56 protein-coding genes and 1 tRNA gene (2 of these 57 only partly in view) are annotated in these 57,671 nt (G+C 32.6%); 38 read left to right on the plus strand and 19 right to left on the minus strand.

The window, feature by feature from the left end; genetic code table 11:
• Window positions 1-2,804 carry the 5' portion of a trifunctional glycoside hydrolase family 18/polysaccharide deacetylase/glycosyltransferase family 2 protein gene (locus NLG42_RS00865; protein WP_257682747.1) on the minus strand. Its footprint begins 592 nt before the window's first position, so only the first 2,804 of its 3,396 coding nucleotides appear in the window; it begins with the start codon at window positions 2,802-2,804; its stop codon lies beyond the left edge, outside the window.
• 325 nt (window positions 2,805-3,129) lie between these two features.
• Window positions 3,130-3,582 (minus strand): DUF4442 domain-containing protein, encoded by a 453-nt coding sequence (locus NLG42_RS00870; RefSeq protein WP_089058393.1) that lies wholly within the window; start codon window positions 3,580-3,582, stop codon window positions 3,130-3,132.
• Window positions 3,583-3,811: 229 nt separating this feature from the next.
• Between NLG42_RS00870 and NLG42_RS00875 the strand changes: the two genes are divergently transcribed.
• From NLG42_RS00875 to NLG42_RS00895, 5 genes are all read left to right on the plus strand, one after another.
• Window positions 3,812-4,291 (plus strand): DUF4870 domain-containing protein, encoded by a 480-nt coding sequence (locus NLG42_RS00875; RefSeq protein ID WP_089058394.1) that lies wholly within the window; start codon window positions 3,812-3,814, stop codon window positions 4,289-4,291.
• Between the two features lie 128 nt (window positions 4,292-4,419).
• Window positions 4,420-4,752 (plus strand): PadR family transcriptional regulator, encoded by a 333-nt coding sequence (locus NLG42_RS00880; RefSeq protein ID WP_008464689.1) that lies wholly within the window; start codon window positions 4,420-4,422, stop codon window positions 4,750-4,752.
• Window positions 4,753-4,755: 3 nt separating this feature from the next.
• Complete coding sequence (locus tag NLG42_RS00885; protein WP_257682748.1) at window positions 4,756-6,477, plus strand: PspC domain-containing protein; 1,722 nt, start codon at window positions 4,756-4,758, stop codon at window positions 6,475-6,477.
• 3 nt (window positions 6,478-6,480) lie between these two features.
• A complete protein-coding gene (locus NLG42_RS00890) occupies window positions 6,481-7,215 on the plus strand; it encodes a head GIN domain-containing protein (protein ID WP_089058396.1) in 735 nt (244 codons plus the stop codon).
• An 86-nt stretch (window positions 7,216-7,301) separates the two neighbouring features.
• Entirely contained in the window at window positions 7,302-8,162 is an 861-nt protein-coding gene (locus NLG42_RS00895) for a GIN domain-containing protein (RefSeq protein ID WP_199170264.1), read from the plus strand.
• Window positions 8,163-8,291: 129 nt separating this feature from the next.
• Here the strand turns inward: NLG42_RS00895 and trxB are convergent, their stop codons facing one another.
• Window positions 8,292-9,239 (minus strand): thioredoxin-disulfide reductase, encoded by a 948-nt coding sequence (gene trxB, locus NLG42_RS00900; protein ID WP_089054099.1) that lies wholly within the window; start codon window positions 9,237-9,239, stop codon window positions 8,292-8,294.
• A 176-nt stretch (window positions 9,240-9,415) separates the two neighbouring features.
• Between trxB and NLG42_RS00905 the strand changes: the two genes are divergently transcribed.
• From NLG42_RS00905 to NLG42_RS00915, 3 genes are all read left to right on the plus strand, one after another.
• Window positions 9,416-9,490: transfer RNA gene (locus NLG42_RS00905), tRNA-Pro, on the plus strand.
• Between the two features lie 161 nt (window positions 9,491-9,651).
• Entirely contained in the window at window positions 9,652-9,978 is a 327-nt protein-coding gene (locus tag NLG42_RS00910) for a LytR/AlgR family response regulator transcription factor (RefSeq protein ID WP_257682749.1), read from the plus strand.
• 108 nt (window positions 9,979-10,086) lie between these two features.
• A complete protein-coding gene (locus NLG42_RS00915) occupies window positions 10,087-10,458 on the plus strand; it encodes a DUF2255 family protein (protein ID WP_257682750.1) in 372 nt (123 codons plus the stop codon).
• 279 nt (window positions 10,459-10,737) lie between these two features.
• On the opposite strand, the gene NLG42_RS00920 is transcribed toward NLG42_RS00915, so the two are convergent.
• Window positions 10,738-13,137 (minus strand): TonB-dependent receptor, encoded by a 2,400-nt coding sequence (locus tag NLG42_RS00920; protein WP_257682751.1) that lies wholly within the window; start codon window positions 13,135-13,137, stop codon window positions 10,738-10,740.
• Between the two features lie 282 nt (window positions 13,138-13,419).
• On the opposite strand from NLG42_RS00920, the gene NLG42_RS00925 reads away from it, so the two are divergent.
• The 8 genes from NLG42_RS00925 to NLG42_RS00960 all read left to right on the plus strand — a co-directional run bounded on the left by NLG42_RS00925 (window position 13,420) and on the right by NLG42_RS00960 (window position 20,854).
• Window positions 13,420-14,532: a PepSY-associated TM helix domain-containing protein gene (locus NLG42_RS00925; protein ID WP_257682752.1), complete on the plus strand. Its 1,113-nt coding sequence runs from the start codon at window positions 13,420-13,422 to the stop codon at window positions 14,530-14,532.
• A gap of 287 nt (window positions 14,533-14,819) precedes the next feature.
• Window positions 14,820-15,224 (plus strand): septal ring lytic transglycosylase RlpA family protein, encoded by a 405-nt coding sequence (locus NLG42_RS00930; protein WP_257682753.1) that lies wholly within the window; start codon window positions 14,820-14,822, stop codon window positions 15,222-15,224.
• Window positions 15,225-15,545: 321 nt separating this feature from the next.
• Window positions 15,546-16,313 carry a ParA family protein gene (locus NLG42_RS00935; protein ID WP_089055893.1) on the plus strand — a complete coding sequence of 256 codons (768 nt, stop codon included), beginning with the start codon at window positions 15,546-15,548 and terminating at the stop codon, window positions 16,311-16,313.
• 5 nt (window positions 16,314-16,318) lie between these two features.
• Window positions 16,319-17,221, plus strand: coding sequence for a ParB/RepB/Spo0J family partition protein (locus NLG42_RS00940; RefSeq protein WP_089057988.1), 903 nt, complete (start codon window positions 16,319-16,321; stop codon window positions 17,219-17,221).
• Window positions 17,221-17,790 carry a DUF5683 domain-containing protein gene (locus NLG42_RS00945; protein WP_089055891.1) on the plus strand — a complete coding sequence of 190 codons (570 nt, stop codon included), beginning with the start codon at window positions 17,221-17,223 and terminating at the stop codon, window positions 17,788-17,790. Before NLG42_RS00940 ends, NLG42_RS00945 begins: the two co-directional genes overlap by 1 nt.
• A gap of 37 nt (window positions 17,791-17,827) precedes the next feature.
• The gene (gene dapB, locus NLG42_RS00950) at window positions 17,828-18,529 is read left to right on the plus strand and encodes a 4-hydroxy-tetrahydrodipicolinate reductase (RefSeq protein WP_257682754.1); all 702 of its coding nucleotides are present in this window, start codon (window positions 17,828-17,830) and stop codon (window positions 18,527-18,529) included.
• Between the two features lie 67 nt (window positions 18,530-18,596).
• A complete protein-coding gene (lepB, locus tag NLG42_RS00955) occupies window positions 18,597-20,150 on the plus strand; it encodes a signal peptidase I (RefSeq protein WP_089057986.1) in 1,554 nt (517 codons plus the stop codon).
• Between the two features lie 89 nt (window positions 20,151-20,239).
• On the plus strand, window positions 20,240-20,854 hold the full coding sequence (locus tag NLG42_RS00960) for a WbqC family protein (protein ID WP_257682755.1): 615 nt from the start codon (window positions 20,240-20,242) through the stop codon (window positions 20,852-20,854).
• 70 nt (window positions 20,855-20,924) lie between these two features.
• Here the strand turns inward: NLG42_RS00960 and NLG42_RS00965 are convergent, their stop codons facing one another.
• The 6 genes from NLG42_RS00965 to NLG42_RS00990 form a co-directional block, all read right to left on the minus strand.
• The gene (locus NLG42_RS00965; protein WP_199170263.1) at window positions 20,925-21,971 is read right to left on the minus strand and encodes an endonuclease/exonuclease/phosphatase family protein; all 1,047 of its coding nucleotides are present in this window, start codon (window positions 21,969-21,971) and stop codon (window positions 20,925-20,927) included.
• A gap of 18 nt (window positions 21,972-21,989) precedes the next feature.
• The gene (locus NLG42_RS00970) at window positions 21,990-22,853 is read right to left on the minus strand and encodes a rhomboid family intramembrane serine protease (protein WP_257682756.1); all 864 of its coding nucleotides are present in this window, start codon (window positions 22,851-22,853) and stop codon (window positions 21,990-21,992) included.
• A 45-nt stretch (window positions 22,854-22,898) separates the two neighbouring features.
• Window positions 22,899-23,648 (minus strand): rhomboid family intramembrane serine protease, encoded by a 750-nt coding sequence (locus tag NLG42_RS00975; RefSeq protein ID WP_089057983.1) that lies wholly within the window; start codon window positions 23,646-23,648, stop codon window positions 22,899-22,901.
• Entirely contained in the window at window positions 23,645-25,576 is a 1,932-nt protein-coding gene (gene mutL / locus NLG42_RS00980) for a DNA mismatch repair endonuclease MutL (protein ID WP_257682757.1), read from the minus strand. Before mutL ends, NLG42_RS00975 begins: the two co-directional genes overlap by 4 nt.
• 350 nt (window positions 25,577-25,926) lie before the next feature.
• Window positions 25,927-26,499, minus strand: coding sequence for a 6,7-dimethyl-8-ribityllumazine synthase (ribH, locus tag NLG42_RS00985; RefSeq protein WP_089057981.1), 573 nt, complete (start codon window positions 26,497-26,499; stop codon window positions 25,927-25,929).
• 81 nt (window positions 26,500-26,580) lie between these two features.
• A complete protein-coding gene (locus NLG42_RS00990) occupies window positions 26,581-27,360 on the minus strand; it encodes a tetratricopeptide repeat protein (protein WP_257682758.1) in 780 nt (259 codons plus the stop codon).
• 245 nt (window positions 27,361-27,605) lie between these two features.
• On the opposite strand from NLG42_RS00990, the gene recF reads away from it, so the two are divergent.
• From recF to NLG42_RS01050, 12 genes are all read left to right on the plus strand, one after another.
• Window positions 27,606-28,685, plus strand: a complete 1,080-nt coding sequence (gene recF, locus NLG42_RS00995) for a DNA replication/repair protein RecF (RefSeq protein ID WP_089057978.1) — start codon at window positions 27,606-27,608, stop codon at window positions 28,683-28,685.
• 196 nt (window positions 28,686-28,881) lie between these two features.
• Window positions 28,882-29,580 (plus strand): thioredoxin domain-containing protein, encoded by a 699-nt coding sequence (locus tag NLG42_RS01000; protein ID WP_257682759.1) that lies wholly within the window; start codon window positions 28,882-28,884, stop codon window positions 29,578-29,580.
• A 10-nt stretch (window positions 29,581-29,590) separates the two neighbouring features.
• Window positions 29,591-30,268, plus strand: coding sequence for a DUF2461 domain-containing protein (locus NLG42_RS01005; RefSeq protein ID WP_257682760.1), 678 nt, complete (start codon window positions 29,591-29,593; stop codon window positions 30,266-30,268).
• Window positions 30,269-30,334: 66 nt separating this feature from the next.
• On the plus strand, window positions 30,335-31,396 hold the full coding sequence (locus NLG42_RS01010) for a glycosyltransferase (RefSeq protein WP_257683967.1): 1,062 nt from the start codon (window positions 30,335-30,337) through the stop codon (window positions 31,394-31,396).
• Window positions 31,397-31,470: 74 nt separating this feature from the next.
• The gene (locus NLG42_RS01015) at window positions 31,471-32,574 is read left to right on the plus strand and encodes a pyridoxal phosphate-dependent aminotransferase (RefSeq protein ID WP_257682761.1); all 1,104 of its coding nucleotides are present in this window, start codon (window positions 31,471-31,473) and stop codon (window positions 32,572-32,574) included.
• 110 nt (window positions 32,575-32,684) lie between these two features.
• Window positions 32,685-33,698, plus strand: a complete 1,014-nt coding sequence (murB, locus tag NLG42_RS01020; protein ID WP_257682762.1) for a UDP-N-acetylmuramate dehydrogenase — start codon at window positions 32,685-32,687, stop codon at window positions 33,696-33,698.
• A gap of 119 nt (window positions 33,699-33,817) precedes the next feature.
• Window positions 33,818-34,432, plus strand: coding sequence for an FMN-binding negative transcriptional regulator (locus tag NLG42_RS01025; RefSeq protein ID WP_099720492.1), 615 nt, complete (start codon window positions 33,818-33,820; stop codon window positions 34,430-34,432).
• Window positions 34,433-34,516: 84 nt separating this feature from the next.
• Window positions 34,517-35,623 (plus strand): glycosyltransferase, encoded by a 1,107-nt coding sequence (locus NLG42_RS01030; protein WP_089057971.1) that lies wholly within the window; start codon window positions 34,517-34,519, stop codon window positions 35,621-35,623.
• The gene (locus NLG42_RS01035) at window positions 35,614-36,165 is read left to right on the plus strand and encodes an RNA polymerase sigma factor (RefSeq protein ID WP_089057970.1); all 552 of its coding nucleotides are present in this window, start codon (window positions 35,614-35,616) and stop codon (window positions 36,163-36,165) included. Before NLG42_RS01030 ends, NLG42_RS01035 begins: the two co-directional genes overlap by 10 nt.
• Before the next feature lie 154 nt (window positions 36,166-36,319).
• Window positions 36,320-37,150, plus strand: a complete 831-nt coding sequence (locus NLG42_RS01040; protein WP_089057969.1) for an energy transducer TonB — start codon at window positions 36,320-36,322, stop codon at window positions 37,148-37,150.
• A 128-nt stretch (window positions 37,151-37,278) separates the two neighbouring features.
• Window positions 37,279-38,022, plus strand: coding sequence for a DUF4184 family protein (locus tag NLG42_RS01045; RefSeq protein ID WP_257682763.1), 744 nt, complete (start codon window positions 37,279-37,281; stop codon window positions 38,020-38,022).
• Window positions 38,023-38,066: 44 nt separating this feature from the next.
• Window positions 38,067-38,447 carry a PH domain-containing protein gene (locus NLG42_RS01050; protein ID WP_089057968.1) on the plus strand — a complete coding sequence of 127 codons (381 nt, stop codon included), beginning with the start codon at window positions 38,067-38,069 and terminating at the stop codon, window positions 38,445-38,447.
• A gap of 68 nt (window positions 38,448-38,515) precedes the next feature.
• Here NLG42_RS01050 and NLG42_RS01055 read toward each other — a convergent pair whose 3' ends face one another.
• The gene (locus NLG42_RS01055) at window positions 38,516-39,388 is read right to left on the minus strand and encodes a M48 family metalloprotease (RefSeq protein WP_089057967.1); all 873 of its coding nucleotides are present in this window, start codon (window positions 39,386-39,388) and stop codon (window positions 38,516-38,518) included.
• Between the two features lie 593 nt (window positions 39,389-39,981).
• Here NLG42_RS01055 and NLG42_RS01060 point away from each other — a divergent pair.
• The 5 genes from NLG42_RS01060 to NLG42_RS01080 all read left to right on the plus strand — a co-directional run bounded on the left by NLG42_RS01060 (window position 39,982) and on the right by NLG42_RS01080 (window position 45,788).
• Window positions 39,982-40,686 (plus strand): GLPGLI family protein, encoded by a 705-nt coding sequence (locus NLG42_RS01060; protein WP_257682764.1) that lies wholly within the window; start codon window positions 39,982-39,984, stop codon window positions 40,684-40,686.
• Between the two features lie 176 nt (window positions 40,687-40,862).
• On the plus strand, window positions 40,863-41,567 hold the full coding sequence (locus NLG42_RS01065) for a GLPGLI family protein (RefSeq protein WP_257682765.1): 705 nt from the start codon (window positions 40,863-40,865) through the stop codon (window positions 41,565-41,567).
• A 75-nt stretch (window positions 41,568-41,642) separates the two neighbouring features.
• Window positions 41,643-42,509, plus strand: a complete 867-nt coding sequence (gene lipA / locus NLG42_RS01070; protein WP_089057964.1) for a lipoyl synthase — start codon at window positions 41,643-41,645, stop codon at window positions 42,507-42,509.
• Window positions 42,510-42,594: 85 nt separating this feature from the next.
• Entirely contained in the window at window positions 42,595-43,593 is a 999-nt protein-coding gene (gap, locus tag NLG42_RS01075) for a type I glyceraldehyde-3-phosphate dehydrogenase (RefSeq protein WP_089057963.1), read from the plus strand.
• Between the two features lie 26 nt (window positions 43,594-43,619).
• Complete coding sequence (locus NLG42_RS01080; RefSeq protein WP_099720487.1) at window positions 43,620-45,788, plus strand: tetratricopeptide repeat-containing hybrid sensor histidine kinase/response regulator; 2,169 nt, start codon at window positions 43,620-43,622, stop codon at window positions 45,786-45,788.
• A gap of 9 nt (window positions 45,789-45,797) precedes the next feature.
• Here NLG42_RS01080 and NLG42_RS01085 read toward each other — a convergent pair whose 3' ends face one another.
• Together NLG42_RS01085 and lpxK are read right to left on the minus strand one after the other, a co-directional pair.
• Window positions 45,798-46,610 carry a purine-nucleoside phosphorylase gene (locus tag NLG42_RS01085; RefSeq protein ID WP_257682766.1) on the minus strand — a complete coding sequence of 271 codons (813 nt, stop codon included), beginning with the start codon at window positions 46,608-46,610 and terminating at the stop codon, window positions 45,798-45,800.
• A complete protein-coding gene (gene lpxK / locus NLG42_RS01090) occupies window positions 46,582-47,607 on the minus strand; it encodes a tetraacyldisaccharide 4'-kinase (RefSeq protein ID WP_257682767.1) in 1,026 nt (341 codons plus the stop codon). Before lpxK ends, NLG42_RS01085 begins: the two co-directional genes overlap by 29 nt.
• 96 nt (window positions 47,608-47,703) lie before the next feature.
• On the opposite strand from lpxK, the gene NLG42_RS01095 reads away from it, so the two are divergent.
• From NLG42_RS01095 to rluF, 5 genes are all read left to right on the plus strand, one after another.
• Complete coding sequence (locus tag NLG42_RS01095; protein ID WP_257682768.1) at window positions 47,704-48,798, plus strand: Nif3-like dinuclear metal center hexameric protein; 1,095 nt, start codon at window positions 47,704-47,706, stop codon at window positions 48,796-48,798.
• Between the two features lie 3 nt (window positions 48,799-48,801).
• Window positions 48,802-49,581: a zinc ribbon domain-containing protein gene (locus NLG42_RS01100; protein WP_089057958.1), complete on the plus strand. Its 780-nt coding sequence runs from the start codon at window positions 48,802-48,804 to the stop codon at window positions 49,579-49,581.
• 183 nt (window positions 49,582-49,764) lie between these two features.
• Entirely contained in the window at window positions 49,765-50,625 is an 861-nt protein-coding gene (locus NLG42_RS01105; protein WP_099720484.1) for an alpha/beta fold hydrolase, read from the plus strand.
• Window positions 50,626-50,699: 74 nt separating this feature from the next.
• A complete protein-coding gene (locus NLG42_RS01110; RefSeq protein WP_089055862.1) occupies window positions 50,700-51,044 on the plus strand; it encodes an antibiotic biosynthesis monooxygenase family protein in 345 nt (114 codons plus the stop codon).
• A gap of 259 nt (window positions 51,045-51,303) precedes the next feature.
• A complete protein-coding gene (gene rluF / locus NLG42_RS01115) occupies window positions 51,304-52,128 on the plus strand; it encodes a 23S rRNA pseudouridine(2604) synthase RluF (protein ID WP_099720483.1) in 825 nt (274 codons plus the stop codon).
• Window positions 52,129-52,175: 47 nt separating this feature from the next.
• On the opposite strand, the gene NLG42_RS01120 is transcribed toward rluF, so the two are convergent.
• The 6 genes from NLG42_RS01120 to ffh all read right to left on the minus strand — a co-directional run.
• A complete protein-coding gene (locus tag NLG42_RS01120) occupies window positions 52,176-53,561 on the minus strand; it encodes a DUF4153 domain-containing protein (protein ID WP_257682769.1) in 1,386 nt (461 codons plus the stop codon).
• 58 nt (window positions 53,562-53,619) lie between these two features.
• Window positions 53,620-53,910, minus strand: coding sequence for a winged helix-turn-helix domain-containing protein (locus NLG42_RS01125; protein ID WP_089055859.1), 291 nt, complete (start codon window positions 53,908-53,910; stop codon window positions 53,620-53,622).
• A gap of 4 nt (window positions 53,911-53,914) precedes the next feature.
• The gene (locus tag NLG42_RS01130; protein WP_257682770.1) at window positions 53,915-54,529 is read right to left on the minus strand and encodes a hypothetical protein; all 615 of its coding nucleotides are present in this window, start codon (window positions 54,527-54,529) and stop codon (window positions 53,915-53,917) included.
• 315 nt (window positions 54,530-54,844) lie between these two features.
• On the minus strand, window positions 54,845-55,813 hold the full coding sequence (locus tag NLG42_RS01135) for a magnesium transporter CorA family protein (RefSeq protein WP_257682771.1): 969 nt from the start codon (window positions 55,811-55,813) through the stop codon (window positions 54,845-54,847).
• 366 nt (window positions 55,814-56,179) lie between these two features.
• Window positions 56,180-57,067, minus strand: coding sequence for a bifunctional 5,10-methylenetetrahydrofolate dehydrogenase/5,10-methenyltetrahydrofolate cyclohydrolase (locus NLG42_RS01140; protein WP_089057952.1), 888 nt, complete (start codon window positions 57,065-57,067; stop codon window positions 56,180-56,182).
• A gap of 127 nt (window positions 57,068-57,194) precedes the next feature.
• Window positions 57,195-57,671, minus strand: the end of a protein-coding gene (gene ffh, locus NLG42_RS01145; protein WP_257682772.1) for a signal recognition particle protein. 888 nt of this gene lie beyond the right edge of the window; 477 of the gene's 1,365 nt are visible here — the last part of the coding sequence; its start codon lies beyond the right edge, outside the window; its stop codon occupies window positions 57,195-57,197.

Consider the following 57,671-nt stretch of genomic DNA (forward strand, 5'->3'; position numbering starts at 1 on the left):
GCTTCTTTTTTAAACGCACCAATTGCTCCAGGAACAACCGTAATTCCATTGATTAAATCAAAAGCCCTTCTATCAAAATTTTGTGCCGTTGTATATTCAATACTCTGCCATTTCGTAAGCATTGTATTTTCATTTCCCACTTTTACATTTCCAGCAATAGCACCAATTTCTTCATTATTTTTCAACTGAATTCTAAAACCTTTCATTAATTGCGAAACAGCATCTGTTTTTAGTTGTGTATCAGCATCAATACAAATTACATAATCATTTTGAGTCAGCTCAATTCCGTAATTTAATGCCGATGCTTTTCCTCCATTAGGTTTCGTATGTACTTTTACTTTCGGATTATTAGCAAAAGTTTCATTGATCATTTCAAAAGTTTTGTCTTTAGAACCGTCATCAACAAAAACAATATCAAAGAAAGGATAATCCTGACCCAATAAATTTTCGATTGTTTTTACGGCATTTATTTCTTCATTATAGGCAGGAACAATAATACTTACTTTTGGAAGCTCACCTTGAAAATCGCTATAAACAGGCGGATATTTATGGTCTTTCCATTTTTTTATAAAAGCCATTACAGCCATTAACGCAATTCTTAAGAACCCCAGAAAAATAGCTACCCAAAATGTTGCTGTAATAAAATGTCCAAACCAATATCCAAAATCGAAAATGAAATTATCAAGTGAGATAAACGGTCCCTTTGCTTCTGGCATGATTTCATCTTTAGTTTTACCCAGCAAATGAGAAACGGTTGTAAACTGAATATTTCTGTCTTCAAAATATTTAATAATTCGAGGTAAAGCTTCAACAGTAGCTTCTCTGTTCCCGCCTGCATCATGAAGTAAAATAATTCCTTTATCAGGATTTGCCTCATATTGTGATATTGTTCTCTTATAAATAGAATCAGCACTTACACCTTTTTCCCAATCATTGGGATCGATACTTTCACCAACGGTATAATAATTTTGGGCTTTACTTAAAGCAATTGGTTTGAGCTCAGCTTCTGTGGTTGGCTCAGCATCTGCATTATAAGGTGCTCTAAAAAGAACTGTGCTTCTTCCCGTAACCGCTTCGATTAATAATCGTGTCGTTTCCATTTCCTTAGCGGCTCTTTCTGGACTTACCAAAGCAATATTAGGATGCGTAAACGTATGATTGCCTATTTCGTGACCCTCGTTATAAATTCTTTGCAGCAACGGAATATTGTTTTCTCCTTGAATACCAATGACAAAAAATACTGCGGGTACTTTTTCTTTCTTTAAAATATCTAAAATCTCTGGTGTATAAATAGGATCAGGCCCATCATCAAAAGTTAAAATAACTTGCTTGTTTACATTTCCAAATTTGCTGATTACGTATTTTGTTGGTAATTCTACATATTTCTGTTCTGTAATTATCGTTTCGTCCTTATTGATTTCCAACTCAATTTTTCCAGGTGCAGGATCGGCAATAACATTTAATATTTCTCCATCGCCAATATATGCAGGACTTTCTATTCGTGTATTGACACGTTTCATTACTTTAAAATCGAAAGGTTTTTTCTTAAGACTTTCGTTTGTTAAACTTCGATGATAATAAGTCCATAAACGTTGATCTTCACTTCCTAAACGCCATAAAGCGGTTCCTGCTAAGCCATATTCGTCACTAAACCTGATCGTGTTAAAATTTGTCGCGGCATCTTCAAAATCGACTTCATGTTTTTTTCCGTTGCTGTCTGTATATTTAAAGGAGTTATTATAACTGTTATTATCAAACTTTATCGTGGCATTATATTGTTTGGCAATCGCAATTGCCTGATCATACGTGATGGTTTCTCCCTCCTCTTTTTCCTGCCAGTCGTATCCATAACCTGCAAAACATAAAATGATTTTTTCTGACGGAATTTCTTTTGCCGTTTTATCTACAATTCGTTCTATCCATTTCTGACTGCTTACAGCTCCGGGAATACTACTGGCATAATGCTCATCATAAGCCATAAGAAACATATAGTCATTATATTTTGACAATGCTTTTACATTAAAATCATCATCACCTGCCATAATATCCTGCGTGACAAGATATCCCATTGGATTCAGTTTTTCATATAATGCTTTTTGAAAAGCAATTATCGGTTCATCGCCATTCTCTTTAAATTCCTCAAAATCGATATTTATTCCTTGCAAATCATATTTTTTCAAGGTCTTTACGATATCATCAATAAGTCTTTCTCTTTTATTTGTATCATGAAGAATGCGATGAATAAGATCACCATCAAATTCACCTTCACCCAAAGATTCATTTATGTTGTTAATTAAAGGAAGTATTTTGACTTTTCCTTTTTTCATCACTTTTAATGCAGCAGTGTCAATTTCTGTTCGCAATAAATCAGTTTTGGGATCAATAAAAAACCATTCTGGGATGACCATATTGAGTTTATCAATATTTTTTTGGAGTGAAAATAAACTTTGTGGATCCCAATCTACATAAAAAGCAGCTCTAACTTCTGAAGCTGTTTTTGAAACGGCCGGCTGTTTTTTTAGTTTATCTATTTTAGTTTTTGCTCTTAAGAAATAATCAAACCCCTTAAACTTTTTAAGCTCTTTATCCGTCAGATTTTTGGGCGTAACAGGATTTTCTAAACTATGTCCTGCTCGACTGCTATTGGCTAAAAGCGGTAATGGCGGCTTTAATCCTCTTTTTAAAGTGATAAAAAAGATGGGAACCATTAAAATAAGAATAAACAAAATAAGCCGACTTGACCATTGAAAAGTTTTCCAGCGTTTTTGAGTTACGGTCTGAAATACTTGCTTTTTACCATCCATAAACTTTTCTTTTTAGATAAATGCTATTAAAAAATTAATCTGAAATCTTTAAAGCCTTCAACAACATCAATAAAATTTGATATCTTATTATAAATGAGAAGCTTACCGCATAAAGATAATTCTTTAAATTGTAAAATTATTATTACTAAATGAAGATCGCATTAATAAACTAATTTTATATACAGCAGTAATTCCGAATAAAATTACAAAAGTAAATCTTGCAAAAAACAAACTAAAACAATAAAATTCAGCATTTTACAAAACATTACGCAAAAAAAATGACCTGTTTAGAACAGGTCATATATAGTATTTCTTTATTGCTATTTTATTTCAGTCGCACACTCCATTCAAAATCCATTTCAGAAACCTGAACTCCATCTTCGTTTGTTCCTATAGATTTCATCCAGAACGTTTGTCCGTCGCCTGTTGCAATAGTTCTTTGAATCGCATCAGCAATTAAATATCCGTCATTGCAGACAAATGTAATTCTACCAGTTGCTTTTTTGCTAAAATTCCCTTTGTTGTTGGCAACAAGCATTGATATTTTTTTACCGCTTTCTTGTATTTGCGAAATCACCATAGCGCCCGTTGTTAATTCGGCTGCCATTGCTTGAACTGCAAAATACATTGAATTGAAAGGATTTTGATTTATCCAACGGTGTTTAACGCTTACTATACATCTGTCTTTGTCGATTGCCTTTACACGTACACCACATATGTATGCCGATGGCAATTTGAATAGTACAAATTTGTTGAGTTTGGAAACTGATACAGCCATAGAATTTATTTTTTTGTAAAAATACAAAAAAACTATGCACGCACAATAAATTGCTTTTACTTTCCTAAATCAGCAGTAAAAACAGGGCTTACGAATGGTTTTCAGTCTTTTATAGCCATTTTTAAAATCTAAAATTTGTTAAAATTTTGTTAATAATTAGTACTATGCAAAACAAGATACTGTCTTTTAGCCATATATTTGTATAAGAAATTACTATATACTTTTAATCATGGAAACAACAACACCACTCATCATGGAAACAACATCAGAAAAGAACACTGCGACGTTCACACATCTAAGTACGTTGACTCAGTACATTATTCCATTTGGAAATTACATTTTTCCAATATTAATCTGGACGAGTTACAAAGACAAATCAGAATTTGTAAATCACCACGGAAAACAGACATTGAATTTTCAATTGAGTTTATTGCTTTACACTTTAGTTTTAGCTTTAATTGCAATTCCAATTTTCTTTGCTGTTATCCTGCAGAACATTCCGATGCAAGCAGTTTTTAATGACGAAAATTTTGTCATCAGAAATTTCAACTTTGAAGGGAACATTGGATTAATAAGTATTGGCTTAACAGCAGTTTTACTTTTTGCGGTATTAAAATTTGTTGAATTCTTTTTAGTGATTTATGCTTCAATAAAAGCTTCAAACGGAGAATTATATAAATATCCGTTAACGATTCCTTTTATAAAGTAATCAACGAATTAAAAGTTATAGTCGAAACTTTACAAGCAATCAACAAGAATCGTTTCGAATTCAATCATCAATCAATCATCATCAATCAAAAAACGAATTGTTCAATCTAAAAAAAACAAAATGAAATTATGAACATTGAAAACACAAAAGCACAGATGCGCAAAGGTGTTCTTGAGTTTTGCATCTTATCAGTATTAAAAGAAAAAGACGCATATACATCTGAAATATTAGACACTTTAAAAAACGCAAAATTACTAGTTGTTGAAGGAACTGTATATCCACTTTTAACTAGGCTGAAAAATGACGGTTTACTAAATTATCGCTGGGAAGAATCGACCTCAGGGCCGCCTCGAAAATATTATGGATTAACCGAAATAGGACAAACATTTTTAAACGAACTTAGCGGCACCTGGACAGAATTATCTGATGCTGTAAATCTAATCACCAATCAAAATCAATAAGTCATGAACAAAACAGTAAATATTAACTTAGGCGGTATGTTTTTTCACATCGATGAAGATGCATATTTAAAATTGACACGCTATTTTGACGCTATAAAAAGATCTCTTAATAATTCGTCTGGTCAAGATGAAATCATCAAAGACATCGAAATGCGCGTTTCTGAATTATTAACAGAAAAACAAAAAAGCGAAAAACATGTTGTAGGACTAAAAGATGTTGACGAAGTGATTACAGTAATGGGACAACCTGAAGACTACATCATTGAAGACGAAGAAAAATCATCTCAATCTTTTAATAATTACGGTGCAAGAAAACACAAAAAATTATATCGTGATAAAGAAAAAGGTATGATTGGCGGTGTAGCAACTGGATTAGGACATTATTTTGGAATTGATGCTGTATGGATCAAAATCGTATTCTTAGTATTTGTTTTTGCAGGTTTTGGAACTGGAATTCTAGCGTACTTCGTACTTTGGATTGTAACTCCTGAAGCGGTAACAACTTCAGAAAAATTGGAGATGACTGGTGAGCCGGTAACCATTTCAAACATCGAAAAAAAAGTACGTGAAGAAATTGACTCATTATCTGATAAATTTAAAAATGCAGATTATGACAAAATGGGAAACCAAGTAAAGTCGGGAGCTGAGAGAATAAGTAGTTCATTTGGAGACTTTGTCATGACCATCTTTAAAATCTTCGCTAAGTTTTTAGGCGTAATTTTAATCATGTCTGGAATTAGTGTTTTGATCATGTTGTTGATTGGAGTTTTTACTCTAGGAACTAATGTTTTTGTTGACTTTCCTTGGCAAAACTTCGTTGACGCAGGAAACTTTACAGATTATCCTATTTGGTCGTTTGGTTTGTTAATGTTCTTTGCGGTTGGAATTCCGTTCTTCTTTTTAACTTTATTAGGATTCAAACTATTGTCTCCAAGTTTAAAATCAATCGGAAACATCACAAAATACACTTTACTAGCGATTTGGATTATTGCTGTTGCAATCGCAATCAGCATTGGAATTAAACAAGCTACTGAAATTTCATACGACAATAAAACTGTAGAGAAAAAAGCACTTAACATTAGCACAAAAGATACATTGTTTGTAAAATTCAGATACAACGATTATTATGCAAAAGATCTGAATCACCGCAGCGAATTTGAATTTGTACAAGATTCAGCTAACAATCAGTTAATCTATTCTAATGATGTTCGTTTGCATGTTTTACACACTGATGAAGCTGCTCCTTATATTCAAATAGAAAAAAGCGCAAGAGGTAACTCTTTTATAGCAGCAAAACAAAGAGCAGAAAAAATTGATTATAAATTTCAAGTTAAAGGAAATTCTTTAATTTTGGATAACTTTTTTCTTACAGATGTAAAAAACAAATTTAGAGGTCAAGAAGTTGATGTTTACTTATACTTACCAGAAGGGCAGTTATTTAAACCAGACGCATCTGTACAAGATTATGACGATTCTGATGATGATTTTTTCAATCTGCATTTTAGCGGAAACTACAACTACAAAGTTGAAGGATCAAAAATTAAATGTTTAGACTGTCCGGCTGATGAAAATGAATATGACGATGTAGAGGAAGTAAACCAAATTGATAATGATACAGTAAAAGAAGTTTCTATTAAAATAAATGGAAAAGAAGTTCTTAACGGAAAAAAAACTAACGGAAAGCTAACCACTGATAAAAACGGAGTTGTAATTAAAATTAACTAAGCCATGATCAAAATAATCATTCATATTACAAAATTTATTGTTGCGACTATCACCGCATTATTGTTTGCCTCATGTAATTTTAACGTGAAAACAATTGAAGGAAGCGGAAACGTAACCACCGAGAAAAGAATTGTTCAAGGAGATTTTCAGAACGTAAAAGTCAGCAATGCTATCGACTTGGTAATCGAACAATCTGATGCTACAGAAATTATAGTAGAAGCCGATGATAATTTACAAAAAGAAATCATCACAAAGGTTGAGAACGGAACTTTAGTTATTCATTGCAAATTCAACTCATTCCGAAACATTACAATGAAAAAGGTGATTGTAAAAATGCCTGTTATTAATAAATTGGAAGCATCGAGCGCATCATCTGTAGAAGGAAAAAATATCATTCAAGGAGAAAACATAGAACTCGAAACTTCGAGCGCTGCAAACATGAATCTTAACATCGAATCTGACAATATCATTGTAAACTCAAGCAGCGGAAGTGATGTTAAGATAGAAGGAAAAGCATTGAGAATTCAAACAAAAGCTTCTAGTGGTGCAAACATAGATGCAAAGAAATTACTGGCAAATGAAGTTCAAGCAAAAGCTTCAAGCGGCGGAAGCATAACGGTACATCCTATAGTAAGTTTAAAAGCAGATGCATCGAGCGGAGGTGATATTGATTACGACATTGCACCTAAAACAATAGAAAAAAATGTAAGCTCAGGCGGAAGTGTAAGTCAGCACTAAGCAGCTCTTAACTGTTAAATATAAAAGAAATCATTCATCAAAAGTGGATGATTTTTTTATATTTGCTAAAATCAAATCTAGAATTAATGAAAAAAAATACTGCACTGCTGCTATTGCTTTTAGTAACAACATTAACTTTTGCTCAAAAAAGAGAAAAAATAAAAGGTTCTAAAATTGTCACTACATCAATTAAAGAAGTAGGAAATTTTGATGCCATTGAAGTGGAAGACAATATAGAAGTTTACCTTGAAAGAGGAGAAAAAAACGAAATTAAAATTGAAGCTGATGATAACATTCATGATATCATAGGAATGGATTTAAAAGAAAAAACACTTCGTTTATTCACTTCAAAAGAAAGCACTATTTTCAAAAAACTAGCTGTACATATAACATACACTAACTCGCTGACAAAAGTGAGTGCAAAAAATGATGCAATTGTATATGCAATTCAAGAAATTCAACTAGACGATATTACGTTTAAAAGTATTGATTTTTCAAAATTATTCTTGAATGTAAACTCAAAAAAATTCAATTTAGTAGCTGATGACAGATCAAGAACAGAACTAAATCTAAAATCGGAAGAAGCCAGTTTACAATTGAGCAAATATGCCTCAATAAAAACCTTAATTTCTGCCATGAAATTTAAATGCGATTTGTATCAAAAAGCAAGCGCAACAATTGAAGGAATTACAGAAAAAGCTACGATTCGTTTAGACAACAACTCTGTTTTTACAGGAACAAAATTTACTTTGAAAGAAGCAAATATCACAACTGAAGGTTCTGCTGTAGCTTCTATTTTGGCAGAAACAACTATCGCAATAGCGGCTGGAGACAAGTCTGAAATTTCATTATTAGGTGATCCAAAAATAGAGCTTACACGCTTTAGCGAAGAAGCAAAACTGATTAAAAAACCAGGAGCGCCAAAAGCAAAAACAACAACATTGTAAACAGCTTTCTAAATCACTAGAATTTAGAAGAAACCAACATAAACAAAAAGTCCCATTCAATTAAGAATGGGACTTTTTTCATATTTGCATTTTTCACATTCAAAGAACATGAAAACTAAATCTTTCAATTTATTCTTTTGAAGCTAAATATCTTTCAGCGTCAAGTGCAGCCATACAACCAGTACCAGCAGCAGTAATTGCTTGACGATACACATGATCTGCAGCATCTCCAGCAACAAAAACACCTTCAACATTTGTTTTAGACGTTCCCGGAGTATTTACGATATAACCTGTTTCGTCAAGAGTAATATAATCTGCAAAAATATCTGTGTTAGGTTTATGACCAATTGCTACGAAAAATCCAGTTGCAGGAATATCAAAAACTTCACCAGTTGTTTTATTTTTAGCTTTTATAGCATGAACTACATTTTCATCTCCTAGAACTTCAACAGTATCGTGGTTCATTAAAATCTCGATATTTTCAGTTTTACGAACACGTTCTTCCATAATTTTAGAAGCTCTAAATTTTTCGCTTCTCACTAACATGGTAACTTTTTTACAAAGCTTAGATAAATAGTGTGCTTCTTCACAAGCAGAATCCCCTGCTCCAACAATCACAACTTCTTGATTACGGTAGAAAAAACCGTCGCAGACAGCACAAGCAGAAACTCCGCCGCCCATTTGTAAATAATGTTGTTCTGAAGGTAATCCTAAATATTTAGCAGATGCACCAGTAGAAATAATTACTGTTTCACAGTGCAACTCGATTGTATCATTAATCCAAACTTTATGAATATCACCTGAAAAATCTACTTTTGTAGCCCAGCCATCGCGGATATCAGCACCAAAACGTTTTGATTGTTCTTGCAGTTGAATCATCATTTCTGGTCCTGTAACACCATCAACATAACCTGGGAAATTTTCAACTTCATTAGTGGTAGTCAACTGACCTCCAGGCTGCATTCCTTGATATAATACTGGATTCATGTTTGCTCTGGCTGCATAAATTGCTGCAGTATAACCTGCAGGACCAGAACCTATAATAAGGCATTTAATTTTTTCGATTGTATCTGACATAACGTATAGTATTTTTTGTGATGCAAATGTAAACTTTATTATAAAAAATAACACCCAAAATAAATCCGAAATAACTATCCCAAAATAAGTTTTATTTATTTTTCGTTTTTTCTTTTGTAAACAAAATTTATTACTATATTTGCATCCGCTTACGGGCAGTACAACAAATACATCTTCGGGGTGTAGCGTAGCCCGGTTATCGCGCCTGCTTTGGGAGCAGGAGGCCGCAGGTTCGAATCCTGCCACCCCGACAAAAGCCGAACAGAAATGTTCGGCTTTTTTGTTTTTAATTCCATTATGGAATGTTTTACAAGAAATTGTAGTACCACAGAGTAACTAATACTTTTTTTTCTATTACTAAAAAATAATCCTCTCTAATAATTTTTGAAGCCTAAAAATTAAGAAATTACTAATGGAACACAAAAATTTTGCCTTTATAAAGGCAGACAAAAAATTGATTAAAATTTTCTTTAACGACATTACTATTATAAAAGGACTAGGAAATTATGTAGAAATTCACACCACATTCAATAAGAAATACCTCTATTACAAAACGTTAAAAGACTTAATTCAAAATTTACCCAATGAGTTTATGCGTGTTCATAATTCATATATAGTAAATTTGACAAACATTGAATATTTTGAAGACAATCAAATTGTAATAAAAGATTTAAAAATTACAGTAGCAAAAAGCTACAAAGATTGCTTTGTAAATGCAATTAATAAGATAATGCTATAAGTTAATTATATAAAAGAGAAGTCAAAGTAAATAATATAACCAGCAAAGTAAATAATAAAATTTTGAAGCATTTTTATTCGTTCTAATTTCGATAAAAATATCATTATTATGAAAAAAGAAATTGCAATAAATTATATTGAAACACACAACCTTATAGGTATAAAAGCAGGCTTGCACAGGGAAACCTTTTTAGACATTTGGATGATCGTTGTTAATGACAGAATTTTTGCCCGATCATGGGGCTTGGCCGAAAAAAGTTGGTATAATACTTTTTTACAAGACCCTAAAGGACAAATAAAATGTGGCGAAAATATTTTTAACATTAAAGCAATTGTTCCAATTGACAAAAACGACTTAACTCCAGTAATAAACAATGCTTACTTAACAAAATACAATACAGATCACAATATTGAATATGCAAAAGGAATAGTTAAAGCAAAACATATTGAAAAAACTTTAGAATTCATTATTACAGAATAATTAGACAGAGGATAACGTAGTTTCCAAACCATTCATTCAAATTACAATTTTAAAGCTTATGTTATTATTACACACAAAGTCTTTTCAAGAAAATGAAAAGACTTTTTTTTTGCTTCAAACTTAAAATGCAATTGAACAGCTATCGCATTCCGATTTTGATCGGGAAGACCACAGCAAATTACAACCTATTGCACTGGAGTTTTTACAAACACCCTTATAAAATAAAAGTTCCTGATAAAATCAGAAACCTCTATTTTGTAATCGGAAAAAAGTAATGACTTAAAAACTATATCCCAGTGCCAGATTGAATCTTCGTCCGTTCCCTCTAGTATAATTCGCATTGCTTCCGTAAAACTGTGAAGTAGTCGGATAATAGGCCGTATTGAAAATATTCTCAAGACCAAATTTCACTCTAATCTGATTGGTCACTTTATATGCAGAAGCAAGATTCCACAAATTAAAAGATTTAATCGGACCTTCACCAATAGCATAAGCTCCTTTAGCATTTGGCATAAAAACATCGCGATCCCCAACATACATATAGTACAATTCCAGATTTAATTTTTCGTTTCCGAATTTTGCGTAACCAGTCACTTTTACCGGCGGTATACGATTTGACTTTAAATAAATATCGGTCGGACCATAGAAAGTTCCATCAGAATCTTTATCTCCCCTGCCCTGTACATAAGCATAATTTCCTCCAATAGTAAGCTGTTTAAGTAACTGATAATCCAACTGAAACTCATTACCCCATACTCGTTCCGGCAAACGTTCGGCTACCAGCAGTCCGTCAACCTGAATTAAATTGGTTCCAAGTTTTGAAGTACTGTAATAAAATGCCGCACTCAGATTCAGTTTCCCAAGCTGACTGCTAAAGCCTCCTTCGTAATTGTTTACAATTATGGGTTTAGTCTGTAATTTTGACACAGCATCCTCTGTAGCCGCTGTCAGCACTCTTCCTAAATCAAATATTGAAAAAGCCTGTGAGTAACTTACAAAAGGATTAAAGAACTTAAATCTTGAATATCTGATTCCCGTATTGATAACAAAAGCATCATAACTTAGGTCTCCACCTTTAACAGCAATACTTCCAGCGCCACCAGCACCTTTAGCTATGGTATTGTAATCTTCGATGTCAATTTTTATATTCTCGGCACGAACACCGAATTTTACCGTAAAATCATCAAACCACTGTGTTGATAACTGCATATAAGGTGCTAGGTTAACCATATCAATATTAGGCACCCAAACACGGCCGTCTACCAATTTTTGATTTGTTTTATCATTTAAAATATCCACCCCGTAAGTAACATCTCCGTTAATTTTTGAGGATAGAACAAAAGGAGTATTTAAATATAATCTGAATCCTTTTTTAGTTGATGCAGTCTGAGACTGTCCTCCTCCATAAAAGAATGTTGAATTAGAGAAGACTGTTTCAAAATCCTGAAAATAAATATTAGCCGTAAGACTCGTATTTCCAAAGATTTCCCTGTTAAAATACTGAATATTGGCATTGTGATTGTATTTTGTACCTTCATCAACACCAGGTCTATTTCCGAGAATCCCAATGGCAGGGCTTACCCCGTAAATACCATTTTTAAGAATATAATCAGAGTCTTGATTCGAGCTGAAATAATTATACATTACATCCACCCTCTGTTTATCGGTAAAATCATAGCCTATTTTTGTAAAAACATTATAGGTTTTAGTTTCTCCCAATCCATATTCAGGTGAAATTACTTCACCTTCGGCATCCCTGAAAACACCCGTCTTATCATATGAACCAGCTACAATGTAACTGAACTTATTGATTTTTCCATAAAACTGCTGCACAAACCTGTACCCAACGACACTGTCTCCTTGTACATTTCCAGAAGTTCCCGCCTCGCTGTATCCTCCAAATTTCTTCTGAGTTTTAGGTTTTTTGGTTATATAATTGATTAATCCTCCGTCAGCACCATTTCCATATATGGCAGTAGCACCTTTAATAACCTCAATACGTTCAATAACTGAAGGATCAATTGAACGAATCTCTCTTCCTGCCGATTTTAAAGGCGTTGACTGTGGTATCCCGTCAATAAGAACTAGTGGATTTCTCCCGCGTAAAGTTTGACCGTAATTACCTGTATTATTTGTTGCCGACCCTAACCCCGGAACAGCGTATGCTACGATATTTGCTATATTAGGACTAACAATTGAAAGATCTTCAATTTCTTTTGATGTTATTACCGTTACAGAAGATGGTGTTTTTGATAATGTTTCAATCTTCCTGCTTGCGGAGACAATTATCTCCTTAAGCTCATCACCGTTATCAAGATATTCCATGCTGCCAGGTTCCGTCGTCTTATCCGAAACAGTCAGCTGAAGATTAATTGTAAGGGTTTCTCCTGAATTTACAGCGATTTCTTGTTCTAAAGACTGATATCCCTTAGAAAAAATTTGCAGTACATACATTCCAGCTTTTATCTCATTAAAAAGAAAACTCCCCTCTGAATTTGTTACTGTTGTGTATTTCGATTTTTTTAAATTAACGGTAACTCCCACCGCTGGAGCACCATCTGAGGTAATAATTTGGCCTTTTATTTTTCCCTGATTTTGTTGCGCGGAAACAAGACAGAAAGAAAACAAACAACTAAATGTAAATAAAAACTTAGCTATTCTCGCATTAAAATTTTTCATTGGTTTTAGATTGGTTACTACTTTATTGTTTTTATTTAGAATAATTAAAAACAATGCAAATGTAAAGATAAACACCAATTTAACAAGACTTAATCAGATTTATTCTATGATTTTTCACTTACAAGTTATATATAGAAATCAAAATTCATAGAATAAAATAATATTTTTTACCTGCAAATTATAATTAATCTAAATAAATATTAGATTTGCGAACAGTAATATCACTGTTCACTTTAAACAAAAAATGAGCAGCAACTAATCAATTACCAATTCTAATTACCGATGACAAAAACACTAAAAAAGAACATTGCGAAGCTTCATTTATGGCTTGGACTGGGATCAGGCTTAATTGTTTTTATAGTAGCACTAACAGGAAGCTTACTGGTTTTTGAAAAAGAAATTGATCAGTTTATAAACCCAAATTTTTACACAGTTCCAACGATTGGGTCTGAAAAAAAAACATTGGATTACTGCACTCAGATTCTCAAAAGAGAATATTCAATACAAAAAATAAACAGAATCACCACTTTTGATGATCCTCACCGCACGATACAAATTGTTGGAAAGAACAATCAAAAAGAAGTACAAGTTTTTTCCATAGATCCGTATAGCGGAAAAATCCTAGCTACTGCATTGCAGAAAGATAGATTCTTTACTATTGTACTCTCTCTTCACAGACAGCTTTTATTGGATGACATAGGCGAAATTATCACGGGAATCTCCTGCCTAATTTTTGTTATTCTACTTATTTCAGGCTTAGTAATATGGTGGCCGAAAAAAAAGAAATATCTAAAACAAAGACTTACTATAAAACGAAATTCTTCGTTTAAACGATTAAACTGGGATCTTCATTCTACTTTTGGATTCTACAGTTTTCTATTCCTGCTGGTTATATCATTAACAGGATTAACTTGGTCGTTTAAATGGTTTGAAAAAACAATGTATTTTCTGGCTGATGGAGAAATAAAAAAAGTTTCACTCAAAGTAGAGAATCCAACAAAAATTGATCAAAAACTGAATCAGACTTCATTTTACCAAAATATATACAATAGAACAGACAGTATTTTTCCATACCAAGGAAATATTCAGATCAGGATGCCTGCAGATACAATTAACAGTATTCAGGTCTTAAAAGAGCATTTGGATTTTAGCATTCCAAATCAGTCAAGCGCGGCTTACTTTGACAGGTTTACTGGAAAAATTATTGAAATCAGACCCTATGAGTCATTTAGCCGCGGCGACAAAGCAAAAAGACTTGTCTATCCAATTCATACAGGCAGCATTTACGGATATCCAACCAAAATTATTGCCTTAATAGTGACATTATCTGCTTTGTTTCTGCCGATTACAGGCTTGCTTATTTGGCTTGGTAAAAAAAGAAAAAACAAATCCTAACACAAACGTCTGGATCTGTTTACATATATCCTCCCTCCAAAATTCTTTTTTCGCCTCTTTTAAGAATAATTTAAATCCTTACACCACCACCTTTTTAGAAAAGCACTTAAAACACCAACAAAATCAACAAATTAAGTAATAATTATATATTCCTGCCATACCTATTAAAGCCTTCACAATTAGCTTCTCTTTTTGCAGAAGTGCCCTCCAATATTATAAATATAACCTAATCCGTTTGGTTTATTTTTTGAAATAAGCGTTTTTTGCAAACCCTAAGAAAATTTAAAATGAAAAAAATAGCCCTCTTTATTCTTTTAATTATTTCCTCATTAGCGGCTGCACAAAAAAAAACATCCGTTAAAGAGTCAAACGAAAAGACCGAAAAATACACTTTATACAAAACTCATGCTCATGCTTCCTATTACAACGATAAATTCAATGGAAAAAGAACTGCCAGCGGGAGAAAATTCAACAACAGCAAGCTCACTGCCGCACACAAAAAATTTCCTTTTGGAACAAAACTAAAAATCACAAACGAAAAAAATAATAAATCAGTTATTGTAGAAGTTATCGATCGAGGACCTTATAGTAAAAGAAGAGAAATTGATCTTACCAAAAAAGCTTTTATGAAAATTGCCTCAAATAAAGGAAGCGGTTCGCTTAAAGTCAAAATTGAAGTTTTAAAAAACTAAACTGCAAACAAATCAATTAGAGAAACCTGCTCATCATTTCAACCCAATTACCATTGCAGGCTTTAGCAAAAATATTTAACAAGGAAGCAATTCTTTTTTTTGAAGTTTATCTTTAAAATCAAACTACAAATTCAACCTTTTTACCAAAACAGAAGACGAAACAGAGCAAAATTTCGTTATTCTTTTAAACATACGTCAAAAATTAAAATAGGTAAAACACGCACCGCGCAACGATTAACCGACGTTTATTAAATGTTTACAAAATAGATTTTCAAAAACCATAAATAATTGTATTTTTACGGTTCAAAATTCAGAAAATAAATGGGCAAAATCATTGCGATTGCTAATCAAAAAGGAGGCGTTGGAAAGACAACTACATCAGTAAATCTTGCTGCCTCATTAGGTGTTTTAGAAAAAAAAGTATTACTTATTGATGCTGATCCTCAGGCAAATGCAACATCTGGCCTTGGGATTGATGTTGAGACTGTAGAGATTGGAACTTACCAAATACTTGAACATAGCCACACGCCAAAAGAAACTATCATCCAATGTACAGCACCAAATGTTGACGTGATACCAGCTCACATTGACCTTGTTGCCATCGAAATTGAATTGGTTGACAAGGAAAATAGAGAATATATGCTTAAAAAAGCATTAGAAAGTGTTAAAGAAGAATATGATTATATCATTATCGACTGTGCTCCTTCATTAGGTTTATTAACCTTGAATGCTCTTACAGCAGCTGATTCTGTAGTAATCCCGATTCAGTGTGAGTATTTTGCACTTGAAGGATTAGGAAAACTATTGAACACTATAAAAAGTATTCAAAAAATACACAACCCAGATCTTGATATCGAAGGATTACTTCTTACGATGTATGATTCAAGATTACGTTTATCAAATCAGGTTGTAGAAGAAGTTCAAAAACACTTTAACGATATGGTTTTTGATACCGTAATTCAGCGAAATGTTAAATTGAGCGAAGCTCCAAGTTTTGGCGAAAGCATCATTAATTATGACGCAACCAGCAAAGGAGCAGTTAATTACATTAACCTTGCTCAAGAAATTATAAAGAAAAACAGTAAATAGTTTTTATGACAAAAGCAATTAAAAAACAAGCCTTAGGAAGAGGATTATCAGCATTATTAAAAGATCCGGAAAACGACATTGTATCAGTAGAAGATAAAAATGCTGATAAGGTTGTTGGAAATATTATTGAGCTTGAACTAAGTGCTATCGAAATAAATCCGTTTCAACCTAGAAGCAATTTTAACGAAGAATCATTACGCGAGTTAGCCACTTCCATCAAAGAACTTGGTGTAATTCAACCTATTACTGTTCGAAAACTAGATTTTAACAAATACCAATTAATTTCTGGAGAACGTCGTTTACGTGCTTCAACTTTATTAGGATTAACTCACGTTCCTGCATACATTCGTATTGCAAATGATAATGAGTCTTTAGTAATGGCTTTAGTTGAAAATATTCAACGCCACGACTTAGACCCAATCGAGATTGCACTTTCATACCAGCGTTTAATTGACGAAATTCAATTAACTCAGGAACAAATGAGTGAACGTGTTGGAAAAAAACGCTCTACAATTGCCAACTATTTACGTCTTTTAAAACTTGATCCAATTATTCAAACTGGAATTAGAGATGGTTTTATCAGCATGGGACATGGACGTGCTATTATCAATATTGAAGATTTAGATGTTCAAACTGATATTTATCAAAAAATTGTAAGCCAGAATTTATCTGTTCGTGAAACAGAAACTTTAGTAAAAAATTATCACGAAAGTTTAAAACCGAAAGCAGAACAAAAACCAAAATCTGATACTTCATTTATGGTTAGAGAAACTCAAAAAAACTCTTTCAATGATTATTTTGGTTCAAAAGTTGATATAAAAGTCGCTGGCAACGGAAAAGGAAAAATTACAATTCCATTTAGTTCTGAAGCCGACTTTAATCGAATTATAAAATTAATTAACGGATAGTGAATAAGATTGTCCCCATAAGTTTATTGTTCTTTCTCATAGGAACCGTTTCTCTTTTTGCTCAAACAAAAAAAGACACGGTTTTGGTTGTTAAAGACACGAGCAAATTACAAGAAATTGACCCTTTGACACCAGCAAAAGCAGCATTTTATTCTGCAATTTTGCCTGGTTTAGGTCAAGCCTATAATAAAAAATACTGGAAGATACCATTAGTTTATGGTGCCATAGGAACCAGTTTATACTTTTACATCGATAATAATAAAAAATACCATGATTATCGTGATGAATACAAACGCAGACTTGAAGGCTACGGTCCTGGAACTGGCGGAAAGTACGATTATCTAGATGACAGCAGGCTTATTGCTGGTCAAAAATTCTATCAGCGAAACCGAGATTTATCAGCACTTTTTGTTGTTGCCTTTTACGCTTTAAATATCATCGACGCCAACGTCGATGCCGCCTTGATTCAATTCAACGTAAACGAAAGACTATCATTACGCCCGGAAATTTATCCTGCCGATGTAACTTTTAAACCGAATGTTGGACTAACTTTTAATTACCACTTTTAACAGCTTTTAAAGGCTTTTAAAATCAAAAATATATAAAATGAAAATTGCACTTTTAGGATACGGAAAAATGGGTAAAGTAATCGAAAGAATTGCTTTAGAAAGAGGTCATGAAATTGTTTTAAAGAAAGATGAATTCAATACTTACGACGGACTTTCAACAGCTGATGTCGCTATTGACTTTAGTGTTCCTACTGCAGCCGTAGATAATATTTCAAACTGTTTTCATGCAAATGTTCCTGTTGTTTCTGGAACAACTGGATGGCTGGAACATTTTGACGATATGGTTGCCCTTTGCAACGAAAAACAAGGCGGATTTATTTCAAGTTCAAACTTCAGTTTAGGAGTTAACATTTTCTTTGAACTAAATGAATATTTAGCCAAAATAATGTCGCAATTTGATTCGTACAAAGTATCGATGGAAGAAATTCATCACACTCAAAAACTAGATGCTCCAAGCGGAACAGCTATTTCTTTGGCAAAAGGTGTTATTGAAAACAGCAATTATGCAAATTGGACTTTAGAAGATGCTAAACAAGGTGAAATTCACATTGAAGCGAAAAGAATTGGAGACGTTCCTGGTACTCATACCGTAACATACGACTCAATTGTAGACAGCATCGAACTAAAACATACTGCTCACAACCGAGAAGGTTTTGCTCTAGGTGCAGTAATTGCTGCTGAATGGCTTGCTGGTAAAACAGGAATCTACAGCATGAAAGATGTATTAAATCTAAAATAAAACATACTAAACTTAAGATTTCTACATAAGAACAACCTAAAGTTTAAAACATAAAAACACAAAAACTATGACACTATATTCTTGGTTCGTATTTTTCTTAGCAGTACAAATCATCCACTTTGTGGGAACTTGGAAACTGTATCTGGCAGCAGGTAGAAAAAGCTGGGAAGCTGCAATTCCTGTTTATAATTCGATTGTTTTAATGAAAATAATCGGACGCCCAACTTGGTGGACATTTTTGCTTTTCATTCCAATAATCAACTTAATTATGTTTCCTGTTGTTTGGGTTGAAACCTTAAGAACTTTTGGTAAAAAATCGACATTGGATACTATTCTAGGTCTTTTCACTCTAGGTTTTTATATTTATTATGTAAACTATACTCAAAAATTAGAGTATAATGCAGACAGAAAACTGACACCTGATAACAAAACAGCCGATACGATCAGTTCACTACTTTTTGCCGTTATTGTTGCAACTTTAGTACACACTTATGTAGTTCAACCTTATACAATCCCGACATCATCTCTTGAAAAATCTCTTTTAATTGGTGACTTCTTATTTGTGAGTAAAATAAATTACGGCCCTAGAGTACCAATGACTACAATTGCATTGCCAATGGTTCACGACTCTATTCCGTTAACGAAAAGAAAATCATACTTAAGCTGGCCTCAATTACCTTATTTCAGACTGCCTGCACTAGAAAAAATCAAACGTACAGATATTGTAGTTTTCAACTGGCCAGTTGATACTGTACATTATTTTTACGAACCAAAAGGAAGGCCAGGTGTAATTAAACCAATAGATAAAAGATCAAATTACGTAAAAAGATGTGTTGGTATTCCTGGAGACAGCTTATCAATAAAAGATGGTTTTGTTTACATTAACGGAAAAAAATTAGTTTTACCAGAGAGAGCTAAACCACAATATTCTTATGCTGTAGCATTAGACGGAAAAACGAGTATTGATTTTGAATCATTACTAAAAGAATTAGACATTACAGATCCAGCAGGTTTTAGAAGCGAAAAAAGAGACACTCTTTATTTTGGCTCATTAACCGAAGCGAGCGCAGAACGAATCAAAAACACTCCAGGTGTTACGGCAGTAGTAAGAAAAATTGAAACAAGAGTAAACAATGCTGTTTTCCCTCATATCAATAAATGGAATGAAGATAACTACGGTCCAATTTACATTCCAGAAGCTGGAAAAACAGTTGCGCTAACAAATGAATCTTTACCATTCTACAAAGACATTATCACGAATTACGAAGGAAAAAAACTAGAAATACAAGGTTCTAAATTTTTAATTGACGGAAAACCTGCAACAACATATACCTTCGAACAAAATTATTACTGGATGATGGGAGACAACCGTCACAACTCTGAAGACAGCCGTTTTTGGGGTTACGTTCCAGAAAATCATATTGTTGGAAAACCAGTTTTTATTTGGATGAGCTGGGATACAAACGGAAAAGGCATCAACAAAATACGTTGGAACCGTGTGTTCACAACTGTTGATGGTGAAGGACAACCACAATCTTACTTCAAATATTTCTTAATTGTTCTTGGTCTTTACTTCGTTGGAGAATTCTTCTGGAGAAAAAGAAAAGAAAACAAAGCATAAAAAAAACGTTAATTCGTTGAACTGGTAAATCGTTTAATTGTTTCTCAAAAAGAACGATTAAACGATTTACCGATTAAACAAAAACCACAATGAACTCTTTATTACTTCCTACTTATTTTCCATCAATCAGCCACTTTGCTGTTATGGCACAATCTGAGAATGTAACTTTTGAAATGGAAGATAATTTTCAAAAGCAGACTAATAGAAACCGCACATACATCTACAGTCCAAACGGAATTCAATTATTAAATATTCCTGTTAAACATTCTAAATCTTTACATCAGAAAACGAAAGATGTTTTGATCGAAAATGAATTTGACTGGCAGAAACAGCATTTTAAATCGCTGGAAGCAGCATATAGAAGCTCGCCTTTCTTCGAATTTTTTGAAGATGACATTACTCCTATTTTCGAGAAAAAACACACTTTCTTGATGGATTTAAACATGGAAGTTTTAGACATTACCACAAAATGTCTAAGAATGAAATTAGAATTCGGCAAAACAACTGAATACTTTCATGAGATAGAAAATATTTCTGATTTCAGATATTTAACAAATGGAAAAAAGGATCAAAATTCATTCGAAAAATACACTCAGGTTTTTGATGACAAACATGGTTTCATCAACAATTTAAGCGTTTTAGATTTACTTTTTAACGAAGGGAAATTTGCGATGGATTATTTAAAAACACAGAAACTATTATAATATTCTTCTGACTTTTTGCCAAGTAACAGCGAACAGCTAAAGCAATTTAAAAAATTCAAGAATATCAATTTTATTCCATTGAAAGTCTAGCCATTATAGGATAATGATCTGAATTTTCGAAGTCAGGAAAGCTTTCAAAATGCTTTACTTTCATTTTACTATCTGTAAAAATATAATCGATTCGTGCTGGGTAATATCTAAATTTATAAGTTGCTCCAAAACCTTCACCTGCTTCTTCAAAAGCATCTTTAAGTTTTCCTTTAATATTTCGGTACACATATGAAAACGGGCTGTTATTCATATCACCGCAAATAATAATTGGATTTTTACATTGCTTAATATTTTCTTTAAAAATTTCGGCTTGTTCCTGCTGCTGCGTAAATCCTTTACTGATTCGAGCATAAATACGCTGTGATTTTTTCTGATTTACATTGTCTATATCATCTGAAATTTCGTTTACGTCAGGCGAAATTTTAATTGACTGCAAGTGCATGTTATAAACTCGAATAACATCTTTACCACGTTTTATATCTGCGTAAATCGCATTATTATCCGATTTAGGAAAAATAATTTTTCCTTCGTTGATTATAGGAAATTTTGAAAAAATAGCCTGACCTGTTTTAATCTTTTTCCCGTCTATAAAAATATAACGATGCGGATACACTTTTAAATCAAGGTGAGCTGAATTAGAATACTCTTGAATACACAAAATATCAGGATCTTTTTCGTCAATAAAGGCTTTAATATTTGAAGGAATATCATCGCGATCTAGCCACTTAAAAACATTAAACAGACGAACATTATAACTCATTACTGAGAAATCTTTTTCGTTTTTAACATACTCTTTCGACGAAAATTTATAGAATTTGCTAATAAATGTTATCCCGGTTAATAAAACCAAACCAGACAAAATAAGGCGCTTTTTAAACTGAATTGCCCAGTAAACGAAGAAGAATCCGTTCATCACAAAAAAAGCCGGCATAAACAACGTAAGCACCGATAAAAGAGGAAAACTTTTAGGTGCTAGAAAAGGTAAAATATAGATGCTGAATGTAAGTACAGTTAACACTATATTCAAAAAGAACATTACTTTATTAAACCACGAAAGGTTTTTCATATTTTTTGGCTGAAAGGATTATTTCCCTGCTTTAAATAAAAACTCTTTTTCTTCTTTAGTCAAACAATCATAACCAGATTGACTGATTTTATCTAAAATCTCATCAATTTGCTGCTGTGTTTTATCTTTAGTAACAATTCGTGAAGTTACTTTTTCTGTCGGTTTTTTGTAATTTTTATGAACTTTTGTAAATGGCGTGGTTGGAGATTTTCTAAACAAATTAGCAAAAAAGTCTAATACTTTTGAAACTATTTTACTTAAATCAGTTCCTTGCTGCAATGCTTTAATAAAGATAAAACCAAAAACAGCTCCCGCCAAATGAGAAATATGTCCGCCCATATTATCTAAGCGAAACTGCATTAAATCCAAAATTAAAATTACACCCGTAATATGCCACAACTTTACATTACCAATCAACAGCAAACGAATATTCATTAAAGGTTGATACGTTGTAACAGCTGCCAAAATGGCCATAATTGCAGCCGAAGCTCCAACAATAGAACCAGCAATATTTGAAAAATAAAAACTAAGCGCAAAAACTACTCCCGAGAAAATAGCGCTTAAGATATACAATCCTAAATACTGCTTTTGACTAAAAAAAGTTAGAAACAGATTGCTCGCAAAGTTTAAAACCATCATATTAAACAACAAATGCAAAAAAGAGGAATGAAAAAATGCATACGTTAAAAATGTCCAAGGTTTGAACAAAAAAACATTTGGATCTGACGACAATGCTAACCAACTAGGATAAGCAAAACCTCCACCAGAATATTGATAGAAAAAAATTAAAGAAATAAGAAAGCAGGCAATATTCCAATAAATTACTCGCATTGCGATTCCACCTAATTTATATTGGAGTTTTAAATCGTCAAGAATATTCATAAAGTCTTCTTTTGGTTTCTAAAATTAATTATTTAAAGTTAAAAATTAATTCCAACGATTGTTATTAAACTGATTTTTTTTCCAATACCACATAATCATAAATCCAAAAAAAGCACCGCCAATGTGGGCGTAATGAGCAACTCCCGAATCAATTCCCATTAGTGAACCTCCCAAAATTCCAAAAAAACCATCATATAAAAGCATGTAAACTGGCACAAAATATTTAGCTTTAATCGGGATTGGAATAAACATAATACCAAGTTCAGCATTTGGAAACATAAAAGCAAACGCTACAAGCAATCCGTAAATAGCGCCAGATGCACCAACCACGGTTCCTAGATATGCACTTGTAAAATGTTTAAATTCTGAAACAGTTAAAATTTGCTGCCATCTTGTATCAATTTTACCATCATTCAGCAAACTTAAAATATCAGCTTTATGAAAACCATTTGCCAGAAGAATATTCAAACTGTCTTGATAGAAATAATAATTCACCGCAAAATTCACTAAAGCAGCGCCTAATCCGCAAGAAATATAGAAGAACAAAAATTTCTTTCCACCCCAAAAATGTTCGAGCGTTGAACCAAACGAATATAGTGCAAACATATTGAAAGCAATATGAGCAAAACCACCATGCATAAACATATGAGTAATTGGCTGCCAAAATTTAAATCCAGGATTTTCAGGAAAAAAAAGTGCTAAATACTCATAAGAAACAGGCACTAATTGCGCACCTAAAAAAAATATAATATTAATTATAAGCAGTTGTTTTACAACGGGAGTCATATTCATCATAAGGCAAACTTTTTATCTATATCTTCAACACGCATGGTGATGAATGTAGGTTTTTGAAAAGGTGAAATATTTGGATCTTTACAAGCAAACAAACCGTTTACGAGATTATCTTGTTCTTTTTCGGTTAAATAAGATCCTGTTTTAACCGCTAAACTTTTTGCCATCGATTTGGCTATAGTATCATTCTGACTGTAACTGCTCGCTGGGATTCCGTCTTGCAAATCACTCAACAATTGCTCAATTACAATAGAAACTTCACTTTCGGTAATATTTACTGGAATTCCAGAAATTACAATATGATCTGTTTTTGCATCTTCAAACACAAAACCAGTCGTTTCTAACGAAGGTTTTAATTCTTCGATCAATTTCATTTCTAATGAAGAGTAAAACAAATCCAACGGAAAAAGCAATTGCTGACTCGAAGCTTGATTTACTGTCATATTCAATAAAAACTGCTCGTACAAAATACGTTGATGTGCACGATGCTGATCGACAATTATCATTCCAGACTTTATTGGCGAAACTATATATTTTTTATGTATTTGATACGTTTTCTGACTTGCTTGTTCTACCTCATCATCATTAAACAAAGATGAAGTTACTTCTTCATTCTCAAAATTAAAAGGCGAACTTTCGATACTTTCTGTATTCTCTGTATCCAAACCAACGTATAAACTTTCCCAACTTACTGTTGGCTCAACTCTTTTTGAATACCCCGAATAAGAGGAACCTGAAGAAAAAGAAGAAGATGAAGATCCTGAACTATAACTAGAACCCGATCCTGAAGCTGCTTTTGAATAATGTTGATTGGTTTTATCATCTGTAAATGGATTAAAAGTTCCATCAACCTGAATTGTAGGTGTTTCTGCTTCTAAATCTTTATAATGATAAGGTGTATCTAAATTTGAATCTCTTTCAAAATCTAAAACCGGAGCAACATTAAACTGTCCTAAACTATGTTTAATTGAAGCTCTTAAAATGGCATATAAAGCTTGTTCATCATCAAACTTAATTTCAGTTTTAGTGGGATGAATGTTAATATCAATCGTATTAGGCGGAACTTGTAAATACAAGAAATAACTCGGCTGCGAACCATCTTTCAAAAGTCCGTCGTAAGCCGCCATAACAGCATGATGCAAATAACCGCTTTTTATAAATCGGTCGTTTACAAAAAAGAATTGTTCTCCCCTATTTTTCTTAGCAAATTCTGGTTTACAGACAAATCCTTGAATATTTATAATCTCGGTATCTTCATTAACTGGAACTAACTTTTCGTTGGTTTTACCAGACATAATCCCAACAATACGCTGACGATATCCTGCTGCAGGTAAATTATACAACTCACTTCCGTTATGATAAAAACTAAAATGAATATTTGGGTGCGCCAAAGCCACACGCTGAAATTCATCCATAACATGACGAAACTCGACTGTATCGGATTTTAAGAAATTACGGCGGGCTGGAATATTAAAGAATAAATTTTTAACCGCAAATGAAGTTCCTTTTGGCAAAACAGCTACTTCCTGCGAAACAAACTTACTTCCTTCAATTACAATATGCGTTCCTAATTCATCTTGATCTTGCTTAGTTTTCATTTCCATGTGGGCAATAGCCGCAATCGAAGCCAAAGCTTCTCCACGAAAACCTTTGGTACCAAGAGAAAATAAATCTTCGGCTTGACGAATTTTTGAAGTTGCATGACGCGCAAAACACAAACGAGCATCCGTAACCGTCATTCCAACACCGTTATCAATAACCTGAACTAATGATTTGCCGGCATCTTTTATAATCAATTTGATGTCAGTTGCTTTTGCATCAACAGCATTTTCTAACAATTCTTTTACGACTGAAGCTGGTCTTTGAACCACTTCTCCGGCAGCAATCTGGTTAGCAACGTGATCTGGAAGCAATTGAATAATACTCGACATTTAATATTTAAGATTGTAGATTAACGATTTAAGATTTTTGATTTGAAATCTAAACCAAGAGGTACAAATTTAGTGAATTTTGATTGTCTTTTAGAACATCTGCAATCATAAAAAAAACAAAAACCTCAATACTCTAAGAAACAGAAAGATTAAAGTTATTGATTTTTATTTCTAAAAGAAAACCAATTCACTTTTACTATCGCAAGTACTCTATATATTAAAAACAGAACATCACAAATAAATTCGAATTCAGCCTTTTTTCCAGAGTTAATCAACCTTAGAAAGAGCATAAAAAAAACCCATACTTTTTAATAGTATAGGTTTTTAATATTTTCAAAACAATTGTGTTTTTATTCTTTCTCAATTTTTCTAGGACCATCTTCTATCTGAAGAGCTCCTGACGAAAGCAATGGCTGATTAAAAGCATGTGCCATTGAAGCCTGCTGACGAATATAGGCCATTTTTATCGCTGCAATTGCCGCTTCGGTTCCTTTGTTTCCGTGAATTCCTCCACTTCTATCAATAGACTGCTGCATATTGTTATCTGTCAGCACACAAAAAATAACCGGAATATCAGTTTGAACATTCAGATCTTTAATTCCTTGAGTCACGCCTTCGCAAACAAAATCAAAATGTTTGGTTTCTCCTTGAATTACACAGCCAATTACAATTACCGCATCTACATTTTGTGTTTGCAGCATTTTCTTTGCGCCATAAATCAATTCAAAGCTTCCTGGAACATTCCAGCGAATAATTTGCTGTGCAGGAACCTCGCAATCAATTAACGCTTCAAAAGCACCATTATAAAGTCCTTCTGTTATAGTCTCGTTCCACTCAGAAACAACAATCCCAAATCGAAAGTCTTTCGCATTTGGGATTGTGTTTTTATCGTATTGTGATAAATTTTTATTTTCGGTAGCCATCTGTATTATTTTAGATTTTTAATTCTAGAATTTAAATTCTTAATTACAAATCTACAATCTTAAATCTAAAGTCTAAAATTTTTATTGCGCTAATCCTATCAATGCATCAACAGAAGCTGCTTCTGGAGTTGCATCAAAATTATCTTTAATATCTGTAAAGTATTTTAATGCATCTTCTTTTTGACCTAAACCTAAAGCCGTTTTACCAGCTTTTAATAAGAAACGAGGTGCTGTAAAATCGTTTTTATTAGATTCAGCAGCTTTTACATAATAATCTAAAGCTTCTTTTTGTTGGTTCTTTTGAGAATAAGCATCTCCAATTGCACCTTTTGCTAAAGCACTTAAAATTAAATCTTCTGATTTAAAATTACCTAAATACTTAATAGCATCATCAAATTTACCTGTATTTAAATATGCCATACCAGCATAGTAATTTGCTAAATTTCCTGCATCAGTTCCAGAATATTCGTCAGCGATTTTTACAAATCCGAATTTACCTTCAGAACCATTCAAAGCCAATTTATATAATGAATCACTTGCTACACCATCAACAGCTTTTTGAAAGTTTTGTTGAGCAACAAACATTTCGTTTGCAGCTTCGTCTTGTTTAGGAGCTTCGATAAATTTTTGGTAAGCCAAATATCCAATAGTAGCAACTGCAATACCAGCAACTAAACCAATAATGATTTTTTGATTTTTAGCAACCCAATCCTCAGTTCTTGAAGCAGTTTCATCTAACTTAGAAAAAACCTCAGCAGTTTTGCTGTCTTTCTCGTCAATAATTACTTGTTGCTCTTCAGTTACTTCTTTAACTTCCTTCTCCTTTGGTGCTTTATATCCTCTTTTATTGTAAGTAGCCATTTAAAATTAATTTAGTGAACGGCAAAAATAAAATTTTTATTGAAACTGAGGTAAAAAAAATCAATTTTATCACTATTTTAAAACAAATATTTTCAAGAATGCTAACTCCTTTCACATCAGCACCAAAATAAATCAACTTGAAACACGCCAAAACCCTTTTATATCGATAAAATTAGATAATTTTACCATCTCAATTTTACTAGTTGTAAAAACAGTAATTTTTCCTTTTAGAGTCTCTTAAAAAAATGCATTTAAACAAAATCTCATTATTCAACTATAAAAATTTCGCCGAAGCAAATTTTGATTTCGACATCAAGATTAATTGTTTTGTCGGCAAAAACGGAATTGGAAAAACCAATGTACTTGATGCTATTTATCATTTAGCTTACGGAAAAAGTTATTTCAATCCGCTTGCTGTTCAAAATATCAAACACGGAGAAGAGTTTTTTGTTATTGATGCTGAATTAGAAAAAGACGAGAGAACTGAACAAATTGTCTGCAGCTTAAAAAAAGGACAAAAGAAGATTTTAAAAAGAAACGGAAAAGCCTATGATAAATTCTCAGATCATATTGGTTTTATTCCGTTAGTAATCATCTCGCCTGCTGATCGTGATTTAATTGTAGAAGGCAGTGAAACACGCCGTAAATTTATGGACAGCGTAATTTCGCAATTAGACACTGCTTATCTGCATCAGCTCATACAATATCAAAAAGTAATTGTACAGCGAAATGCACTTTTAAAATATTTTGCACTCAATCATACTTTCGACAATGATACCTTATCTATATATAATGAGCAGCTAAATAGTTTTGGACAATCGATTTTTGAGAAACGAAAAGACTTTCTAGAACAATTCATACCTATATTTAATATCCATCATCAAGCCATTACAGGATCTGAAGAAACTGTTCAAGTAGTTTATGAAAGTCATTTGTATCAAAAGGATTTATTAACGCTGTTAAAAGAGAACATTAATAAAGACAGAGCACTTCAATACACAAGCACTGGAATTCACAAAGATGATTTATTGTTTGAAATCGATTCTCATCCTATTAAAAAATTCGGATCACAAGGACAGCAAAAATCTTTCTTAATTGCATTAAAACTAGCACAATTTGAATTTTTAAAGAAACAAAGCGGCGTAAAACCTCTTTTACTTTTTGATGATATTTTTGACAAGTTAGATGAAACCAGAGTGGCAAAAATTGTCGAAATGGTAAACAGCGAAACGTTTGGGCAGCTTTTTATTTCAGACACTCATCCAGATCGTACAGAAGCCATTGTAAAATTGACGCATCAGAGTTATAAAATTTTTAATTTATAATAATTTGCTGCGAACCAGCACGAATTCAAGATTAACAGGATGTAAAACTTTGACAAAGTCGCTCAAAGTCAAACCGAAATTGAAAATTCGTGTTAATTCGTGGCAAAAAACATCAATTCGATTTTATAATTCTATTAAGATTTTAAAAATGAAAAATCATTATTTTAGCCTAAATCATTTTTAAAACCGCAACAGCATGAAATTCCCTAAAATCTTATTGGCAATCGTTTCACTTGTACTCTTTTCTTGTAACGAAAAAAAAGCGACTCCATTTGAATCACTCTCGCCACAAGAGTTTGCAGAAAAAATTAAAACAACTGAAAATCCGCAAATTTTAGACGTTCGAACTCCAGATGAATTTGCATCAGAACATATAGACAAAGCAGTAAATGTAAACTGGAACGGAGAAGATTTCGATTCAAAATCAGCTGCTTACGACAAATCGAAACCTGTATTTGTTTATTGTTTAAGCGGTGGAAGAAGTAAAAAAGCAGCAGCAAAACTAAACGAATTAGGCTTTACAACTGTTTATGAACTTGACGGAGGATTCATTAATTGGAATGATAAAAACGCTCCAAATACGGAAACTTCTGAAAACGGAATGACAATGAATGAGTTCAATACTTTACTAAATACAGATAAAAAAGTGTTTGTTGATTTTTATGCTGAATGGTGCGGCCCTTGCAAACAAATGGAGCCTCACATTCTAAAACTAGAAAAAGAATTGGCAGACAAAGCAGTTATTATCAGAATTGATGTAGATAAAAACAAAGATTTAGCACAGCAAATGGAAATAACACAGCTGCCGACAACTTTTTTATATGAAAATAAAACGATGAAAAAGAAAAACATCGGGTACATCAGCGAAGAAGAATTAAGAAAACAACTGCAATAAAACATAAAATATGCTAACGAAAGAATCATTGCAATTTTTAGACGATTTAAAGAAAAACAACAATCGAGATTGGTTTCAAGACAATAAAAAGCGCTACGAAATCTTCAAAAAAGATTACCATCAATTGGTAAGTGATTTTCTAGACGCGATGAAACCACTTGATTCTTCGTTAGAATTATTAGAAGTTAAAAACTGCACTTTCAGAATCAACCGCGACATTCGATTCTCAAAAGACAAATCTCCTTATAAAGCTCATTTAGGTGTTTGGCTTTCTGGTGGAACAAAAGGCTTAAACCGAGCGGGATATTATGTTCATATCGAAAAAGGCGCTAGCTTTATAGCAGGCGGATTTTACTCTCCAGAATCTGAAGATTTAAAAAAAGTCCGTAAAGAAATTGCGTTTTTCCATGATGATCTAGAAGCACTTCTAGCGGATAAAAACTTCAAAAAAGAATTTGGAAGTTTAGATGTAAACGAAAACAATTCACTCAAAAATCCGCCTAGAGGTTACGAAAAAGACCATCCTGCAATTGAGTTTTTAAAACTAAAAAGCTTTACTGCAACTCAAAAATATGACATTTCTGAAGTGACTGAGAAAGATTTTGTTTCGAAAATGAGTAAAAAACTAATCGCATTAAAACCTTTAAATGATTTTATCAATCGGGCTTTAGACACAGAAGAATTTTAGTTTTATTTGCCACAGATTAAAAAGATTAAAGTAATTCTTTTAAGCTGTGGCAAAAAACAAATGATAATTAATGAAAAAAAAATACTCTTTCTTGGAGAATCTTATCGTGCCGATGCTATAACCTGGATGAAAGGTCTAAAAGAATTTGGCGATTTTGAAATTATTACTTGGGAACTTCAAACGCCAAATAATTCAAAACTTAATCGATTCAAACGTATCCTAGAGTATTTTTTTTCTCCAATTTCAATTCAAAAAATCATTAGAGAAGAAAAACCAGACATGGTTATTGCTGAAAGAACCACAAGTTATGGATTTCTTGCAGCATTATCTGGCTCTAAAACAATTGCTATTGCACAGCAAGGCCGCACAGATTTATGGCCGGAAGATTCTGTTTTATATCCTTTTAAAAAAATCATTCAGAAATATGCATTCAAAAAAGCACATTTAATTCATGCTTGGGGACCAGTAATGACAATCTCTATGAAAGCGACTGGCGTTGACATGAACAAAGTTTTGGTTCTCCCAAAAGGAATCGATTTATCTCTTTTTACGCCTTCAACAAACAATTCAAACAAAATAGAAGCTATCGTCACTCGTTCTTTACAGCCCGAATATCGACATGACTCTATTTTAATGGCATTTTTTATTCTTAATCAAAAAGGAATTGACTTTTCCTTAACTATCGTTGGTGACGGAACAAGATTGCAGTTTTTAAAAGATTTGGCAAAAAAATTACAAATTGAAACCAAAGTAACTTTTACTGGAAGAATCCCAAATACAGAACTTCCAAAATTATTACAGCAATCAAACACTTATATCAGCATGCCAATTACCGAAGGTGTTTCGGCATCTTTATTTGAAGCCATGGCTTGTGAATGTTATCCAATAGTTTCAGATATTGCAGGAAATCAAAGCTGGATCAAGCATCGCGAAAACGGACAATTAATTACGATCGATGACAACGAACAACTTGCCGAGGAATTAATCTGGTCTTTTGAAAATATTGAATCTCGAAATCAGGCGATTATTAGAAACAGAAAATTTGTAGAAGAAAACGCAAATTACAACTCCAATATGAAAATTATTGCAGATAAATATCATGAACTTCTCAATTCTCGATCTATTTAACCGCAAGCGTAACTTTTTTTCAACCTCAGCGACATACTGTTAAAATGAATTTCTAATTTAATTCTGAAAGCAATATGAGCAATAGAAGAAACTGGTTAAAACAAATCGGGTTAGGTACAATAGGATTAGGCTTTTGTCAATTTGAAGCATTTGCAAATCCTCCATTAGAAAATTATATTCCTTCAACTTTAGACAAATCTCCTATTTTATTAAGGTCGAATGAAAATCCGTACGGACCATCTCCTCTAGCTCGTCTTGCAATGCAAAAAAGCATCAACAACAGCAATCGATACGGCTGGAATGCCTCAGGAGAACTAATTTCTTTAATTGCTAAGAAAAACAATGTTTCAGATAATAATATTCTATTGGGCGCTGGTTCAACAGAAATTTTAGATTTAGTACTTCAATACACGGCGTTAATGAAAGGCAATTTTATACTTGCCGAAAAGACTTTCGATTATTGGACATTTCCTTCTGAAAAATTAGGATTAAAAAAAATCACAGTTCCATTAACTGCCGATAAAAAACATGACTTAACAGCAATGTTAAAAGCAATCGATTCAGACACTAAAATGATTTATATCTGTAATCCTAATAATCCAACAGGAACAATCTGCGATAGAGAAAAGTTAATCTCTTTTGTAAAAGAAGCTTCAAAAAAAGCAATTGTTTTTGTTGATGAGGCTTATATCGATTTTACAAAAGAACAGTCATTAAGCGATCTTGTAATCGAGAATAAAAATTTAATAATCACTAAAACTTTTTCAAAAATGTATGGTTTAGCCGGCGCGCGTATAGGTTATGCTGTTGCAAACTCTTCAACAATTGAAGAAATCAGTGTTTTAAAATCATCTCCTAACTTATCCATCAGCGTGGTAACAACGGCTGCGGCGATTGCATCTTTAAATGATGAAAAATTTATTCAAGAAGTATCTTCTTTAAATGAAGAAGTAAAGAAATATACTGTAGAACAACTTACTCGATTGGGCTTAACCTGCATTCCGTCCTATTCCAATTTTATTTATTTTTCTTTAGAAAATTACAAAAAGGATTACTTTAAGCAATTGGAAAACCACAATATAATGGGAACAAAGATTTATGAGGAAAACGGAAAATGGACAAGAATTACAATAGGAACAATGAAGGAAATGCAGCAATTTATTGAAGCCATAAAATAAAAATTCTCAAAAAAGTCTTTTTACAGAAAATCTGCTCAAATAAATTATAATCGTTACTTTTGAACTCAGAATTTTTCCGAAGTTTCGGAACTCAAAAAAGCCTTTTATTTATGGAAATCCAATCCAATTTTTCTTTAAAAAACTACAATACTTTTGGCATCGAAGCCAAAGCAAAAAAATTTGCTGCCGTTCATTCACTTGCTGAATTAAAAACCATTTTGGAAGAAAACAAAAATGAGGAAAAATTCATTTTAGGCGGAGGAAGCAATATGCTTTTGACTAAAGATATTGAGGCGTTAGTTATTCATATTGATTTAAAAGGAAAAAAAATCATTAAAGAAGACGATGATTTTGTTTGGGTTGAAAGTCAGGCTGGCGAGACTTGGCATGATTTTGTGCTTTGGACAATCGACAACAATTTTGGCGGTTTAGAAAACATGTCTTTAATTCCTGGAAATGTTGGTACAACTCCGGTACAGAATATTGGTGCTTACGGAACTGAAATCAAAGATACTTTTGTTTCTTGCGAAGCAATGAATATTGCAACTCAGGAAATGAAAACTTTTACTAATGCTGAGTGTAATTTTGGATACCGTGAAAGCATTTTCAAAAATGAAGTAAAAGATCAATTCATCATTACTTCGGTTGTTTACAAATTGACCAAACGCAATCATAAAATCAATACATCTTATGGCGATATTTTAGCTGAATTGGCTAAGAAAAACATTACTGAACCAACTTTGAAAGAGGTAAGTAATGCTGTAATTGCAATTAGACAAAGTAAATTGCCTGATCCAAAAGAACTAGGAAACAGTGGAAGTTTTTTTAAGAACCCAATTTTATTAAAATCTGATTTCGAGAAAATTCATCAAAAGTTTCCTGATATGAAGTTTTATGAAGTTTCTGAAACCGAAGTAAAAGTTCCTGCAGGATGGCTGATTGAACAAGCGGGATTAAAAGGAAAACGTTTTGGAGAAGCTGGAGTTCATAAAAACCAAGCTTTAGTTTTAGTAAATTACGGCAATGCAACAGGACAGGAAATCTTAGCCGTTTCTAAAGAAGTTCAGAAAACGGTTTTTGAGACTTTTGGAATTCATATTGAAGCAGAAGTAAATGTGATTTAAAAGTGTAAATTTCGTTAAGCGATATGAATTTACTTTTGTCAGACTGAGCGAAGTCGAAGTCCTCATTAACATAAAAACATTTCGACTTCGCTCAATGTGACAAACCCAAAAAACACAATATGTACACACCTGACTTATACAAAAACGAAAATCCTGAAGAGATCAGAGCTTTTTTAAAGGAGAATAGTTTTGGAATTCTGATTAATCAAACTAACGGGAAATTGTGTGCAACTCATATTCCGATAGAACTTGAAATAAATTGTGACGGAAAAGAAATTTTGCAAGGACATATTTCAAAACTAAATCCTCAAGCAGAAGGCTTTAAAGAAAATGATCAAATTCTAGCGGTGTTTACAGGACCACACAGTTATATATCTTCATCTTGGTACGATCATGAAAATGTACCAACTTGGAATTACATAGCCGTACATGTTTATGGAAGAATTAAAATTGTTGACTATGAAACTTCGGTAGAACAACTAAAGAAACTAGTAGATAAATACGAAGCAAATTCAGAAAATCCTATTAGAGTTGAAGACTTATCTGTTAAAACAATGCGTGAAGCTCGTGGAATTTTTGGTTTTGAAATAGAAATTGACGAAATTCAGGCAACTAAAAAGTTATCACAAAATCGAGACGATCACAATTATAAAAACATAATAACGGAATTAGAAAAGACTGAAAACCCTCAGTCTATTGCTGTTGCGAAGGAAATGTTGAAATGCCGAAAGTAAATGTGTATTAATCATTGAAAATTACTAATTCATAACTACCTTTGTTCTCGCAAAATTTCAGATATTAATAGACATTAAAACCATATGCTTATAACTTTATTTTACTTCTTTATTGCTATTGTTTTTATTCAAGTTTTCTACTACTTAGGAATTTTTGGAAAGTTTGCATTCGCTAAACCTCAAAATATTACACCTAAAAAAATTCCGGTTTCAGTTATTGTCTGCGCAAAAAATGAAGAAGAAAACGTAAAGAAATTTATCCCATTATTAGCTGAACAAAATTATCCTGATTTCGAAATTGTTTTAATTGATGACGCTTCCAGTGATGAAACTTTAGAGGTTTTTGAAGAATTTGAAAATCTATATCCTAATATTCGTTTGGTTAAAGTAAAAAACAACGAAGCTTTTTGGGGAAATAAAAAATACGCTTTAACGTTAGGAATTAAAGCAGCAAAAAAAGATTATTTATTGTTTACGGATGCTGATTGTTATCCAACTTCAAAAGAATGGATTACAGCAATGACTTCGCAATTTACAATGAATAAAACTATTGTTTTAGGATATGGTGGTTACGAAAAAATAGAGCGTTCATTACTGAATAAAATTATTCGTTTTGAGACTATTTTAACTGCAGTTCAATACTTTTCATGGGCTAAAGCAGGATTTCCATACATGGGAGTTGGAAGAAATTTAGCTTACAAAAAAGAAGAGTTTTTTAATGTCAATGGTTTTATTGAGCACATACAAGTTCGTTCTGGCGATGATGATTTATTTATTAATCAGGCTGCAAATAAAACGAACACAACCATTTCTTATACTCCAGAAAGTTTTACTTACTCTAAACCAAAGGAAACTTACAAAGAATGGTTTACCCAAAAAAGAAGACACGTTTCTACGGCTGAATATTATAAATTTTTCGACAAATTTCAGTTGGGAATTTTCTTCTGCTCGCAATTGTTTTTCTTTTTGTCGGTCATAATTCTGCTTGCTTTTCAATTTCAATGGATTGCAGTTTTAGCTATTCTTGCAACCCGTTACACCATAGTTTGGACTGTTATTGGGTTTTCTGCAGGAAAATTAAAAGAAAATGATATTAAAATTTGGTTTCCCGTTGTAGAAATAGCGCTTATATTCACGCAAATTAATATCTTTATATCTAATATCTTTTCAAAACCTGTATATTGGAAATAAATTCTAAAATAGAAAAAGCAAAAAAAGGCGATCAAGCCGCCTTTACTTTTTTATTAGATTATTATTGGAATGAAGTTTACAGCTTCATGCTTAAACGAACAGAAAACGAAACGACTGCCGAAGATATTACCATTGAAACCTTTTCGAAAGCGTTTGACAAAATTGCTTCTTACAATTCTGAATTTCAGTTTAACACTTGGCTGATTGCTATTGCCAAAAATGTCTATATTGATTTATTGCGTAAAAAGAAAACTAGTCTTTTTATAGAAATTACCGATGCCGAAGATCAGCAGGCTTATAATATTGCTGACACTACTCTCTCTGCTGAAGATGCTTTGATTAACGAGCAAAACCTGTCTCGACTGCTTCTGTGCATTAAAGAACTAAAACCTCATTATCAAGAAGTAATTCAACTGCGTTATTTTCAAGAAATGACGTATCAAGAAATCGCCAGTAAAATAGACGAACCTTTAAGTAATGTTAAAGTAAAGTTACTTCGTGCTAAAAAATTGTTAGCAGAAATCATTAATCGTAACAGATAATTTACTATCTTTAAGAAAAGAATGACACATTATCTTTTTTTTTCTTAAAAAAATTACTTTAACACACTAAAACATCAACTTCTGCGTTGTTTGTCAAAACCCTAATTCTTATTGCGTATGATTTAAAGTTACTTAACCTTAAAACCCAAAAATCATGTCTAAATCTAGCATCTATGAAAACAAGTGGATTGATCTTGTTTTCGAAAACAAAAACAAAGAGTACGGCGCGTATCAATTACGCCAAGAGAATTCTAAAACTACTATTACAGCTCTATTCATGGGATTGTTGTTACTAGCAGCCTTAGGAAGCGTATCGATGCTGATTAATAAATTTAGGACACATGATCCTGTCGAGGCAACACCAATTACAGAGCCATTGGTAGTTGTGCAAGTCAACACAGAGCCGATTAAGGTACAGCCTGAACCTCCTGCACCAATCGCACCACCTCAACAAACGGCTGCAACACCAGTAACTGAAGCTTTGCAATTGACAAATCCAGTTGTTACTTCGGCTGCTCAAGCAACACCAGAAATCGCTACAAATGCAAACAATGCTCCAATAGTAGAAAATACTACAGGAACAGGCACTAGCGTCAATGTTTTGCCAGGGACAGGAAACACAGGAAACCCAGGAACTTCTGAGCCAATTGACAATGGAAACGGCATTGTGAACACAAGTGTTTTAGACAAAATGCCAGAATTCCCAGGTGGAATGGCTAAATTCTATGCTTATGTTGGAAACAACTTTAACAGACCAGAATTGGATGCTGAAAAAACATTGCGAGTGTATGTTTCATTTGTAATTGAAAAAGACGGCTCAATTACAGACATCCTAGTAAAAAACGATCCAGGTTACGGAATGGGGAAAGAAGCGATTAGAGTTTTAAAATCATTAAAAACAAAATGGACTCCGGGAATACTAAACGGTAAAGCAGTAAGAACTGCCTACAATCTCCCGATAACAATAAAAACAGAAGCAGAATAAAAATAGAAAAGCAGAATTTAGGTTCTGCTTTTTTTATGCTTTTATACCACTCCGGAATTAAAAATATTAGTTTTTTATTGATTTATTAATCTTATTTTTAACGCAGTAAAAAACTAATACCTTTTACAATGCCATTTACTTTTGCCCATCCTGCAATAATTTTACCGTTACAATTTTTAAACAAAAAATGGTTTTCATTAACTGGATTAGTTATTGGCAGCATGATCCCTGATTTTGAATACTTCATCAGGATGCGCATTCAAAGTATTTACAGTCATACCATAGCTGGCGTATTTTGGTTTGATTTACCTCTAGCGCTGCTTATTTCTTTTATTTTTCATAATAAAGTTAAAAATCTGCTTTTTCAAAATTTACCTTATTGCTTCCAATCAAGGTTCTTAATTTTCACAACATTTAATTGGAATAACTATTTCAAACAAAATTGGATTGTAGTCCTCTTTTCAATTCTTATCGGCACTGCATCCCATCTTCTTTGGGACAGCTTTACTCATGACAGCGGCTACTTTGTAAATCATATTACTTTATTACAAAACTCTGTTTATATATTCGGTATCGATATTCCGATCTTGAAAATAGCACAACATCTAAGCACATTGGCAGGGGGAGCTATTTTATTTTTTGCAATTTTCAAACTTCCTAAAAATACTATCTCAAAAAAAACTGTCAACAAAAATTATTGGCTTGTAACATTCTTATTTTTTGTCTTAATTTTAATTTTACGTTTTTCTGCAGGTATTGGAATTAAGGAATATGGAAATATTATCGTTTCTATAATTTCGGCAGCTTTACTTTCACTAATACTAACTTCTATTTTTTTAATGCAAAAACATCGAATAAAAATTAGCAAATAAATTACTTTTACATACTTAATATTCAAAAACTAAAAAATAAAAAAATGGGAATATTTTCAGCCCTTATGGGTAATGCAGGTACTGTCACTCAGGAAGATTTGCTTAAAAAGTATGGTCAGTTATTAACTGATAATGAAGAAATTGAAATGGGTTTTAAATTAATCCGTGATACTTTTATCTTTACCAACAAAAGATTAATCTTAGTTGACGTACAAGGATTAACAGGAAGCAAAACCGAATATAAATCTATTGCTTACAAAAGCATCACTCGTTTCAGCGTAGAAACTGCTGGAACTTTTGACCTTGATGCCGAATTAAAAATATGGGTTTCAAGCGAACTGAATCCAAGTATCGTTAAACAGTTTAACAAATCTGTAAATGTTTATGACGTTCAAAAAGTTTTAGCGCATCACGTTTTAGGCTAACAATAGTATACAAAAAAAGAGAACGGCAGATCATACGATCTGCCGTTCTCTTTTTAAACTAGAAATTATTATTTCTTTTTAGTTGCGGCTTTTTTGGTTGTAGCTGCCTTTTTAGTCGTTGCCGCTTTTGGAACCGTATTATCTATTTTTTGCTGTACGTATGGTTTATACAAACCATCTTTTTCAGCTCTTTTTTTCGCATCATCTGCTCTTTTCTTAGAATCTGGATGCGAACTCATCATTTGATCAATAAAAGAAGCTTGAGCTCCTTCGCTCATTTTAGCCAAAATTCTAAATGCTGATTCTTCTGCATTTACATCATAACCATTTTTCTTCAAGAAATTATATGAAAACAAATCCGCTTCGCTTTCTTGTTTACGGCTGTGTTTACTGTCAATCATGGCACTTCCAATTTTCCCTAACTGACTATCAGTAAGTGAAGATATTTTTGCTGATTGAGAAGAAACTCCATCAATCACCGCTTCTTTTTGGTAAGCTGCACGCATTGCATCTCTGGAATCATTATTGGCAACGTGACCAATTTCATGACCTATTACAGCCAGCAATTCGTTATCATCCATAATATCCATTAAACCCGAATATACACGCACACTTCCATCTGCAGTAGCGAAAGCATTCACATCTTTAACTTTGTATACTTTATAATTTAAAGTATATCCATCACCAGCAGTATATTTTCCAAACACTCTGTTCAATCTTAGTGTATAACCATCAGTTGGTCCAGCCACTTCATTTTCAGCATCCATTTTTGCAACTGCTTCTTTAGATAAAGCCGCTGCATCAGCATTCGTTAATGTAAACGCTGTTACTCCTTTTTGAACCGCTCCAATTGCTTTATCACCTAAATTAATTTGTGCATTTGTTTTTGTAAATCCAAAAGCAGCGAACAAAACCCCTAATACAATAAATTTCTTTTTCATATTTCTAAACATAATTATTATTTAACAACAAATGTATTACAATAAAATCCTATTTCATTTCACGGAAAGCTACTTTTTTTCAAACAAATTAAAGATATAAATTTTTGATGAGCTGCATAACGATCTACAGCTATTATTCATAACACTTAACGGCATAAAATACAAAAACGGCAGGTTCTTTAGAGAATTCGCCGTTTTTACATTTTACAGAGAGATTCAGCAACTGATTCTTCAACCAAAACCGCTGTATCAGTATCACTAAAAGTATATCCACGAACAACTTTACCTAATATCCGATAGTATTTATACATTCATTACAGTAAAACTAAAAGCCGTCAGTAAAATCCCTAATACAATAAATCTCTTTTTCATGTTTTTTCAAACTTTAAATTAACAGCAAAATTACTGAAGGAAAAATTTCGCATCGCCTTGAAACGCTAAACTCGTAGCAGAATAAGACTAAATTTAAATTTTCAAAATCAAGCTAAAACATTAAATAAGAATAGAAAAACAAAGTAAACAACTTAAAACTTGAATTAATTATCTTACTTTTATTCTCTTACAAAAACAACCAAAACCATATAATTAAAATTATGAATAGATACATTCTTTTTTTTCTTTTTATTGCCTTTCAAGTCAATTCACAGAGCATAAAGGCAACTTATATAAAAACTACCATTAAGTCAATTGGTAAAGTAAGCGAAAGCCTTACTAATACGATCAAACCAAAAACATATACTTATTCTTATGCCGATAAAAAATCTATTACAGAACTAATCCCATCACAAAAATCTTCTATTGATACTTCACACATAGAAATTGGAGGACGCAAACTTGAAACCTTCCATCAAATTGATCTCCCTACAACTGACATAACATTTAAAAACCAAAATAACAAATCAATACGAAAAGAGTATACTATCAGCGATAAAGATTTTAGCGCAGAAGAGAGACTTACCGACTACGAATGGACATTTGCAGACGAGACAACTATTATCAATGGATATACTTGCAAAAAAGCAACCTCAACAAAATCATTAGCTCCTATTACCGCATGGTATGCTGAAGAAATACCAGTCAATGACGGACCAGGGTTATACTGGGGATTACCAGGGTTAATACTAAAAGTAGAACTGGGAGATTATTCGCTTATTACTGTCGATAAAATTATAATTAGCAATGAAAATATTGAAATCAAAGAACCAGAAATTAAAAGCAGACCCGTTTCCGTTATTCAAATGTACAAGGACGTCAATACTTATCTAGATTCAATAAGTCCTCTTGCAAAATATAAATAATATTTTGTCTTGTTAAAACGCTAAACTCATAGCAGAATAAGACTAAATTTAAATTTTCAAAGTCAAGCTAAAACATTAAATATGAATAGAAAAACAAAGTAAACAACTTAAAACTTGAGTTAATTATCTTACTTTTATTCTTTTACAAAAACAACCAAAATCATATAATTAAAATCATGAATAGAAACATTCTTTTTTTTCTTTTTATTGCTTTACAGGCCAATTCACAAACCATAAAAGCAACTTATACAGAAAAAATACTTAAAACAATTGGAAAAGAAAGCAGAGCCATTTCTAATGAAATTAAACCTAAAACATTTACTTATTCTTATGCTGATAAAAAATCTATTACTGAACTAATCCCATCACAAAAATCATCTATTGATACTTCACATGTAGAAATTGGAGGTCGTAAGCTTGAAACCTATTATCAAATTGATCTCCCTACAATTGACATAACCTTTAAAAACCAAAATAACAAATCAATACGAAAAGAATATACTATCAGCAATAAAGATTTTAGCGCTGAAGAGAAACTTACCGACTACGAATGGAAATTTGCAGACGAGACTGCTGTTATCAATGGATATACTTGCAAAAAAGCAACCTCAACAAAATCATTAGCTCCTATTACCGCATGGTATGCTGAAGAAATACCAGTCAATGACGGACCAGGTTTATACTGGGGATTGCCGGGTTTAATACTAAAAGTAGAACTTGGAGAATATACAGTTGTTACAGTTGATAAAATTGTAATCAGTAACGAAAATATTGAAATCAAAGAACCAGAAATGAAAACCAGACCAGTTTCAATTCGTCAAATGTACAAGGACATCAAAACTTATCTAGATTCAATAAGTCCTCTTGCAAAATATAAATAATATTTTGTCTTGATAAAACGCAATACTATAATCTTATTGTCAACTTCCGTATCTTTGTACTTTGAATTATGATATATGGAAACAGTCATTGAAAACATACCACCTGCAAAACCTAAATGGTTGAAGGTAAAATTACCAATTGGACAAAAATATACTGAACTTCGTGGTTTAGTCGATAAATACAGCTTAAATACAATTTGCACCTCTGGAAGCTGCCCAAATATGGGAGAATGCTGGGGAGAAGGTACTGCTACTTTTATGATATTAGGAAACGTCTGTACTAGATCTTGTGGTTTTTGCGGTGTTAAAACCGGCAGACCAGAAACGGTAGATTGGGATGAGCCTGAAAAAGTAGCTCGTTCTATAAAAATCATGAATATCAAACATGCTGTTATTACAAGTGTTGATAGAGATGATTTAAAAGACGGCGGTTCAATAATTTGGATTGAAACGGTAAAAGCGATTCGCAGAATGAATCCGAATACTACACTTGAGACTTTAATTCCGGATTTTCAAGGAATGGAAAGAAATCTTGATAGAATTGTGGAAGCAAATCCAGAAGTAGTTTCGCATAATGTTGAAACTGTTCGACGTTTAACTAGAGAAGTTCGTATTCAAGCAAAATATGATCGCAGTTTAGAAGTTTTGCGTTACTTGAAAGAAAAAGGAATAAACAGAACTAAATCTGGAATCATGTTAGGTCTTGGAGAAACGGAAGAAGAAGTTTTTCAAACTATGACCGACCTTCGAAATGCAAATGTTGATGTTGTTACTATTGGACAGTATCTACAACCCAGCAAAAAGCATTTACCTGTAAAAGAATTCATTACACCTGAACAATTTGCTCGATATGAAAAATTTGGTCAAGAATTAGGTTTCAGACATGTAGAAAGCGGCCCGTTAGTTCGTTCTTCTTACAAAGCTCAAAAACACATATTATAAAAGGTTATTTGTTTAACTGTTTAATCGTTTAATCGCAGTGATAAAACGATTAAACGGCTGAACGATTAAACAAATAAACAAAATATTGAAAACAAGAATTGCTATTAATGGTTTTGGAAGAATTGGAAGAAACTTATTCCGACTGCTTCTAAACCACCCTGAAATTGAAGTTATTGCAATTAACGACATTGCCGATAACAAAACCATGTCGCATTTAATAAAATACGACAGTATACATGGTGTTTTACCATTTAAAGTATCTCATGATGAAAATGGGATAATTGTTGATGATAGACACTTTTTGTTTTTTCATGAAAAAAGCATTTCTAACTTAGATTGGAAAAGTCATTCTATCGATTTTGTTATAGAATCAACGGGAAAATATAAAACACACGAAGAATTAAATGCACATATAGAAGCTGGGGCAAAAAAAGTAATACTCTCTGCTCCTTCTGAAGTAGACACGATAAAAACTGTTGTTTTAGGAGTAAATGAAACTATTTTGGATGGAACCGAAGACATTGTTTCAAATGCAAGCTGTACAACAAATAATGCGGCTCCGATGATAAAAATCATCGAGGAATTATGCGGAATTGAGCAGGCTTACATTACAACAATACATTCATACACAACCGACCAAAGTCTTCACGACCAACCACATAAGGATTTACGCCGTGCGAGAGGCGCAAGTCAATCAATTGTTCCAACAACTACAGGTGCAGCTAAGGCATTAACAAAAATTTTTCCTAAATTGCATGAAAAAATAGGAGGCTGCGGCATTCGTGTTCCAGTTCCTGATGGTTCATTGACCGACATAACGTTTAATGTAAAACGCGCTGTCAGTATTGAAGAAATTAATAAAGCATTTGAAGAAGCCTCAAAAACAAATTTAAAAGGAATACTAGATTATACTGAAGATCCTATCGTTTCTGTTGACATAATTGGCAACACGCATTCATGTCTTTTTGATGCACAACTTACTTCTGTTATTGATAAAATGGTAAAAGTTGTGGGTTGGTATGATAATGAAATTGGATATTCATCGAGATTAATAGATTTGATTTTACTGATAAGAAAAAAATAGAATTCATTGTAAAAGCATTGCAATACATGAAATACCACATTCTTATTCTGGTTTGTTTTTTTAATTCATTTTTGTATTCTCAAACTAAAAAGAATACGGATAGTGTTTCCTATTACAATAAACTCGCCAACAAAAATCTCAGTAATAAAAAATACAATACAGCTGTTTTTTACACTCAAAAATCAATTGATTTTTGTGAAACGCATCACCATACTCAAAATCTTGCTAACCAAACCTTTAAGCTTGGAAAAATATTTTATAATCAGCAAAAATATGATGAAGCTTTAAAGAACTTTCACAAAAGTGTTTCTTCATTTGACAGTGTAAAACCTAATTGCACAAAAATTTTGGCACTGCATTATATTGGTGCCGCAAACACGGCAATGGGCAACTACAAAACCGCCGATATATATTACGCAAAAGCTCAAGACCTTTTAAAAGAACTAGGAGTTGTTGACAGCGCCGAAGTTCTCACCTATCAAAAAGCAATGGCGTTTAAGTCAAATCAGAACTTACGCTTAGCTGCCAAAACTTTACAAAAAATCACCAAAAAACCTGATAATCCTGCTATTATAAAAACTAAAAGCAGCTCTTACTATCAGCTAGGATTAATTGAAACTGCACTTAAACGAAATGATTCTGCTATAATTTATTTTGACAAAGCTTTAGATTATAATGCGCAGACAAATGATCTTTCGCAAAAATCTAAAATTGTTTTAGCAATAAGCCAGTATTACAAAAAAAATAGAAATTTTGATCTTGCTTATTCGTATTTAGATGAGCATTATCAATTAGAAAACTATATTTTAAAATTAAAAAATGCCAAAATTGATTTTAATGAATACCAAAAATTCAAAAAAAATCAATCTTTAAATAATAGTATAAAACGCGAAAGCGAAGAAAAAATTCAATTAAAAACATATCGATACTCTAAATTAGTCAGTATTTTGGCAATTGCTTTAATTTCGATTTTATCGCTTTTGAGTTTAGCTTTATACAAAAACAATATCATTCGAAATCAAAACAACCTGCTTTTACGAGAGAAAAATAAAGAATTAATTCTAGCTAAAAACAAAGCTGAAAAGGCTTCAAAAGCCAGATCAGAGTTTTTATCAACGGTAAGTCATGAACTTCGTACACCGCTGAATGCGATTAATGGAATCACCCATTTATTACTCGAAGATGATCCGAAAGAAACACAATTAAAATACTTAGAATCCTTAAAATTCTCAGGAAATTACCTTACTACTTTTATCAACGAAATTCTTGAAATCAACAAAATCGATTCTACTAAAGTCGAAGTTGAAAGTATCAGCTTTAATTTGAAAGAGCTTCTTTTTAATATTCAAAGCTCTCTAAAAGAATTGGCTACTGCCAATAAAAATTATTTCAATCTTGAAATAGACAAGTCAATTCCCGACAATTTAATTGGTGATCCTACTAAATTGTCTCAAATTATATTGAACTTAATCAACAATGCGCTGAAATTCACTCAAAACGGACATGTAAATGTAATTGCAAAATTGTACGCTGAAGAAGAAGATACGGCAACGGTTTATTTTGAAATTGTTGATACTGGAATTGGAATTCCTGAAGATAAATTACAAAGCGTTTTTGAAAGTTTTTCGCAAGGATCAATAGAAGTAAATCGTAAATATGGAGGAACTGGACTTGGACTTACTATTGTAAAAAAACTAATTGAACTTTTGGGCGGCGAAATTAAATTGAAAAGTGAAGTTGGCAAGGGATCTACTTTTACTTTTAAATTAGATTTTAAAATCAATAAAGAACCTTTGGAGGTTGTACAAGAAGAAAAAACATACGATGATTCTCAATTAAAGAACAAATCAATTTTACTGATTGAAGACAATAAAATCAATCAGATGATTACTCGAAAAATGCTGGAGAACAAAGCTATAACTTGCGAAATTATCGATAACGGAGAAGAAGCTGTTGAGCTTTTAAAAGTAAAGCGTTTCGATATGATTTTAATGGATGTTCATTTACCAGGTATTAACGGAACAACAGCAACGCAGCAAATTAGAGAGTTTGATAAAACAACTCCTATTATTGCGTTGACTGCGATTTCGCTTGACGAAAACAGAGATATGCTTTTATCCTACGGAATGAATGATGTTATTACAAAACCATTCGTTCCAGATGAGTTTTACAGCACAATCGCCAAGTTTTTTTAAAGTAAAAACTTAATATTCTAAAATCAAGTTTTTTATCAAAGCTCTTACTTGAGGTTCAGCCATTTTTGCGGCTTCAAGAACTTCGTCATGAGAGATCGTATCTATACTTTCCTCATTACCCATATCGGTAATTACTGAGATTCCAAAAGTTTCTACATCCATGTGGCGTGCTACAATAACTTCTGGCACAGTTGACATTCCTACGCAGTCTGCGCCAAGAATTTTAACCATTTTATATTCAGCCAAAGTTTCAAAAGTAGGTCCCTGCAAACCAAAATAAACTCCATCATGAATTTCGATATTCAATCTTGATGCAATTTCTTTCGTTTTGGCAATCATTTTTCGAGAATAAGGCTCACTCATATTAACAAATCGAGGTCCAAAACGTTCATCGTTTTTACCGCGCAAAGGATGTTCCGGCGCAAAATTGATATGATCTTTAATAATAACAATCGAACCTACTTTATAAGCTGCGTTTACGCCTCCCGACGCATTTGAAACCAATAGTTTATTAACTCCCAAAAACTTCATTACCCGAACTGGAAAAGTAACTTCTTCCATCGTGTATCCTTCATAAAAATGAAAACGACCTTGCATCGCAACCACTTTTTTATCTCCAATAGTTCCAAAAACTAAAGCACCTTTGTGCCCTTGAACTGTAGACACAGGAAAATTAGGAATTTCATCATAAGGTATTGTAAATGCTATTTCGATATCATTTGTAAAACCTCCTAAACCTGAACCCAAAATCACCCCATATTCTGGCTCGAATTGTGTTTTTGACTTTATATAACTAACTGTTTCTTGAACTTTTTCCCACATAATTTAAAATTGTTTTATCAAAATTATTTTGTTCCCCGAGGAAAGAACTTCTTATAGGCAAATAAAATAATTGCGATACAATACTGGTGTCCCTTAAACGAACATAATCTTTCTCGGTTGTAATAATTTTATGTTTTTTTGCTTTCTCTGCGATTGTTGTAAGATCTTTTTCTGTAAAATGATGATGATCTGGAAATGTAAGACATTCATCATCTTTAGATTTTAAAAAATCAAAAAAGGGTTTTGGCTTTGCGATTCCTGCCAAAAGTAATTTTTGTTCATTTTTAATTTCGTCGACTGTCAATTTCTCTGTTTGAGAATAAACACAATCATCATAATCTATAAAGGTAAAATATAATTCTTGTGATGCTTCCAGTTTTAACTTTCTTCTAATATTTTGCTGTTGAGATTCATCCAATTTAGCAGGACATTTTGTAACAATAACAATATTGGCTCTTTTTGCTCCACTTCTAGCCTCACGCAGATTTCCTGTTGGCAGCATAAAATCATCCGCATACAAATCACCATATGAAGTAAGTAAAATATAAAAACCAGCTTTTACTTTACGGTGCTGGTAGGCATCGTCTAGTAAAATCACTTCTGGTTTTTCTCGCTGCGAGAGCAATTGAGTAATTCCGTTTGTACGATTTGCATCAACGGCAACCTGAACATTTGGAAATTTTTGATAAAACTGAAACGGTTCATCACCTAATATTGAAGCATTTGAATTTGCATCGGCCAAAACAAATCCTTCTGACTGACGTTTGTAGCCACGACTTAAAGTCGCCACTTTATATTTGCTTGACAATAATCGAATCAAATACTCAATTTGAGGTGTTTTACCAGTTCCTCCTACACTTAAATTTCCAACCGCAATAACAGGAATATCAAATGAAGTCGATTTAAGAATTCCTTTATCAAAAAGAAAATTTCTAATTGATGTGATTAATCCATACAAAATTGCAAAAGGAAAAAGTATTTTTCGAAGTATATTCATTTTACGAAAGTATAATTTTTTTCGTTAATTTGTTTCTAGTTTCAGGTTAATGCAGCAGCTAAAATCTGAAATTTAAAACTCGAAATACAAAGAATAATGAAAATCAAAGAAATAGTATTAGTTCTAGAAAAAATGGCACCATTGGCCTATGCAGAAGATTTTGATAATGTTGGTCTTTTAGTTGGAAATACTGAAACCGAAAGCACTGGTGTTTTAGTCTGTCATGATGCATTAGAAACTGTGATTGATGAAGCTATTGCCAAAAACTGCAATCTAATAGTTTGTTTTCATCCCATTTTATTTTCTGGAATCAAAAAAATAACGGGAAAAAATTATGTTGAACGCGCCATTTTAAAAGCAATCAAAAACGACATTGCTATTTATGCCGTTCACACTGCATTAGACAATCATTCTGCAGGCGTTAATAAGATTTTCTGTGATGCTTTGGGATTAACCAATACTAAAGTTCTGATACCGAAACAAAATTTCATTCAAAAATTGGTAACCTATACCACTCCAGATAATTCTGAAAAAGTTCGTAATGCCATGTTTGAAGCCGGCGCAGGAACTATTGGTAATTATGATAATTGCAGTTTTAATACTGAAGGTTTTTTTACTTTTAAAGGAAACGAAGACAGCAATCCTGTAATTGGAGAAAAAGGAAAATTACATACTGGAACGGAAATAAAAATTGAAGTTATTTTTGAAAAACACTTACAATCTAAAATTCTTAAAGCACTGTTTGCTAATCATATCTACGAAGAAGTCGCTTATGAAATTTACGATCTTCAAAATGCACATCAAAATATTGGCCTGGGAATGATTGGCGAGTTTGAAACTGAAATGAATGAAAAAGATTTTCTTCATTTTGTAAAAGAAAAAATGATAGCTGACGGAATACGTCATTCTGCTTTTTTAGGTAAGAAAGTAAAAAAAGTAGCCGTTCTAGGTGGTTCTGGAAGCTTTGCCATAAAAAATGCAATTATGGCTGGAGCCGATGCTTTTTTAACTGCTGATTTAAAATACCATCAGTTTTACGAAGCTGAAAATCGATTACTTTTAGCAGATATTGGTCATTTTGAGAGTGAACGCTATACAAAAAACTATATTGTTGATTATCTTCGAAAAAAAATCCTTAATTTTGCCATCATTTTATCAGAAGAAAATACAAATCCAGTTAAGTACTTATAGAATATGGCGAATACGAAAGAATTAAGTGTTGAGGACAAGTTAAGAGCAATATACGATTTACAGCTTATTGACTCTAGAATTGACGAAATCAGAAACGTACGAGGTGAGCTTCCTTTAGAAGTGGAAGATTTAGAAGATGAAGTTGCAGGTTTAAGCACGCGTTCAGAGAAACTGAAAAGTGAACTTGAAGTAATTGAGGAGCAAATCAAGTCTAAGAAAAATGGTATTGATGAGCATAAAGAGGTTATCAAAAAATACACAAAACAACAAGAATCAGTTCGTAATAACAGAGAATTTAATTCTTTGACTAAAGAGGTTGAATTTCAAGAATTAGAAATTCAATTGGCTGAAAAGCAAATCAAAGAAATGAAAGCTTCTATCGAGCATAAAAAAGAAGTTATTTCTAACTTAAAAGAAAAGCTTGACGCAAAGAGTTCTCATTTAAAACATAAAAAATCTGAACTTGACGCTATCATGGCAGAAACTCAAAAAGAAGAGATCTTCTTATCTGAGAAATCTGCTGAGTTTTCAGGTCAAATTGAAGAAAGATTATTAGCAGCTTATACAAGAATCAGAACTAGTGTTCGTAATGGTTTAGCAGTAGTTTCTATCGAAAGAGGAGCTTCAGCAGGATCATTCTTTACTATTCCACCGCAAACTCAAGTTGAGATTGCTTCTAGAAAAAAAATCATTACTGATGAGCACTCTGGAAGAATTTTAGTTGACAGCGCATTAGCTGAAGAAGAAAAAGAAAAAATGGAACAATTGTTCTCAAAATTCTAAATAGAAGTCCCGATTTAATCGGGACTTTTTTTTTATATTTTTTTGCCACGATTTATACCAATTTTCACTAATTTTTAATTTGTTTCTAGATGGAATAAAAATTCGTGCTAAATTTGTGTAATTCGTGGCGAAACTTTTCTAGATCGATTCCCGAATATTATTTTTACCATTAAATTATTTACTTTGGGAATTAAAAAAGGAATCCGTTTTATTACTTTAAAATCTGTTGGGCAATACATTAACTTTCTAAGTTATGTTCGCCCTCAAAAAGCTGTTGAGCTTTCTTACGCCCTTTTTAGTCAGCCTCGAATAGGACGATTGCAAAAAGAAGCACTCCCAAAAATCTTGCGACATACAGAAACGGAAACTTTTAACCTTAATGAACATCATTTTCAAACATACATCTGGAAAGGAAACGAAACTAAAATCTTATTAGTTCATGGCTGGGAAAGCAATGCTTCGAGATGGAAAAAAACGCTTCCGCATCTTCAAAAATCAGGAAGTACCATTATAGCAATTGATGCTCCTGCCCACGGTCAAAGCAGCGGTAAAGAATTTAATGTTCCGCTTTATGCCGAATTTATAAACAAAGCGGTAAAAAAATACCAGCCGACAATTATAATTGGTCACTCGATTGGCGGTGCAGCCTGCGTGTATCACCAATACTTGTTTCCGAATACGAGTATAAATAAAATGGTTATCCTGGGAGCTCCATCAGACTTGAAAACTTTAATTGATAACTATATTTCAATGTTAAGTCTGAATACTAAAATGTTCTCGCTTTTAGAAAGTAAATTCTTAGATCGATTCAATTTTAAGCTGGAAGATTTTTCAGGACAAAAATTTGCTTCTGAATTTAATGTCGAAGGTTTTATTGCGCATGACACTTCAGATGATGTCGTTGCTTTTGAAGAAGGCAAAAAAATTCACAGTAACTGGAAAAACAGTCAATTTATCGAAACTAAGGGCTTAGGCCACGGAATGCACGATGATGAATTGTACAACAAAGTGATCGAGTTTCTTTTTTCTGAAGGTACAAAGTAATAGAGAATCAGGGGAACAAAGGTTTTTCTTATTTTGTATTTTATTTCTAATTCATAACATTTAATTCAAAAAAAATGATTGCTGTAATTTTTGAAGTTATTCCTAACGAAGGAAAAAAAGAAGAGTATTTAGATATTGCAGCAAAACTGCGTCCGGAATTAGATCACATCGAAGGTTTTATCTCAATCGAACGATTTCAAAGCATTAGTAATCCTGAAAAGGTTTTATCATTGTCTTTTTGGAAAGACGAAGAAAGTATTCAGCAATGGAGAAATCTTGAAATGCATCGTCACGCACAGGCAAAAGGACGCAATGAAGTTTTTAAGGATTATCATTTAAGAATCGCAACTGTTGTTCGTGATTACGGAATGTTTGATCGAAAAGAAACTCCTGAGGATAGTTCTCAATTTCATAAATAAGGTGCAAAGTTGCAGAGGTTCAGAGGGACAAAGTTTTTTTTAATGACTAAAGTAATCACTTTGCATGCCATTTTGAAAGAAAAAAATCCGCTTAAATCCGCGTCTTTTCGAAGCAAATCCGTGTCATCCGTGTTCTATAAAACGTTTGTAAAGATTTCGTTCCTCAAAAAAATAAGATTGTACAAAATTTACAATCCAACAATCTAAAGTCTGAAATCTAAAATTCTAAGAAGTCTAAACTTTTGCCTATTTTTGCAGTATGGAAGAGAATTTAAAACGTTTGAATAAATTTATTGGCGAAACTGGCTATTGTTCGCGTCGTGAAGCTGATAAACTTATAGAGGAAGGACGTGTTACAATAAATGGTGCTGTACCTGAAATGGGAACTAAAGTTTCACCTGATGATGAAGTGCGCATTGACGGAAAACTAATTGTTGAAAAGCACGAAAAACTGGTTTATTTAGCATTCAACAAACCTGTTGGAATTGAATGTACCACTAATCTTGAAGTTCGAAATAATATTGTTGATTACATCAATTATCCCAAACGAATTTTCCCAATTGGGAGGTTGGATAAAGCCAGTGAAGGTTTAATTTTTATGACTAATGATGGTGATATTGTAAACAAGATTTTACGCGCTAGAAATAACCACGAAAAAGAATATACGGTTACGGTAAATAAACCTATCACGGAGCGTTTTATTCAGCGAATGGGAAATGGTGTTCCTATTTTAGACACTGTTACTAAAAAATGTAAAGTAGAACAAATTAGTAAATACACTTTCAAAATCATTCTAACACAAGGATTAAATCGTCAGATTAGAAGAATGGCAGAATATTTGGGTTATGAAGTTACGGCGTTAAAACGTATCAGAATCATCAATATTTCTTTGGACATTCCTGTTGGAAGATACCGCGATTTGACTGATGATGAAATTAAAGAATTAAATCAGTTAATTGAACCTTCGAGTAAAACTGAAGAAGCAAGTTTACCGAAAGTTGAAACTCAAAATAAGCCTACTAATAGAAGAACAACCTTTATTTCTAAACACGATCCTAGATTTAAGAAAAGAGGAGAAAACTAAATACTAAAATCCCATATGTTCTAACATATGGGATTTTTTATTTCTATTTACTTTTTATCCAAAAAATCATAATACAAAGCTTTAGACAGAAAGTTTGCTTTCTGATAATTCAAAATCGATTCTTCTCTAATAGCTTCAGGATATTTTCCGTTCAAATTATTTCTCTTGAAATACTCACGTCGAGCATTATCGTTAAAATTCAATTCGCTTAAAAAAACGGGCTCAACACCTTTGTTTACTGAAATATTGTAATTGGTTATAAGATTTCCCCAATTCACAAAACTGCAAACTAAAATTGTTCCGTAGAAATACCAAACCATTTGATTGACTAAGTAAGCATTTGTTTTTTGTTTTGCAATTTTTAAAAAAGTATAAACCAAACCTATAATTGCTAAAATTAAAAAAGCATAAACTCCCAAACGTTTATATGTTAATCCAAAAGAGGAAACATACTCTGAGTTTTTGATAATAGTACTAACAATCAAAACTGCATTTAGAATAATCCAGATTTTAGCTAGTCTTTTTAAAGATGTTGCTTCTTCATCGAAATTGAATCCGCCTTTAAAATAAAATAAGATTACACCAACGGCCATCAAAATTGAAAAAATCACAGCATTTACACGCTCGTGTGTATCAGCGCTTAAATTTGCTTTATCTGCAGCTTCAAAAAACTGCTCGTAATTATATGTTCCGATAAAAATTAAAAGCAAAATATTAAGCAGTACCAAAGTAATTACACCGCTCTTTCTTTCGAAATCAAGATCTAAAAATGAAAATGTACTTTGACTCTTTACTTCAGAAATATTAGTAAACTCATTGTCCAACTTTGGATTAAACTCATAACAAGCATCTGGAACCCAATAATTCCAAAAACTAAATGAAATATAGAACCCAAGTATTGTAATTAAGATTAGTTGAAAAATATCGATATCTAAAGTATAATCTGTAAACAATGAAGAGAAATGATTACTTCCAAAAGAATAAACGATAAAAAACAATCCCAAAAAGACAACTGGAATAACGACAAAAGCTACTAATTTTTTAGCAAAGTCATTATGAATTTTTCGCTCAGGCAGCCATTGACTAAAGATAAAGATACGCCCAATTGAAGTAAATCCGTTTAAAAAAATCAATGGAAAGATCTGTACTATTTTAAGTTCTCCATCCTGAGTTTTAAACTGTAAAAAAAGAACTGAGAACGCTAAAGCGAAAAAGGAAGCGGCATCTCCATACCACGCAAAAGCGAAGCATGACAATATTGATGTGATTACCAAAATTAAATGCGATCTATCAACAAACTTCTCTTGAAAGAAGTAACTAGTTAACAATGTTAAAATTACACCAAAAACACCAATATTAACTCCTGGATTTTGATTGTAAAAAAGTAACGTAAAGACCACTGTACAAACTAAAATAATTTGATGCTTTTTCATGATTAAATAATTAAAAGTACTTTGTGTTTCAAAGTAATTAGACAAAAAAATATAGTTATTAAGATTTCATTAATTTTTCGAGGTAAGAAAGGTGTTCTTTAAACGCCGCGCGGCCAAGCGGTGTTACTTGATAAGATGTTTTAGGCTTTTTGCCGACAAATTCTTTCTTAACTTCGATATATTGTGACTTTTCTAATGCAGAGGAATGACTTGCTAAATTACCATCGGTGATATTTAAAAGCGTTTTCATCTCGGTAAAATCTACCCAGTCGTTAACCATCAGAACGGACATAATACCCAATCTGACACGGCTTTCAAAATCTTTATTTAGTTTATCAATAATTCCCATTAGGTTATTTGTATTTTTTGAACATCACTAATCCGTATACAATATGCAGGATTCCAAATCCAATGATCCAAAATATCAATCCATATCCAATATAAAAAAGCGAAATACATCCTAAAACAAGTTCAGAAAAACCTAAATACTTTATGTCTGAAAAAGTATATTTTTCTGCATTTACAACTGCAAGTCCATAAAATATCAAAGTCGATGGCGCAACTAAACCATAATTTCCATGATACATTAAAGCCAGACAAAATATACCTCCCACAGCAAGTGGAACAGCAAGATTAAACAACATATTTTTTGTTGCTGATGTCCAAATTGGCAAATTGTATTTTCGGCTTTTTCTGATTGTAAAAAAGGCTCCAAATACAAAAGCGCAGACTAATATTACGATCCCTGTAAAAAATAAATGAGAGACCAAACTACCTGAAAGCAAAATATGTTCATCTGTAAAATACTCAATACCATTAAGCTTAAATAGCTGATACACGTATAATCCTCCTATCAAGGCTGAAAGTCCAGCAAAGACTCCCGAAAGTCCGCTTAACGATATAAATCTTGAAGAACGCTCCATCATGGAACGAATGTGTGCTAAATCTTCTTGGTGTTTCTGACTCATAATAAAAGTACTTTGCATTACAAAGTTATTGTTTATTTTGAATTGGCAAGTAAAAAGTATAAAATATTTTCGAGAATAATATTGATTTCTTAAAAGATATGGTAGCTATGCAAGAAAACACGAGGTCTGGTAAAGTGCGTGAGGGATAGGAATAAGCTGCCGAAGCAGCGTGGATAGCCCGACCGTATTTGCAAAAAGGCGCACATATGCGTAAAGATTGGAGCGCCTTTTTGCAAATACGGTCACGCCCTATATATAAAATGAAAAAACCCATTCTTACGAATAGGCTTTTATATTATTTTCAATTCTTAATTTCTAAAACCATCTTTTCTTTTTGAACAAAAAGACGCCAAAAGCTGAAAATAAAAATGAGACAAAAAGAATAATCCAAATACCGTATTTGCTTTCTTCAAGACCATTTGGCACATTCATTCCATAAACACTGGCAATTAAGGTAGGAATCACAAGAATGATAGAAATTGAGGTCATCTGTTTCATAATATCATTCATATTATTAGAAATTACAGATGCATAAGCATCCATCATTCCTGTTAAGATGTTACTATAAATATTGGCTGTATCCTGCGCCTGGCTTAATTCGATTTCTACATCTTCTAACAAATCCGGATCGTAGCTTGCTTTATGTGCTCGCAGATTTTTTATACGATGAAATAAAACATCGTTTGCCTTTAATGAGGTAATAAAAAAAACCAAACATTTCTCGATTTGGAGTAATGCCTGCAATTCTTCATTTTTTATTGACTTCTCTAAATTATCTTCGGCTAGTTTTATTTTCTGATTGATTTGTTTTAGGTATTTTAAATACCAAACACTTGATGACAATAACAATCTTAGAACCCAATCTAAATTGTCTTTGACTTGAATGTTTTTACGTCGTGAATACAACATAAAATCATATATGATCTCTGTTTTGTAAAATGTAATTGTGACACAAACATCGTCTTTAAAAATTACGCCAAGCGGAATGGTTTGAAAAGGAAGTTTAATATCGTTGCTTTTTACGGGAACACGCATGATAATAAGCGTCCAGCCGTCTTCAATTTCTATACGGGGTCTTTCGTCGATATCCTCTATATCATTGTAAAAAGCTTCGGGAATTTGAAGTTCTTCGAGTAAGTATTTTTTTTCTGTTTCTGATGGATCTTCAATATTAATCCAGCAGTTTGGAGTCCACTTTGAGACTTCTAGTAATCCGTTGTCATTTGTGTAAAAGGCTTTCATTTCAAAATACAGGGTGTTATCACAGCATTTTGAAATTTTCAAAAGCTGCTTTTAATTTAATACTAACGAATAATAATCGTCCATTTGGGCATGTGTTTTTTAAGTGGTGCAAAAGTATTCTTTATTTTTAAGAACGAAAACTTTAAACTACTAATTAAATATTAAAATGGACCTTTGCGCAGAATTTAAACACATAGAAACATAGATTTTGTAACTGTAAAAAAGGCGTTTCACTTTATTTAAACAAACATAGCTGGAGTCCGAGTAAACTATGTGAAAGAAATTTTTTTCTCTTTTGCATTTCTTTTTTGAAAATTAAATTCTATGTTTCTATGTGTTTAAAAAATTAATGCAATAAAAAAGCCTGTTCTATATAGAACAGGCTTTTTTATATATTTTTAGGCCATTTTATTTGTTTTTTGCACTTCGCATTTTGCGTGCTAAAAGTGTATTTTTTAATAACATTGCAATTGTCATTGGCCCTACTCCACCAGGAACTGGGGTAATGAATGCAGCTTTTTTGCTTACTCCGTCAAAATCAACGTCACCTTTAATAACATATCCTTTTGCGTTTGACGCATCTTCTACACGAGTAATTCCAACGTCGATAATCGTTACTCCTTCTTTTACCATATCCGCTTTTAAAAATTCAGGAACTCCTAAAGCTGTGATAATAATATCCGCATTTTTAGTGAATTCTTCTAAGTTTTTAGTACGGCTGTGTGTTAAGGTAACTGTCGAATCACCTGGATTTCCTTTACGGCTCATCAAAATACTCATTGGACGCCCAACGATGTGGCTTCTTCCAATTACAACTGTATGCTTTCCTGAAGTTTCAACTTTGTAACGTTCAAGCAATTCCATAATTCCGAAAGGTGTTGCTGGAATAAAACTTTCCATTTCAAGCGCCATTCTACCAAAGTTTGTTGGATGAAAACCATCTACATCTTTATCAGGATCGATCGCTAATAAGATTTTTTGCTCGTCGATGTGTTTTGGTAACGGTAACTGAACGATGTATCCGTCTAAATTGTCATCTTCGTTTAACTCTTTAATTTTAGCTAACAATTCCTCTTCGGTAATTGTTTCCGCCAGACTCACTAAAGTTGAATCAAATCCGATTTCCTGACATGATTTTACTTTACTTCCTACGTAAGTTAAACTTGCTCCGTTGTTTCCAACCAAAACTGCTGCTAAATGAGGTACTTTTCCTCCTGCGGCTTTTATGGATTGAACTTCGGCTGCAATTTCGTTTTTAATGTCGTTAGATGTTTTTTTACCGTCTAGTAGTTGCATTTTGTTATTTCAAGTTTAAAGTTTCATGTTTCACATTATTTGTGAAACTTAAATATTTATGTAATTAAAAAAGTTTCAAATTTCAGTTTCATAACTTGAAACCTAAAACTTGAAACTTTTAATTTTATTATCTCGGCATTCCTCCTGGCATTCCTCCTGGCATTCCTTTCATGCCTCCCATCATTTTCATCAGATTTTTTCCGCCTGGGCCCTGCATCATTTTCATCATCTTGCTCATTTGGTCAAACTGCTTCATTAACTGATTTACCTGCTCGACTTTAGTTCCGGAACCTTTTGCAATTCTGGCTTTTCTTTTTACGTCGATTATGGCTGGTTTGCTTCTTTCGATTGGCGTCATCGAGTGAATGATTGCTTCTATATGTTTGAAAGCATCATCTTCGATCTCTACATCTTTCATGGCTTTTGAAGCTCCTGGTATCATTCCAACCAAGTCTTTCATATTACCCATTTTCTTTACTTGCTGAATCTGCGTTAAGAAATCATCAAAACCGAATTCGTTTTTAGCAATTTTCTTTTGAAGTTTTCTTGCTTCTTCTTCGTCAAATTGTTCTTGAGCTCTTTCAACAAGCGACACAACGTCACC

It is taken from the genome of Flavobacterium plurextorum (assembly GCF_024638035.1).
Classification (GTDB): Bacteria; Bacteroidota; Bacteroidia; order Flavobacteriales; family Flavobacteriaceae; genus Flavobacterium; species Flavobacterium plurextorum.

Coding starts and splice junctions, on each gene's coding strand:
- NLG42_RS00870 (WP_089058393.1), bottom strand. CDS start 3,582: ATGGCTGTATCAGTTTCCAAACTCAACAAATTTGTACTATTCAAATTG.
- NLG42_RS00875 (WP_089058394.1), top strand. CDS start 3,812: ATGGAAACAACAACACCACTCATCATGGAAACAACATCAGAAAAGAAC.
- NLG42_RS00880 (WP_008464689.1), top strand. CDS start 4,420: ATGAACATTGAAAACACAAAAGCACAGATGCGCAAAGGTGTTCTTGAG.
- NLG42_RS00885 (WP_257682748.1), top strand. CDS start 4,756: ATGAACAAAACAGTAAATATTAACTTAGGCGGTATGTTTTTTCACATC.
- NLG42_RS00890 (WP_089058396.1), top strand. CDS start 6,481: ATGATCAAAATAATCATTCATATTACAAAATTTATTGTTGCGACTATC.
- NLG42_RS00895 (WP_199170264.1), top strand. CDS start 7,302: ATGAAAAAAAATACTGCACTGCTGCTATTGCTTTTAGTAACAACATTA.
- trxB (WP_089054099.1), bottom strand. CDS start 9,239: ATGTCAGATACAATCGAAAAAATTAAATGCCTTATTATAGGTTCTGGT.
- NLG42_RS00910 (WP_257682749.1), top strand. CDS start 9,652: ATGGAACACAAAAATTTTGCCTTTATAAAGGCAGACAAAAAATTGATT.
- NLG42_RS00915 (WP_257682750.1), top strand. CDS start 10,087: ATGAAAAAAGAAATTGCAATAAATTATATTGAAACACACAACCTTATA.
- NLG42_RS00920 (WP_257682751.1), bottom strand. CDS start 13,137: ATGAAAAATTTTAATGCGAGAATAGCTAAGTTTTTATTTACATTTAGT.
- NLG42_RS00925 (WP_257682752.1), top strand. CDS start 13,420: ATGACAAAAACACTAAAAAAGAACATTGCGAAGCTTCATTTATGGCTT.
- NLG42_RS00930 (WP_257682753.1), top strand. CDS start 14,820: ATGAAAAAAATAGCCCTCTTTATTCTTTTAATTATTTCCTCATTAGCG.
- NLG42_RS00935 (WP_089055893.1), top strand. CDS start 15,546: ATGGGCAAAATCATTGCGATTGCTAATCAAAAAGGAGGCGTTGGAAAG.
- NLG42_RS00940 (WP_089057988.1), top strand. CDS start 16,319: ATGACAAAAGCAATTAAAAAACAAGCCTTAGGAAGAGGATTATCAGCA.
- dapB (WP_257682754.1), top strand. CDS start 17,828: ATGAAAATTGCACTTTTAGGATACGGAAAAATGGGTAAAGTAATCGAA.
- lepB (WP_089057986.1), top strand. CDS start 18,597: ATGACACTATATTCTTGGTTCGTATTTTTCTTAGCAGTACAAATCATC.
- NLG42_RS00960 (WP_257682755.1), top strand. CDS start 20,240: ATGAACTCTTTATTACTTCCTACTTATTTTCCATCAATCAGCCACTTT.
- NLG42_RS00965 (WP_199170263.1), bottom strand. CDS start 21,971: ATGAAAAACCTTTCGTGGTTTAATAAAGTAATGTTCTTTTTGAATATA.
- NLG42_RS00970 (WP_257682756.1), bottom strand. CDS start 22,853: ATGAATATTCTTGACGATTTAAAACTCCAATATAAATTAGGTGGAATC.
- NLG42_RS00975 (WP_089057983.1), bottom strand. CDS start 23,648: ATGATGAATATGACTCCCGTTGTAAAACAACTGCTTATAATTAATATT.
- mutL (WP_257682757.1), bottom strand. CDS start 25,576: ATGTCGAGTATTATTCAATTGCTTCCAGATCACGTTGCTAACCAGATT.
- ribH (WP_089057981.1), bottom strand. CDS start 26,499: ATGGCTACCGAAAATAAAAATTTATCACAATACGATAAAAACACAATC.
- NLG42_RS00990 (WP_257682758.1), bottom strand. CDS start 27,360: ATGGCTACTTACAATAAAAGAGGATATAAAGCACCAAAGGAGAAGGAA.
- recF (WP_089057978.1), top strand. CDS start 27,606: ATGCATTTAAACAAAATCTCATTATTCAACTATAAAAATTTCGCCGAA.
- NLG42_RS01000 (WP_257682759.1), top strand. CDS start 28,882: ATGAAATTCCCTAAAATCTTATTGGCAATCGTTTCACTTGTACTCTTT.
- NLG42_RS01005 (WP_257682760.1), top strand. CDS start 29,591: ATGCTAACGAAAGAATCATTGCAATTTTTAGACGATTTAAAGAAAAAC.
- NLG42_RS01015 (WP_257682761.1), top strand. CDS start 31,471: ATGAGCAATAGAAGAAACTGGTTAAAACAAATCGGGTTAGGTACAATA.
- murB (WP_257682762.1), top strand. CDS start 32,685: ATGGAAATCCAATCCAATTTTTCTTTAAAAAACTACAATACTTTTGGC.
- NLG42_RS01025 (WP_099720492.1), top strand. CDS start 33,818: ATGTACACACCTGACTTATACAAAAACGAAAATCCTGAAGAGATCAGA.
- NLG42_RS01030 (WP_089057971.1), top strand. CDS start 34,517: ATGCTTATAACTTTATTTTACTTCTTTATTGCTATTGTTTTTATTCAA.
- NLG42_RS01040 (WP_089057969.1), top strand. CDS start 36,320: ATGTCTAAATCTAGCATCTATGAAAACAAGTGGATTGATCTTGTTTTC.
- NLG42_RS01045 (WP_257682763.1), top strand. CDS start 37,279: ATGCCATTTACTTTTGCCCATCCTGCAATAATTTTACCGTTACAATTT.
- NLG42_RS01050 (WP_089057968.1), top strand. CDS start 38,067: ATGGGAATATTTTCAGCCCTTATGGGTAATGCAGGTACTGTCACTCAG.
- NLG42_RS01055 (WP_089057967.1), bottom strand. CDS start 39,388: ATGAAAAAGAAATTTATTGTATTAGGGGTTTTGTTCGCTGCTTTTGGA.
- NLG42_RS01060 (WP_257682764.1), top strand. CDS start 39,982: ATGAATAGATACATTCTTTTTTTTCTTTTTATTGCCTTTCAAGTCAAT.
- NLG42_RS01065 (WP_257682765.1), top strand. CDS start 40,863: ATGAATAGAAACATTCTTTTTTTTCTTTTTATTGCTTTACAGGCCAAT.
- lipA (WP_089057964.1), top strand. CDS start 41,643: ATGGAAACAGTCATTGAAAACATACCACCTGCAAAACCTAAATGGTTG.
- NLG42_RS01080 (WP_099720487.1), top strand. CDS start 43,620: ATGAAATACCACATTCTTATTCTGGTTTGTTTTTTTAATTCATTTTTG.
- NLG42_RS01085 (WP_257682766.1), bottom strand. CDS start 46,610: ATGTGGGAAAAAGTTCAAGAAACAGTTAGTTATATAAAGTCAAAAACA.
- lpxK (WP_257682767.1), bottom strand. CDS start 47,607: ATGAATATACTTCGAAAAATACTTTTTCCTTTTGCAATTTTGTATGGA.
- NLG42_RS01095 (WP_257682768.1), top strand. CDS start 47,704: ATGAAAATCAAAGAAATAGTATTAGTTCTAGAAAAAATGGCACCATTG.
- NLG42_RS01100 (WP_089057958.1), top strand. CDS start 48,802: ATGGCGAATACGAAAGAATTAAGTGTTGAGGACAAGTTAAGAGCAATA.
- NLG42_RS01110 (WP_089055862.1), top strand. CDS start 50,700: ATGATTGCTGTAATTTTTGAAGTTATTCCTAACGAAGGAAAAAAAGAA.
- rluF (WP_099720483.1), top strand. CDS start 51,304: ATGGAAGAGAATTTAAAACGTTTGAATAAATTTATTGGCGAAACTGGC.
- NLG42_RS01120 (WP_257682769.1), bottom strand. CDS start 53,561: ATGAAAAAGCATCAAATTATTTTAGTTTGTACAGTGGTCTTTACGTTA.
- NLG42_RS01125 (WP_089055859.1), bottom strand. CDS start 53,910: ATGGGAATTATTGATAAACTAAATAAAGATTTTGAAAGCCGTGTCAGA.
- NLG42_RS01130 (WP_257682770.1), bottom strand. CDS start 54,529: ATGAGTCAGAAACACCAAGAAGATTTAGCACACATTCGTTCCATGATG.
- NLG42_RS01140 (WP_089057952.1), bottom strand. CDS start 57,067: ATGCAACTACTAGACGGTAAAAAAACATCTAACGACATTAAAAACGAA.